Source organism: Candidatus Pelagibacter bacterium nBUS_29 (assembly GCF_051200905.1).
In the GTDB taxonomy this organism is placed as follows: Bacteria; Pseudomonadota; Alphaproteobacteria; order Pelagibacterales; family Pelagibacteraceae; genus Pelagibacter.
The window spans coordinates 115,344-173,014 of sequence record NZ_CP172843.1; the positions used below are offsets into that span (position 1 = coordinate 115,344).

At 28.1% G+C, this 57,671-nt stretch carries 55 protein-coding genes, 3 tRNA genes, 3 rRNA genes and 1 pseudogene (2 of these 62 cut by a window edge); 50 read left to right on the top strand and 12 right to left on the bottom strand.

What is annotated here, in order from left to right:
- The 4 genes from ACIJYA_RS00590 to ACIJYA_RS00605 form a co-directional block, all read left to right on the top strand.
- Window positions 1-1,321, top strand: a 16S ribosomal RNA gene (locus ACIJYA_RS00590) (it extends 154 nt beyond the left edge of the window).
- A 99-nt stretch (window positions 1,322-1,420) separates the two neighbouring features.
- Window positions 1,421-1,498 (top strand) — tRNA-Ile (locus ACIJYA_RS00595).
- A 13-nt stretch (window positions 1,499-1,511) separates the two neighbouring features.
- Window positions 1,512-1,587, top strand: a tRNA-Ala gene (locus ACIJYA_RS00600).
- Between the two features lie 133 nt (window positions 1,588-1,720).
- Window positions 1,721-4,473, top strand: a 23S ribosomal RNA gene (locus tag ACIJYA_RS00605).
- The 16S and 23S rRNA genes sit together here with 2 tRNA genes alongside, the layout of an rRNA operon.
- Before the next feature lie 83 nt (window positions 4,474-4,556).
- Here the strand turns inward: ACIJYA_RS00605 and ACIJYA_RS00610 are convergent.
- Window positions 4,557-5,219, bottom strand: a complete 663-nt coding sequence (locus ACIJYA_RS00610) for a class I SAM-dependent methyltransferase (RefSeq protein ID WP_435088556.1) — start codon at window positions 5,217-5,219, stop codon at window positions 4,557-4,559.
- Window positions 5,220-5,374: 155 nt separating this feature from the next.
- On the opposite strand from ACIJYA_RS00610, the gene ACIJYA_RS00615 reads away from it, so the two are divergent.
- From ACIJYA_RS00615 to neuC, 15 genes and pseudogenes are all read left to right on the top strand, one after another.
- Window positions 5,375-5,878 carry an HAD-IIIA family hydrolase gene (locus tag ACIJYA_RS00615; protein WP_435089237.1) on the top strand — a complete coding sequence of 168 codons (504 nt, stop codon included), beginning with the start codon at window positions 5,375-5,377 and terminating at the stop codon, window positions 5,876-5,878.
- A gap of 427 nt (window positions 5,879-6,305) precedes the next feature.
- On the top strand, window positions 6,306-7,250 hold the full coding sequence (locus tag ACIJYA_RS00620; protein ID WP_435088557.1) for an SDR family oxidoreductase: 945 nt from the start codon (window positions 6,306-6,308) through the stop codon (window positions 7,248-7,250).
- Window positions 7,240-8,040 (top strand): transketolase, encoded by an 801-nt coding sequence (locus ACIJYA_RS00625; protein WP_435088558.1) that lies wholly within the window; start codon window positions 7,240-7,242, stop codon window positions 8,038-8,040. Before ACIJYA_RS00620 ends, ACIJYA_RS00625 begins: the two co-directional genes overlap by 11 nt.
- Complete coding sequence (locus tag ACIJYA_RS00630) at window positions 8,037-8,969, top strand: transketolase family protein (RefSeq protein WP_435088559.1); 933 nt, start codon at window positions 8,037-8,039, stop codon at window positions 8,967-8,969. Before ACIJYA_RS00625 ends, ACIJYA_RS00630 begins: the two co-directional genes overlap by 4 nt.
- Window positions 8,935-9,540, top strand: a complete 606-nt coding sequence (locus ACIJYA_RS00635; protein ID WP_435088560.1) for a hypothetical protein — start codon at window positions 8,935-8,937, stop codon at window positions 9,538-9,540. Before ACIJYA_RS00630 ends, ACIJYA_RS00635 begins: the two co-directional genes overlap by 35 nt.
- Entirely contained in the window at window positions 9,509-10,345 is an 837-nt protein-coding gene (locus ACIJYA_RS00640; RefSeq protein ID WP_435088561.1) for a hypothetical protein, read from the top strand. Before ACIJYA_RS00635 ends, ACIJYA_RS00640 begins: the two co-directional genes overlap by 32 nt.
- The gene (locus ACIJYA_RS00645; protein WP_435088562.1) at window positions 10,338-11,519 is read left to right on the top strand and encodes a UDP-galactopyranose mutase; all 1,182 of its coding nucleotides are present in this window, start codon (window positions 10,338-10,340) and stop codon (window positions 11,517-11,519) included. The genes ACIJYA_RS00640 and ACIJYA_RS00645 overlap by 8 nt, the downstream gene beginning before the upstream one ends.
- Window positions 11,520-11,659: 140 nt before the next feature.
- Window positions 11,660-12,991 (top strand): PfkB family carbohydrate kinase, encoded by a 1,332-nt coding sequence (locus ACIJYA_RS00650; protein ID WP_435088563.1) that lies wholly within the window; start codon window positions 11,660-11,662, stop codon window positions 12,989-12,991.
- Window positions 12,992-13,156: 165 nt separating this feature from the next.
- Entirely contained in the window at window positions 13,157-13,744 is a 588-nt protein-coding gene (locus tag ACIJYA_RS00655) for an SIS domain-containing protein (RefSeq protein ID WP_435088564.1), read from the top strand.
- A gap of 89 nt (window positions 13,745-13,833) precedes the next feature.
- The gene (locus ACIJYA_RS00660) at window positions 13,834-14,790 is read left to right on the top strand and encodes a hypothetical protein (protein WP_435088565.1); all 957 of its coding nucleotides are present in this window, start codon (window positions 13,834-13,836) and stop codon (window positions 14,788-14,790) included.
- 55 nt (window positions 14,791-14,845) lie between these two features.
- Window positions 14,846-15,526 carry an SDR family oxidoreductase gene (locus ACIJYA_RS00665; RefSeq protein ID WP_435088566.1) on the top strand — a complete coding sequence of 227 codons (681 nt, stop codon included), beginning with the start codon at window positions 14,846-14,848 and terminating at the stop codon, window positions 15,524-15,526.
- A gap of 40 nt (window positions 15,527-15,566) precedes the next feature.
- Entirely contained in the window at window positions 15,567-16,316 is a 750-nt protein-coding gene (locus tag ACIJYA_RS00670) for a cytidylyltransferase domain-containing protein (protein ID WP_435088567.1), read from the top strand.
- Window positions 16,288-17,526 carry a DegT/DnrJ/EryC1/StrS family aminotransferase gene (locus ACIJYA_RS00675; protein WP_435088568.1) on the top strand — a complete coding sequence of 413 codons (1,239 nt, stop codon included), beginning with the start codon at window positions 16,288-16,290 and terminating at the stop codon, window positions 17,524-17,526. The genes ACIJYA_RS00670 and ACIJYA_RS00675 overlap by 29 nt, the downstream gene beginning before the upstream one ends.
- Before the next feature lie 3 nt (window positions 17,527-17,529).
- Window positions 17,530-18,571 (top strand): annotated as a pseudogene (locus ACIJYA_RS00680) (N-acetylneuraminate synthase family protein).
- A gap of 3 nt (window positions 18,572-18,574) precedes the next feature.
- Window positions 18,575-19,708, top strand: coding sequence for a UDP-N-acetylglucosamine 2-epimerase (neuC, locus tag ACIJYA_RS00685; protein WP_435088569.1), 1,134 nt, complete (start codon window positions 18,575-18,577; stop codon window positions 19,706-19,708).
- Window positions 19,709-20,036: 328 nt separating this feature from the next.
- Here neuC and ACIJYA_RS00690 read toward each other — a convergent pair whose 3' ends face one another.
- Window positions 20,037-20,939: a hypothetical protein gene (locus ACIJYA_RS00690; RefSeq protein WP_435088570.1), complete on the bottom strand. Its 903-nt coding sequence runs from the start codon at window positions 20,937-20,939 to the stop codon at window positions 20,037-20,039.
- A 92-nt stretch (window positions 20,940-21,031) separates the two neighbouring features.
- Between ACIJYA_RS00690 and ACIJYA_RS00695 the strand changes: the two genes are divergently transcribed.
- The 31 genes from ACIJYA_RS00695 to ACIJYA_RS00845 all read left to right on the top strand — a co-directional run bounded on the left by ACIJYA_RS00695 (window position 21,032) and on the right by ACIJYA_RS00845 (window position 51,825).
- Window positions 21,032-22,240, top strand: coding sequence for a TIGR04372 family glycosyltransferase (locus tag ACIJYA_RS00695; RefSeq protein ID WP_435088571.1), 1,209 nt, complete (start codon window positions 21,032-21,034; stop codon window positions 22,238-22,240).
- A gap of 186 nt (window positions 22,241-22,426) precedes the next feature.
- The gene (locus ACIJYA_RS00700; protein ID WP_435088572.1) at window positions 22,427-23,200 is read left to right on the top strand and encodes a hypothetical protein; all 774 of its coding nucleotides are present in this window, start codon (window positions 22,427-22,429) and stop codon (window positions 23,198-23,200) included.
- Between the two features lie 36 nt (window positions 23,201-23,236).
- Window positions 23,237-24,469, top strand: coding sequence for an O-antigen ligase family protein (locus ACIJYA_RS00705; RefSeq protein ID WP_435088573.1), 1,233 nt, complete (start codon window positions 23,237-23,239; stop codon window positions 24,467-24,469).
- A 13-nt stretch (window positions 24,470-24,482) separates the two neighbouring features.
- Entirely contained in the window at window positions 24,483-25,763 is a 1,281-nt protein-coding gene (locus ACIJYA_RS00710; protein WP_435088574.1) for a nucleotide sugar dehydrogenase, read from the top strand.
- A 2-nt stretch (window positions 25,764-25,765) separates the two neighbouring features.
- Window positions 25,766-26,818, top strand: a complete 1,053-nt coding sequence (gmd, locus tag ACIJYA_RS00715; protein ID WP_435088575.1) for a GDP-mannose 4,6-dehydratase — start codon at window positions 25,766-25,768, stop codon at window positions 26,816-26,818.
- Complete coding sequence (locus tag ACIJYA_RS00720) at window positions 26,811-27,770, top strand: GDP-L-fucose synthase family protein (protein ID WP_435088576.1); 960 nt, start codon at window positions 26,811-26,813, stop codon at window positions 27,768-27,770. The genes gmd and ACIJYA_RS00720 overlap by 8 nt, the downstream gene beginning before the upstream one ends.
- 15 nt (window positions 27,771-27,785) lie before the next feature.
- The gene (locus ACIJYA_RS00725) at window positions 27,786-29,024 is read left to right on the top strand and encodes a class I SAM-dependent methyltransferase (RefSeq protein ID WP_435088577.1); all 1,239 of its coding nucleotides are present in this window, start codon (window positions 27,786-27,788) and stop codon (window positions 29,022-29,024) included.
- A gap of 32 nt (window positions 29,025-29,056) precedes the next feature.
- Window positions 29,057-30,079 carry a hypothetical protein gene (locus tag ACIJYA_RS00730; RefSeq protein ID WP_435088578.1) on the top strand — a complete coding sequence of 341 codons (1,023 nt, stop codon included), beginning with the start codon at window positions 29,057-29,059 and terminating at the stop codon, window positions 30,077-30,079.
- A 44-nt stretch (window positions 30,080-30,123) separates the two neighbouring features.
- Window positions 30,124-30,978 (top strand): glycosyltransferase family 2 protein, encoded by an 855-nt coding sequence (locus ACIJYA_RS00735; RefSeq protein ID WP_435088579.1) that lies wholly within the window; start codon window positions 30,124-30,126, stop codon window positions 30,976-30,978.
- Window positions 30,979-31,041: 63 nt separating this feature from the next.
- Window positions 31,042-32,841 (top strand): ABC transporter ATP-binding protein, encoded by a 1,800-nt coding sequence (locus tag ACIJYA_RS00740; protein ID WP_435088580.1) that lies wholly within the window; start codon window positions 31,042-31,044, stop codon window positions 32,839-32,841.
- Entirely contained in the window at window positions 32,838-33,611 is a 774-nt protein-coding gene (rfbF, locus tag ACIJYA_RS00745; protein ID WP_435088581.1) for a glucose-1-phosphate cytidylyltransferase, read from the top strand. The genes ACIJYA_RS00740 and rfbF overlap by 4 nt, the downstream gene beginning before the upstream one ends.
- Window positions 33,611-34,618 (top strand): CDP-glucose 4,6-dehydratase, encoded by a 1,008-nt coding sequence (gene rfbG / locus ACIJYA_RS00750; RefSeq protein WP_435088582.1) that lies wholly within the window; start codon window positions 33,611-33,613, stop codon window positions 34,616-34,618. Before rfbF ends, rfbG begins: the two co-directional genes overlap by 1 nt.
- A gap of 64 nt (window positions 34,619-34,682) precedes the next feature.
- Window positions 34,683-35,234, top strand: coding sequence for a dTDP-4-dehydrorhamnose 3,5-epimerase family protein (locus ACIJYA_RS00755; protein ID WP_435088583.1), 552 nt, complete (start codon window positions 34,683-34,685; stop codon window positions 35,232-35,234).
- Window positions 35,235-35,238: 4 nt separating this feature from the next.
- A complete protein-coding gene (locus tag ACIJYA_RS00760) occupies window positions 35,239-36,432 on the top strand; it encodes a class I SAM-dependent methyltransferase (protein WP_435088584.1) in 1,194 nt (397 codons plus the stop codon).
- A 25-nt stretch (window positions 36,433-36,457) separates the two neighbouring features.
- Window positions 36,458-37,309 (top strand): NAD-dependent epimerase/dehydratase family protein, encoded by an 852-nt coding sequence (locus ACIJYA_RS00765; RefSeq protein ID WP_435088585.1) that lies wholly within the window; start codon window positions 36,458-36,460, stop codon window positions 37,307-37,309.
- Between the two features lie 29 nt (window positions 37,310-37,338).
- Entirely contained in the window at window positions 37,339-38,433 is a 1,095-nt protein-coding gene (locus ACIJYA_RS00770) for a TIGR00180 family glycosyltransferase (RefSeq protein WP_435088586.1), read from the top strand.
- 166 nt (window positions 38,434-38,599) lie between these two features.
- Window positions 38,600-39,571, top strand: coding sequence for an EpsG family protein (locus tag ACIJYA_RS00775; protein WP_435088587.1), 972 nt, complete (start codon window positions 38,600-38,602; stop codon window positions 39,569-39,571).
- Between the two features lie 5 nt (window positions 39,572-39,576).
- Window positions 39,577-41,406, top strand: coding sequence for a glucosamine 6-phosphate synthetase (locus ACIJYA_RS00780; protein WP_435088588.1), 1,830 nt, complete (start codon window positions 39,577-39,579; stop codon window positions 41,404-41,406).
- Between the two features lie 190 nt (window positions 41,407-41,596).
- Window positions 41,597-42,604: a hypothetical protein gene (locus ACIJYA_RS00785; RefSeq protein WP_435088589.1), complete on the top strand. Its 1,008-nt coding sequence runs from the start codon at window positions 41,597-41,599 to the stop codon at window positions 42,602-42,604.
- A complete protein-coding gene (locus tag ACIJYA_RS00790; protein WP_435088590.1) occupies window positions 42,601-43,776 on the top strand; it encodes a DegT/DnrJ/EryC1/StrS family aminotransferase in 1,176 nt (391 codons plus the stop codon). The genes ACIJYA_RS00785 and ACIJYA_RS00790 overlap by 4 nt, the downstream gene beginning before the upstream one ends.
- Before the next feature lie 2 nt (window positions 43,777-43,778).
- Window positions 43,779-44,357 (top strand): sugar transferase, encoded by a 579-nt coding sequence (locus tag ACIJYA_RS00795; protein WP_435088591.1) that lies wholly within the window; start codon window positions 43,779-43,781, stop codon window positions 44,355-44,357.
- Window positions 44,350-44,952: an acetyltransferase gene (locus ACIJYA_RS00800; RefSeq protein ID WP_435088592.1), complete on the top strand. Its 603-nt coding sequence runs from the start codon at window positions 44,350-44,352 to the stop codon at window positions 44,950-44,952. The genes ACIJYA_RS00795 and ACIJYA_RS00800 overlap by 8 nt, the downstream gene beginning before the upstream one ends.
- A 12-nt stretch (window positions 44,953-44,964) precedes the next feature.
- Window positions 44,965-46,899, top strand: coding sequence for a polysaccharide biosynthesis protein (locus ACIJYA_RS00805; protein WP_435088593.1), 1,935 nt, complete (start codon window positions 44,965-44,967; stop codon window positions 46,897-46,899).
- Between the two features lie 160 nt (window positions 46,900-47,059).
- A 5S ribosomal RNA gene (gene rrf, locus ACIJYA_RS00810) occupies window positions 47,060-47,174 on the top strand.
- Between the two features lie 9 nt (window positions 47,175-47,183).
- Window positions 47,184-48,062 carry an NAD-dependent epimerase/dehydratase family protein gene (locus ACIJYA_RS00815; protein ID WP_435088594.1) on the top strand — a complete coding sequence of 293 codons (879 nt, stop codon included), beginning with the start codon at window positions 47,184-47,186 and terminating at the stop codon, window positions 48,060-48,062.
- 5 nt (window positions 48,063-48,067) lie between these two features.
- The gene (gene ykgO, locus ACIJYA_RS00820; RefSeq protein WP_008545413.1) at window positions 48,068-48,193 is read left to right on the top strand and encodes a type B 50S ribosomal protein L36; all 126 of its coding nucleotides are present in this window, start codon (window positions 48,068-48,070) and stop codon (window positions 48,191-48,193) included.
- A gap of 6 nt (window positions 48,194-48,199) precedes the next feature.
- Window positions 48,200-48,310, top strand: a complete 111-nt coding sequence (locus ACIJYA_RS00825; protein WP_297681801.1) for an aa3-type cytochrome c oxidase subunit IV — start codon at window positions 48,200-48,202, stop codon at window positions 48,308-48,310.
- A 9-nt stretch (window positions 48,311-48,319) separates the two neighbouring features.
- On the top strand, window positions 48,320-49,408 hold the full coding sequence (locus ACIJYA_RS00830) for an NAD(P) transhydrogenase subunit alpha (protein WP_435088595.1): 1,089 nt from the start codon (window positions 48,320-48,322) through the stop codon (window positions 49,406-49,408).
- 4 nt (window positions 49,409-49,412) lie between these two features.
- Window positions 49,413-49,721: a proton-translocating transhydrogenase family protein gene (locus ACIJYA_RS00835; RefSeq protein WP_435088596.1), complete on the top strand. Its 309-nt coding sequence runs from the start codon at window positions 49,413-49,415 to the stop codon at window positions 49,719-49,721.
- Window positions 49,721-51,118: an NAD(P)(+) transhydrogenase (Re/Si-specific) subunit beta gene (locus ACIJYA_RS00840; protein ID WP_435088597.1), complete on the top strand. Its 1,398-nt coding sequence runs from the start codon at window positions 49,721-49,723 to the stop codon at window positions 51,116-51,118. The genes ACIJYA_RS00835 and ACIJYA_RS00840 overlap by 1 nt, the downstream gene beginning before the upstream one ends.
- Before the next feature lie 8 nt (window positions 51,119-51,126).
- Window positions 51,127-51,825 carry a transaldolase family protein gene (locus tag ACIJYA_RS00845; RefSeq protein ID WP_435088598.1) on the top strand — a complete coding sequence of 233 codons (699 nt, stop codon included), beginning with the start codon at window positions 51,127-51,129 and terminating at the stop codon, window positions 51,823-51,825.
- Between the two features lie 8 nt (window positions 51,826-51,833).
- On the opposite strand, the gene ACIJYA_RS00850 is transcribed toward ACIJYA_RS00845, so the two are convergent.
- The 10 genes from ACIJYA_RS00850 to gap form a co-directional block, all read right to left on the bottom strand.
- A tRNA-Met gene (locus tag ACIJYA_RS00850) sits at window positions 51,834-51,910 on the bottom strand.
- A gap of 6 nt (window positions 51,911-51,916) precedes the next feature.
- Entirely contained in the window at window positions 51,917-52,111 is a 195-nt protein-coding gene (gene rpsU / locus ACIJYA_RS00855; protein ID WP_008544401.1) for a 30S ribosomal protein S21, read from the bottom strand.
- 54 nt (window positions 52,112-52,165) lie between these two features.
- Window positions 52,166-52,753: a cell cycle transcriptional regulator TrcR gene (locus ACIJYA_RS00860; protein WP_435088599.1), complete on the bottom strand. Its 588-nt coding sequence runs from the start codon at window positions 52,751-52,753 to the stop codon at window positions 52,166-52,168.
- On the bottom strand, window positions 52,754-52,984 hold the full coding sequence (rpmE, locus tag ACIJYA_RS00865; protein WP_435088600.1) for a 50S ribosomal protein L31: 231 nt from the start codon (window positions 52,982-52,984) through the stop codon (window positions 52,754-52,756).
- Window positions 52,985-53,019: 35 nt separating this feature from the next.
- Window positions 53,020-53,760 carry an inositol monophosphatase family protein gene (locus ACIJYA_RS00870; protein WP_435088601.1) on the bottom strand — a complete coding sequence of 247 codons (741 nt, stop codon included), beginning with the start codon at window positions 53,758-53,760 and terminating at the stop codon, window positions 53,020-53,022.
- A gap of 5 nt (window positions 53,761-53,765) precedes the next feature.
- Complete coding sequence (efp, locus tag ACIJYA_RS00875; protein WP_435088602.1) at window positions 53,766-54,326, bottom strand: elongation factor P; 561 nt, start codon at window positions 54,324-54,326, stop codon at window positions 53,766-53,768.
- On the bottom strand, window positions 54,323-54,937 hold the full coding sequence (gene thiE, locus ACIJYA_RS00880) for a thiamine phosphate synthase (protein WP_435088603.1): 615 nt from the start codon (window positions 54,935-54,937) through the stop codon (window positions 54,323-54,325). Before thiE ends, efp begins: the two co-directional genes overlap by 4 nt.
- Complete coding sequence (locus ACIJYA_RS00885; RefSeq protein WP_435088604.1) at window positions 54,924-55,934, bottom strand: class I fructose-bisphosphate aldolase; 1,011 nt, start codon at window positions 55,932-55,934, stop codon at window positions 54,924-54,926. Before ACIJYA_RS00885 ends, thiE begins: the two co-directional genes overlap by 14 nt.
- Window position 55,935: 1 nt before the next feature.
- Window positions 55,936-57,114, bottom strand: a complete 1,179-nt coding sequence (locus ACIJYA_RS00890) for a phosphoglycerate kinase (protein WP_435088605.1) — start codon at window positions 57,112-57,114, stop codon at window positions 55,936-55,938.
- Window positions 57,114-57,671, bottom strand: partial view of a type I glyceraldehyde-3-phosphate dehydrogenase gene (gene gap, locus ACIJYA_RS00895; RefSeq protein WP_435088606.1) — the 3' portion only. Its footprint extends 450 nt past the window's final position; only the last 558 of its 1,008 coding nucleotides appear in the window; the start codon falls outside the window, past its right edge — the gene reads right to left on this strand; the stop codon is at window positions 57,114-57,116. Before gap ends, ACIJYA_RS00890 begins: the two co-directional genes overlap by 1 nt.

The following is a 57,671-nucleotide window of genomic DNA, read 5'->3' on the forward strand; positions in this document are numbered from 1 at the left end:
TACCGGATAAGTCTTTACGGAGAAAGCTTTATGCACCATTGGATGAGCCTGCACTTGATTAGTTTGTTGGTGGGGTAATGGCCTACCAAGACTGTGATCAATAGCTGATTTGAGAGGATGATCAGCCACATTGGGACTGAGACACGGCCCAAACTCCTACGGGAGGCAGCAGTGGGGAATCTTGCACAATGGAGGAAACTCTGATGCAGCGATGCCGCGTGAGTGAAGAAGGCCTTTGGGTTGTAAAGCTCTTTCGTCGGGGAAGAAAATGACTGTACCCGAATAAGAAGGTCCGGCTAACTTCGTGCCAGCAGCCGCGGTAATACGAAGGGACCTAGCGTAGTTCGGAATTACTGGGCTTAAAGAGTTCGTAGGTGGTTGAAAAAGTTAGTGGTGAAATCCCAGAGCTTAACTCTGGAACTGCCATTAAAACTTTTCAGCTAGAGTATGATAGAGGAAAGCAGAATTTCTAGTGTAGAGGTGAAATTCGTAGATATTAGAAAGAATACCAATTGCGAAGGCAGCTTTCTGGATCATTACTGACACTGAGGAACGAAAGCATGGGTAGCGAAGAGGATTAGATACCCTCGTAGTCCATGCCGTAAACGATGTGTGTTAGACGTTGGAAATTTATTTTCAGTGTCGCAGGGAAACCGATAAACACACCGCCTGGGGAGTACGACCGCAAGGTTAAAACTCAAATGAATTGACGGGGACCCGCACAAGTAGTGGAGCATGTGGTTTAATTCGAAGATACGCGCAGAACCTTACCAACACTTGACATGTTCGTCGCGACTTTAAGAGATTAAAGTTTTCGGTTCGGCCGGACGAAACACAGGTGCTGCATGGCTGTCGTCAGCTCGTGTCGTGAGATGTTGGGTTAAGTCCCGCAACGAGCGCAACCCTCACTTTTAGTTGCCATCATTAAGTTGGGCACTCTGAAAGAACTGCCAGTGATAAGCTGGAGGAAGGTGGGGATGACGTCAAGTCCTCATGGCCCTTACGTGTTGGGCTACACACGTGCTACAATGGTATCTACAACAGGAAGCAAGACTGCGAAGTTGAGCAAATCCCTAAAAGATACCTCAGTTCGGATTGCACTCTGCAACTCGAGTGCATGAAGCTGGAATTACTAGTAATCGTGGATCAGCGTGCCACGGTGAATGCGTTCCCGGGTCTTGTACACACCGCCCGTCACACCATGGGAGTTGGTTCTACCTTAAGGCAAGGTTTTAAACCCTTGACCACGGTATAGTCAGCGACTGGGGTGAAGTCGTAACAAGGTAGCCGTAGGGGAACCTGCGGCTGGATTACCTCCTTTCTAAGGATGAATGAAAGTAAAATTTCATTCTAAATAATATACATCGGTAATGTTGACCGTCCTCATTTCTCTTCTTAAAGTAGTGTTTCTCTTGAATGGGGGCCGGTAGCTCAGTTGGTTAGAGCACACCCTTGATAAGGGTGGGGTCGAAAGTTCGAAGTCTTTCTCGGCCCACCAATTTTAAGATCATGGGGGATTAGCTCAGCTGGGAGAGCGCCTGATTTGCATTCAGGAGGTCAGCGGTTCGATCCCGCTATCCTCCACCAAAAACACTTAGTTATAAAAATTGTAAATAAAAATAATAATTAATATCAATATCTATATCCGAACATTAGTAATGTTATTAGCTAATGTTCAAAATAAAAATTTGATTCAACACAGAATTTTTTTCTGTGCATAAATCAAGCGTTTAAGGGCGTGTAGTGGATGCCTTGGCACTGAAAGCCGATGAAGGACGTGATATACTGCGATAAGTTTCGGGGAGCTGTATGTAAGTTTTGATCCGAAAATTTCCGAATGGGGAAACCCACCACTTTATGTGGTACTTTAAACTGAATACATAGGTTTAAAGAGACAACCTGGAGAACTGAAACATCTAAGTAACCAGAGGAAAAGAAATCAATTGAGATTCCGTTAGTAGTGGCGAGCGAACGCGGACTAGGCCAGTAGTTTTGTTAAAAAAATCTGAATAGTTTGGAAATGCTAACCATAGAGGGTGATAGTCCCGTATGAGTAATGTTTAACAAAATTCTTGAGTAAAGCGGGACACGTGAAATCCTGCTCGAATATAGGGGGACCACCCTCTAAGCCTAAATACTCTTCAGTGACCGATAGTGAACTAGTACCGTGAGGGAAAGGTGAAAAGAACCCCTATTAGGGGAGTGAAATAGAACCTGAAACTGCATGCCTACAATCAGTCGAAGCTCTTTTTAGAGTGACGGCGTACCTTTTGTATAATGGGTCAGTGACTTAATTTATAAAGCAAGCTTAAGCCATCTAGGTGTAGGCGTAGCGAAAGCAAGTCTTAATAGGGCGATTAGTTTTATGAATTAGACCCGAAAACGAATGAGCTTACCATGAGCAGGTTGAAAGTTGGGTAACACCAACCGGAGGACCGAACCAGTTGACGTTGAAAAGTCTTTGGATGACTTGTGGTAAGGGGTGAAAGGCCAACCAAATTCGTAGATAGCTGGTTTTCCGCGAAAACTATTTAGGTAGTGCGTTGAATAAATAGATGTTTAGAGGTAGAGCACTAAATGGGCTAGGGGGAAGAAATTCTTACCAAACCTAATAAAACTCCGAATGCTAGACATTGTTCTTCAACAGACAGACTGTGGGTGCTAAGGTCCATGGTCGAGAGGGAAAGAGCCCAGACCACCAGATAAGGTCCCAAAATTATGATTAAGTGTGAAAGGATGTGGAAATTCCTTAACAGCCGGGAGGTTGGCTTAGAAGCAGCCATCCTTTAAAGATAGCGTAACAGCTCACCGGTCTAATAGAGTTTCTGCGCCGAAGATGTAACGGGGCTAAAATCATATACCGAATCTGTGGGTTTATAAAACTTTCGAGTTTTATAAGCGGTAGCGGAACGTTCTGTAAGCCTGTGAAGGGATACCCGTGAGGGATCCTGGAGGTATCAGAAGTGCGAATGCTGACATAAGTAACGATAAAAGAAGTGAAAAACTTCTTCGCCGAAAATCCAAGGGTTTCTGCGCAAGGTTAATCCGCGCAGAGTTAGTCGGCACCTAAGGCGAGGGCGAAAGCCGTAGTCGATGGAAATAAGGTTAATATTCCTTAACCAGATGGTAGTGACGGATCTTGTAAGTTGTGTACTCTTAATGGATTGAGTATGCCGCGAAAAGGTTCCAAGAAATAGCTCCATCATTAGACCGTACCCTAAACCGACACAGGTGGATTAATAGAGTATATTTAGGCGCTTGAGAGAATGATGTTGAAGGAACTCGGCAAAATGCTTCCGTAACTTCGGGATAAGGAAGACCTGTTTTTAGGCAACTAGAGATGGGTGGCACAAGCCAGGGAGAAGCGACTGTTTATCAAAAACACAGGGCTCTGCTAACACGTAAGTGGATGTATAGGGTCTGACGCCTGCCCGGTGCTGGAAGGTTAATGCGGTTGGTGCAAGCTAACTTCTGAAGCCCCAGTAAACGGCGGCCGTAACTATAACGGTCCTAAGGTAGCGAAATTCCTTGTCGGGTAAGTTCCGACCTGCATGAATGGCGTAACGATTTCTCCGCTGTCTCCAACATCAACTCAGTGAAATTGAATTCTCCGTGAAGATGCGGAGTTCGCGTAGTTAGACGGAAAGACCCCGTGCACCTTTACTGCAACTTTACATTGGTATTAGGAAAAACATATTTAGTATAGGAGGGAGACATTGAAGCAAAGGCGTCAGCTTTTGTGGAGTCACCAGTGAAATACCTCTTTTGTTTTTCTTGGTATCTAACTGATTGCCGTCATCCGGCATCAAGACATTGTATGGTGGGTAGTTTGACTGGGGCGGTCGCCTCCCAAATAGTAACGGAGGCGTGCGAAGGTAGGCTCAGAACGGTCAGAAATCGTTCGTAGAGTGCAATGGCATAAGCCTGCCTGACTGTGAGACTGACAAGTCGAGCAGAGACGAAAGTCGGTCATAGTGATCCGGTGGTTCTGAGTGGAAGGGCCATCGCTCAACGGATAAAAGGTACGCCGGGGATAACAGGCTGATACTGCCCAAGAGCTCATATCGACGGCAGTGTTTGGCACCTCGATGTCGGCTCATCACATCCTGGGGCTGGAGCAGGTCCCAAGGGTTTGGCTGTTCGCCAATTAAAGTGGTACGTGAGCTGGGTTCAGAACGTCGTGAGACAGTTCGGTCCCTATCTGCTATGCGTGTAGAAGAATTGAGAGGAGTTGACCCTAGTACGAGAGGACCGGGTTGAACATACCACTGGTGGACCTGTTGTAGCGCCAGCTGCAGTGCAGGGTAGCTAAGTATGGAAGAGATAACTGCTGAAAGCATCTAAGCGGGAAACTCACCTCAAAACTAGTTCTTCCTATAGAGCCGTGGTAGACCACCACGTTGATAGGCTGGATGTGGAAGCGCAGTAATGCGTGCAGCTGACCAGTACTAATAGCTCAATTGGCTTGATTTATGCACTGAAAAAAATTTTTCATAGACATATTTGATATATTTTTAATTTTAAAGATATTATAAATTAAATTTTTATTAGGATTCCTAGAAGTTTGAAAAATCAAAGTCTCCTGTATATTTTGATTTTTTGAATATCTGGTTCCATTTCTTAATACTAAGATTTGATTTTGCTACAAGGTTCCAATCATCAATAAATTTTTTTTCCTTAAGATTTTTGTAACCTTTTACTCTGATAAATGATTTTCCTTTTTTTACTCTTTCTATCTCTTTGATTGATTGTGAGATTTTTTTTTCAGCTAAATTGTGTATGGTCGAAATTGAAATAATGAAATCAAAATAGCTATCCTTAAAAGGGAGCTTATGGCAAGAGCCAACTTTTATAAATTTTTTTTCTGAACTTAAAGCTTTCATTTTGCAATATTTACTAATATCTAAACCCCAAATTTCAGCATTTGGAAGAAACCGTCTAAATTCATACATCGTAAAACCTTTGGCACAACCTATATCAAGTATTTTACACCCATTGCTAAGCTTATAATGCTTGATTATTTCCTTAATTATTTTTCTAAAAAATTTTTTATTATAATAATAGCCTCCGTATCCATGAATTCTCTTACCATCAAAGTATTCTTTACCAAACTTCATTAATTTCTTCTTAATTTTTGTCTTAACTTTATTTCGATTAAAGCTTATTACATTTCTATTTGTTGACTTTGGGTAAAGTTTCCAAAATTTCTTTATTTGCATAAGCCTACTCCTAAATTATTTAATAATTTTAATCTTTTATTTGTTTTACAATTAGGGCAAATAATTTCATTTAAGTTATTCATTGGATACAACTATAATAGAGAATATAAAAAACAAAACTTTTAATCTTTAAAAATGAAAAAAAAAATAAATGCATCTTTTTTGATAGAGATAATACGCTTATTTACGATAAAGGGTATACCTATAAAAAAAAGGATCTTAAATGGAAGCCTTATGCAAAAAAAATAATTAAATTTGCAATAGATCTGGATTATTTAGTAATAGTAATTACAAATCAATCAGGTGTTGCAAGGGGTTTTTATAAAGAAAAACAAGTGAAAGAATTTCACTTTTATATGAATACGGAATTAAAAAAGATGAATACCTACATAAATGACTTTTTTTATTGCCCATTCCATATTGATGGTATTGGTAAATATAAAAAAAATTCAAATGATAGAAAGCCTAATAATGGTATGCTAATAAAAGCAATAAAAAAATGGGATATCGATATTCAATACAGTTATTTTGTTGGAGATAAACTTTCAGATTATTATGCAGCAAAAAAAACAAAAATTAAATATATAAATGGTAAAAAATTAGATCATTTTTTTAATAAATTAAAAAAATTAAAATTATTAAAGATTAATCAAGAATAATTTTAATAATTATCTTCTAAAAATAATTTAAGATTTTTACTTGTGGTAAATATTTTAAAATTTCTTTTTAAATAATTATTTACCTTTATATTAAATTCTTCAATTTTTAGTTTCAAGTGACCGTAAGAGCCAGTCGATTTTTTTTAATATTTGAATCAACTTTATTAATATTTATATCTCCTTAAACAGACATTGAAGAAATTAAGATAATTTTTTTAGAGATCTAATTTAATTAAAGAAATATTATTTTTTTTAAATTTTTGGAAATGATTTTCTGTAAGAAGTAATAATAGCATGCTTTTTTGTGCACCTCTAAAACAACGTTATTTCCAAGTAAAGTACCAGATCCAGTTACTAATAATTTCAAAATTTAAAAATTTTATAATTTGTATAAAAATAAATCTCTTATATATAGTAATACATATCAATGAAAAATATTTTAATTTTAGGTGGCGGTGGCTATGTTGGAACTGAATTAATAGATTATCTATATACAAAAAAATATAATGTTACATGTTTGGATACATTCTGGTTCACAACATCAATTAATAAAAAGGTAAAAAAAATAAAATTAGATATAAGACAAAATATTTTCGACTCTTTTAAAAATATAGATGTTGTAATTAATTTAGCTTATTTATCCAACGACCCACTTTGTGAAATAAACGCAAGAGATACATGGGAAATAGGCCCACTAGCAAATTATTACATATTAGAAGCGTGCTTAAAATACAAAGTAAAAAAATATATTTTTGCATCATCTGGCAGTATTTATGGTCTAAAAAAAGAAAAAAAAGTAACTGAAAAACTTGGGCTGGACCCTATCACTGACTACAATAAGTCTAAGATGATATGTGAAAAGGTTATTCTATCTTATAAAGATAAAATCAAAACTGTAATATTAAGACCAGCAACAGTTTGTGGATTTTCAAAAAGATTGCGATTAGATGTTGTGTTAAATATTTTTAGTTATCAGGCTTTTTTTAAAAAAAAAATTACTATTTTTGGTGGAAGCCAAGTAAGACCATTGCTTCATATAAAAGATATGATTTACGCTTATGAGTATTTTATTAAAAAAAATATCACAGGAATTTTTAATGTAGGATTTGAGAATATTAAGATTTCAGATATAGCGAAAGAAGTCCAAAAAATAATACCTTGTAAAATAGTGTCTTTAAAAAGTAATGATCCAAGAAGTTATAGAATGAACTCTGATAAACTAATAAAAAGTGGCTTTAAACCAATGCATAATTTTAAGGATGCCATTATGGATTTAAAAATTAACTTTACTAATGGCTTTAAGCCCTCGGAACAAAATTGGAATTTAAATTGGCTACTTAAAAAAAAGGTAATTACAAAAAGTGCTAAGTGATAAAAAACTAGATAATATTTCTAGAATTGTAAGATATAATATAATTAAGCAAACTTATCAAAAAAAATCAGGTCATCTTGGTGGTGCCTTATCTTGCACAGATCTTTTGGTTAATATTTTTAATAATTATTTATTTAATAATAAAGATAATAGATTTATTTTAAGTAAAGGTCATTGTGCGCTTGCAGTTTATAGTACCCTCTATCATGCAAAAAAATTATCAAAAAAAAATTTTTATAGTTTTGCAACACAAGGAAGTTTATTTGGCGAACATCCTTCTCCAAAAATAAATAATGAATATTTAAATTTTTCAACAGGATCTTTAGGGCATGGAATAGGTTTTGGGTCTGGAATGGCATACTCTAAAAAACATAAAAATAAAAAAGGTACTATATTTGTTTTGGCAAGTGATGGTGAGATGAATAGTGGTAGCGTTTGGGAGTCTGCTCTGTTGAGTAGTAAACTTAATTTAAACAATTTAATTGTTATAGTTGACTATAATAAATTTCAAGCAACTGGAAGGTCTGATGAAATTTTAAATATAAAACCTCTAAACAAAAAATGGCGATCATTTGGTTGGGATGTTATGGAATGTGATGGCAATAATCATAAATCTGTTACATCAAGTCTTAAAAAAATCTTAAGAAATAAAGACAAGCCTAAAATATTAATTTCTCACACTATAAAGGGTAAAGGAATTAATTTTATGGAAAATGACAATAATTGGCATTATAGATCACCATCTAGAGAAGAGTTAGATCAATCAAAAATTCAACTGGGCATCAAATGAGAAATTTTTTTGCAGAAAGTCTGTATAATAAGATTAAAAAAAAAAGAAATATCATTCTCCTTTCTGCAGATATTGGAAATCGATTATTTGATAAAATTAAAAAAGACTTTCCGAAAAATTTTTTAAATTGTGGAATAGCAGAACCAAATATGGTTACATTTGCTTCGGGTATGGCTAAAGAAGGCTTTTTACCTGTGTGTTATACAATAACTAATTTTTTAATTTATAAATCAATTGAACAAATAAGAAATGATGCAATTTATAATAACAATAAAATAATATTAGTTGGTACTGGTTCGGGAATATCATATAATCATCTTGGCCCAACTCATCACTCTTTAGAAGATATAGGTTTACTAAACAACTTACCTAAAATAAAGATTTTATCACCCTCAGATAACAACGATTTAGAGGAGCATCTTGTGCATTCTTTACATTCAGGTAATAAACAAACTACTTACATAAGAATAGGTAAAAAAAATGAACCAATCATCAGCAAACTAAAGCCAAAAATAAATAAAATTAATTATGTTTTGAGTAATAGGTCTAAATCAGCCTTAATATTTACAGGCCCATTATTTGAGTGCATAGCTGGAGCAAGTAAAAAATTTAAAAAAGACAATATTAAGATTGATATTATTAATCTACATCAAATAAAACCTTTGACCGCTTCCATGCTAAAAGTTTTAGCTAGATATGATTTAATATACACATTAGAGGAACACTTTCCAAACACGGGCATTAAAGGTATATTAAGTTCAAATCTTAGTGATAAAAAAGTAATAATTAAATCAATAAATAATAGAAATGAATTTGTTTCCCATTTAGGTAGCAGAAGTTATGTAAGAAAAAAATTTGGTATTTCAGAAGATAAAATTTATAAAATCATAGCTAATGACACAATTAAAAATAGGGATAGACCTAGATAACACAATTATAAATTATCAAAATTCTTTTAAAAAATATTTAAGAGAAAAAAAAATACATTTAAAAAGAATCAATAAAAAAAAGATAAAATATATATCAAATAATAACTCTAAAATTAAAAATTGGACAGAAGCTCAGGAAGAAATTTATGGCAAGTATATAGTTTATGCAAAACCATTCGAGTATTTTAGAGAGTTTGAAAAATTTGCTTTAAAAAAAAAAATTAAGTTATTTATAGTGAGCCATAAAACTAAATATAGTCAATTTTCAAAAAAATACAATTTACATACTCAATCAAGTAAATGGATTCAAAATAATATTTTTAAAAAAAGATATAAAATATTTTATGTTAATACAGTTAATGAAAAAGTACGAAAAATAGCAAAATTAAGTCCACACTTATTTATAGACGACTTAATTGAAATTTTTAACAATAAAAATTTTCCAAAAAAAGTTAAAAAAATTTACTTCTCAAAAATAAAAGATGATAAAGTGCTTACATTTAGTAATTGGAAAAAAATAAAAAACTATATTAATAAAAATGAAACTTTCCAACAATTCTATAAAATCTAGTAAAAATATATTAAAAAAATATTTTTTAGATAGTGAAAGAATAAAAAGAGAAAAATACTTTTATCTTAAATTTAAGAACAAAAATATAAATATACCAAAATTATTAAGTACCTCAAAAAATAATATTTCTTTTAAGAAATATAGATTTAAAAAAATTAAATCTCAAAAATTATTTTTTGATGAATTGTTAAATTTTTTAATAAAGACAAATAGAGAAAAAAAATACAGTCTATATGCAAAAGAAAATCTAGTGTCATATGAATTATTGCTTAGCCAAATAAAAAAAAGATTTAAAAAAATCTCTGAGATAAATATAGAAAAAAAATATATAAAAAAAATGAAAGTGATAAAATCATATGTTAAAAAAATTCTTAAAGAAAGTCCTTCAACTTTAAAATTAAATAGTTGTAAAAATATAATTTCTCAGTCAGATATTGGTTTTCATAATTGTGGAATTTTTAACAATAAAGTTTTTTTTTATGATTTTGAATATTCGGGACTAGATCATCCAATTAAGTTAATATGTGATACATATTATCAGCCAGAGAAAAGAATTAGTAAAAAATACATATTAAACTTTAAAGAAAAATTAGAAAAAAATTTTAAATTCAAATTACCTCAAAATTTTTTTATATTTGAAAAGCTTTTAAAAGTTAAAATGATGTTGATTATTTTGAATATTCTTATACCTAGTAACATTAACAATAAATATAAATTACTGAATAAAGTTAAATTAAAAAAAATAAAATTAGATAGAATAAATAAAGCATATAAATACATTAAAATTCCTTTCATTTATGAATAAAAATTCAAAAAAAGTTCTAATTATTGGGGGTGGTTTTGGTGGAGTTGCAACAGCTAGACTTGTTTCTGAATTAAAAAACACGAATGTTACATTATTAGAAAAATCTTCTGATTTAGGTGCGGGTGTCAGAACAAATTTTTATGGGGGTCACCCGTATACTTTTGGTCCTAGACATTTTCTAACTCATAATAAAGATGTTTTTGATTATCTAAATAAAATTGTTCCAATGAGAAGTTGTGGAGAACATGAATTTATAACTTATGTTGAGCAAGATAATCAATTTTACAATTATCCACTTCATATAAATGATCTGGAAAAAATGCCTGATAAAAAAAAAATTAAAAAAGAACTTTCACAAAAAAAAGAATTGAAAATAAAAAATTCAAAGAACATGGAAGATTATTGGATTAATTCAATTGGAAAAACTCTTTATGGAAAAACTATCGAAAAGTATAATAAAAAAATGTGGTTAGTGAATGATAATAAAAAAATAGATACTTTTAAATGGTCTCCAAAAGGTGCCACTCTTAAGAGGGGCCCAAGAGCAGCATGGGATAAGGCAATCTCAGCTTATCCAATTAAGTATAATGGATATAATGATTTTTTTGATAAAATAGATAAGAAGAAGATTAAAATAATTTTAAACAGCAAGCTTAAGATTAAGAATTTAAAAAATAAAGAGTTTATAATTAATAATAAAATTCAAAAATTTGACATAGTTATCTCAACAATTTCCCCAGATTTTTATTTTAATAATAAATATGGTGAACTTCCTTTCATAGGCAGAGATTTTCATAAAATAGTTTTTCCAGCGAAAAATCTTTTCCCTAAGAATGTTTACTTTTTATACTATGCCAACAATGAAAAATTTACTCGTCTTGTCGAATACAAAAAATTTACAAAGCATAAATCAGATACAACTTTAATTGGCATGGAAATACCCTCAAAAAATGGCAAACATTATCCCGTACCATTTAAAAAAGAAATTCAAAAATCTCATAAATATTTTAAAAAGTTTCCTAATTGGTTTTTTTCAATCGGAAGAGCTGGAACCTATCGGTATGAGGTTGATATAGATGATTGTATAGAGCAAGCTATGGAGATAAAGAAAATAATTTCAAGTGGAAAGTATGATGGTCCGTTGCCACTTAAAAAGTGGTGGACATATGGCTAAATTAATTTCCACAATTGAACTTAAAAAAATTAGAAAAAATCTAAAAAATCAAAAAATAGGCTTGTGCCACGGTGCGTTTGATGTCTTGCACAATGGGCACCTAGCACATTTTCAAGAGTTCTCGAAATCAAGTTGATATATTGATTGTAAGTGTAACAGCGGATCAGTTTATTTCTAAAGGCCCATCTCAACCATACAACAATGAGATTAATAGAACAAAATTTTTGTTACACATAAATAGCATTGACTATGTTTACTTAGATAGAAATCTTACAGCTGAAAAATTAATAAATGAACTTAAGCCTGACATATATTTTAAAGGTAAAGACTACTTAGAAAAAGATATTACTGGTAATTTTAAAAAAGAACTGAATATTTTAAAGAAAAATAATGGAAAAATTTTTTTAACAAAAACAGCCATATCAAGTTCAACCAAAATTATTAATAATTTTTACAAACCATTTTCAGATAATGCAGAAAAATATCTAAACAGAATATCAAAAAAAAACACCTTTTATCAAATAAATAAAGCTCTTAAAAAATTAGAAAATAATACTTTCAGTATAATTGGTGACCCAATAATTGATAAATACATTCTCTGTGAAATGTCTGGTTTAACAACTAAAGATCCAGCAGTCTCAACTATAATAAACGATATTGAGATTATCCCAGGAGGTGTTTTAGCTGTTGCTAAAATTTTATCAAAATTTCTAAAAAAGGTTAATCTATACACATATGGAAATGATAAAAATATTCGAAAATACTTAAGTAAGGAAAAAAATATTAATGTCATTAACCTTGATAAAGATCAGGAAATACAAACTAAAACTAGATATATAAATTCAACAAGATATGAAAAATTATTACAAGTTACTAACTTTAAAAAAAATGTTTTTTCAAAAAATATCATAAATAAAATAAATAAAAAAATAAAAAATATAAAAACTAACTTATTAATCTGTGATTTTGGAAATGGTTTGATTGAAAATGAAATTTTAAAAAGTATAGAAAGACTTAAAATAAATAAATTTTTAAACGTTCAAACTAATTCAATAAATTATGGACATAACTTATACACAAAATACAAAAAATTTAATTATTTATCTCTTGATGAAAGAGAGTGGCAACTTGCTTTAGGGAAAAATGATTTATCTAATTTAGGTAAAATGTTAAATTTAAAAAAAAATAAAATATCATGCTCATTAACTAAAGGTAAAAAGGGTAGTGAATATTTTTGGAAAAATAAAAATGAAATATGCCCTGTTTTTATTGAAAAAACTATTGATACAACTGGGTGTGGAGATGCATATTTTTCATTAACTTCTATAATGCTTGAAGCCAAATTGGACAGTCATTTAATTCCATTTGTTGGTAATGTTTATGCTGGGATGCATAGTCAATTTTTTGGAAACAAAGAAATAGTCAAAAAAGTAGACTTTTTAAAATATATAAAAAGTCTTTTAAATAGATAAATGGAAAAAAATATACTGAATCACTATTAAAAAATAGTTATTTTACATTTAATATCAAAAAAAAATTAAAACTTATTTGATTTTTGACAGTACTATAGCTAATAACAAAGTAAGCTATAATGATGTTCTTAAAAATTAAGTAAACTAATTAATATAAAAAATAAAATGAAAAATTTAAAAAATTATTTAAAAAATATAAAAAATGGAATTAATACATTAGATATTTCCAAACTGATAAAAATTGAAAATATATTATTTGATAAAATACAGAAAAATAAAAAAATTTTTGTTTGTGGAAATGGTGGATCTGCTTCAATAGCTAATCATTTTTTATGTGATTTTAATAAAGGTATAAAAATAAGTTCAAATAATAAATTAAAGCCAAAAATATTTTCTTTATCAGACAATATGGAAACAATCTTAGCGGTTGCTAATGACATCTCATTTAATAAAATTTTTTCATTCCAGCTAGACAATTATTATGCCAAAGGTGATATTGTAATTTTGTTAAGTTGCTCAGGCTCATCACCAAATATCCTGGATACTCTTAATTATTGTAAGAAAAAAAAAATTTACACAATAACTTTAACTGGTTTTGCTAAAAAAAATATTCAAAAAAAATCAAACATTAATTTAAATTTAGGAATAAAAAATTACGGCATTACAGAAGATTTTTTTCAAATTATAATGCATATGCTAAGTCAAAGTATTCGATTAAAATTTATTAAAAAAAATGACAAAGTAATTTTATAAATTAATGAGTGGGAATCATAAAATAATGACAAGATTGTTGTGATACTAAATTAATCTTAACTACACATGTTATTCTATTATTAAAGTATATGTATAAAATTTTACTAGTTGGTGCAGGTCAAATTGGCTCAAGATATTTAGAAGGTTTAGCTAAATTAAATATAAATTTTGAATTAATTGTTATTGAGCCTAACTTAGATTCATTGAACACCGCGAAATCAAGATGGACTTCAGCTTGTATTGAAGGAAGAAATTACAATATTAAATGGTCAAACAGAGTACAACCCCAAAAATATGAAATGGATTTAGCAATTATTTCAACTTCTTCGGTCGAAAGATGCAATATTGTTAAAAATGTATCAGAGACATTTTCACCAAAATTTTGGATTATGGAGAAACTACTTGCTCAATCAAAGAAAGAAATTGATTTAATAATTAAAGCTACAGATAAATCCCATGGCGCTTGGGTAAATATACCAAGAAGATTGGATACTTGGCATAAAAGAATCGCTTCTGAATTTAACTTTAAAGGGCCTATAAAAGTTATAAAAACTGGAGGCTTATGGGGTATGGCATGTAACTCAATTCACCTAATAGATCTTGTGTGCTGGTGGACAGGAGAAAAAATATTATCAATTGACACAGATAAATTAGACAAAAATTGGATCAAAAGCAAAAGGGAGGGTTATTTTGAAATTACAGGCGAAATGATAGCAAAGTTTTCTAATGGTAGTTCTTTAATTTTAAGATCAAATGAGAATTTTGATTACGAATTTATTAAAGTTTATTTAAGAGATAATAAAGAAATCGTAATAAATGAAAATGAAGGTTTTTTAATTTCACCAAATGGAAAGAAATCAAATGGGAGCCTCCAACTACAAAGTGAGTTAACTGCCCCACTTATAAAAAAGTTAATCTTAGAAAATAATTGCGAACTACCAACACTTAATATTTCCGCGCAACAACATTCTGTTTTTATAAACAGCATGCTCAAACATTGGAATGTCAGTCAAAAACTTGCAGATAGTAAAGTGCCAATAACTTAATTATGAATTGAAATTTTGATTGATCAATTTTTATAACATAGTAAATTTTACTTTAATGAAAAAAAAAATATTTTTAACAGGATCGAATGGAAGAATTGGTTCATATTTAAAAAAAAAATTAAAAAAAAATTTTGTAGTAATTGAATCTGATATAATCAAGGGTGATAATTTATCTGACGATTCCTATTTAAAAAAAATTTTTAAAAAAAATGATATATTTGCGATAATATTTTGTCACGGTCTAAATTCAACCCCTCTTTTAAGAGGCAAAGTAAAACAGATTTCCAATTTAGAACAAGCTTCGATTCAAAAATTCTTTGATGTGAATTTTTTTTTAAATCTAAATGTAATTAAAAATTATATGAAATATCAAAAAAAAGGTAGAATAATGAACTTTACCTCACTCTATAGCATTAAATCACCTAAACATTATATATATAATAATTTTTCAAAAGAATTAGGTTATTGTGCTTCCAAATCTGCTTCAAATATGATGATGAAATATCTTGGTACCAAATATGCAAAAAAATATCTTTTTAACAGTATAGTCATAGCAGGTGTCGCACAAAAGAAATTAGATCCATTATTTTTGAGTGGTTATAACAAAAATAATCCCACTGGAAGGATGATGAAGCTTGAAGAAGTTTTACCAGTTGTAAATTTTTTATTGGATGAAAAAAATACCCACACAAATGCGCAAGAAATTATTGTTGATGGGGGATGGCTATCTTGGTAGTTAAAGATTATTAATTTATTTAATAATTCCAATTAAATTTATGAAAATAAATAAAAATAATATATTTATATTAATAACTGTTCGAACTGGTTCATCAAGATTACCAAACAAGTGTTTAAAGCTAATTAATAAAAAAAAGGTAATAGAGATAATTATTAAACGTGCGAAAAAAATTGGTTACCCCATCATTTTGGTGACTACTAAGAACAAATCTGATGACATTTTATGCAAATTAGCAAATAGAAATAAAGTCATACATTATAGAGGGTCGTCAAAAAATGTTTTAAAAAGATGGAACGATTGCTTGAATAAATTTAAAGTAGATATTGCTATTATGGTTGATGCAGATGATCTACTCTTTGATTACGATATTTATAAAAGAGCCTTAAAAAAAATTATAAACTCAAAATTTGATTATATAAAAGCTAATACCAACACAATAACTGGTCTATTTACTTATATATTCAGAGCAAAAGTAATAAAAAATGTTTATGAAAAAAATAAATTTAAATCTGTAGAGATTATAGGACCATATCTAGATAAAAAATACAAATTTTACTCAATAAGGCTAAGAAGAAACAAAAAAATTCGTTTTACTCTTGATTATAAGGAAGATTTTATTTTATTTAAAAAAATTTTTTCTACATTTTCTTTTACAGTGAAAACTAATAAAGTAATTGCATATTTAGAAAAATATAAAAATTTGACCAAAATTAATTCTTTTAGACAAAATGATTATTTAACAAATCAAAGAAAAAAATATGAAAAGTTACAAAGGTTGGAAGTTTAAAGGTAGAGAATTAACTTATATAAAAAATATATTGTCATCCGATTTTAGGGCCGACTCTTCAGGCACCATGAATGAAAGATTAGAGATAAAATTTGCAAAAATCCATAAGCAAAAATATGCTGTGACAGCAAACTCTGGTACTTCTACCTTACACATGGCTTTAAACGCATTTGGAGTTGGTCATGGTGATGAAGTTATAATTCCAGGTCTTACTGTAGCAATGTGTGGTTATGCAGTATGGCAATGTGGTGCTGTTCCTGTTTATGCAGACGTAAAAGAGGATACTTTTTTAATAGATCCAATTGATATAGAAAAAAAAATAACAGGCAAAACAAAAGCAATTATGGTTGTTCATTTGTACGGTTTGATGTGCGATATGACTGCTATCATGAAAATTGCAAAAAAATATAAATTATATGTTTTAGAAGATTGTGCCCAATGTTTTTTTGCTAAAGATGAAAAAAAAAGAATTGCTGGCACGATTGGTGATGTAGGAAGTTGGAGTTTTGAAAATTCAAAGCACATAACAACAGGAGACGGAGGAATTGTAACTACTAACAATACTAAATTTGCACAAAAAATGAGAGAATTTTCTTGTGCTGGTTTTAGAAATGTTACTGCGTCAAGTGGTAAAGTAAGAATTGATAGGAACAAGTTTCAAGACCCAAACTGGAAAAGACATAATAGTTTAGCATATAACTACAGGATGCCTGAGGTGGCCGCAGCCATTGGTCTTGCACAAGTAGAAAGAATTAATTTTTTTCTTTCAAAGAGAATTCAAATGGGAAATAGATTTAAAAGAATTATCAATAAAAGAAAAAGTGATATTTTAATAAATCAACATATTCCAATAAAATTTAAACATAGCTATTATACTTTTCCATGTTTGTTTAATGGAAAAAAATATGGGATTAGTTGGCAACAATTCAGAAAAAAATTTATATTATTTGGCGGAGATGGTATTTATGCAGCGTGGCAAACAGTAAATAATGAACCAGCTTTTAAAAGAATAAGAGAGAATGGTTTATATTCTGGATCAATGAAAATATCCAATTCATATGGATGGGGAGATGTTAAAAATGGAGAAAAGATTCAAAAAATACTGATGCAATTCACCACAAACCAAAGAAATTTAATTGAGATGAAAAATCAAGAAAAATCTTTGATTAAGGTTTTAGATTATTTTGAAAAAAAACTTAATTTTATTTAGTCAATGAGCGGTGAATTTTCAATTTTAAATAGAAAAGTTGGTTCTGATGAACCCCCATTAGTTATTGTTGAAATTGGCATTAATCATGAGGGTGATATTGATTTAGCTATTCAAATGGTTGATGCGGCTATAGATGCTGGAGCAGAGGTAATTAAACACCAAACTCATATCATTGAGGATGAAATGTCAGAAGAGGCTAAAAATGTAATCCCTGGCAATACAAATGTTTCAATTTATGAAGTTATGAAAAGATGTGCTCTAGATGAGAATGATGAAAAAAAATTAATGAATCATGTAATAAGCCGTAAATCAATCTTTATAAGTACACCGTTTTCAAGAGAAGCAGCTAATCGATTAATAAGATTTAATGTACCGGCTTATAAAATTGGGTCAGGTGAATGCAATAATTATCCATTGGTAAAACATATTGCTAAAGCCAAAAAACCAATAATTATGAGTACAGGCATGAATAGTATAGAAACTATTCGTCCTTCAGTAGATATATTAAGAAATGCTGGAATACCATTTGCTTTATTACATTGTACAAATGTTTATCCTACACCTCCTTCTTTAGTTAGATTAGGTGCGATTCATCAACTTAGGGAAGCTTTTCCTGATGCTGTAATTGGGTTATCTGATCATACAGTTAACAATTTTGCATGTTTAGGAGCTGTTGCTTTAGGAGCTTCCATCTTAGAGAGGCATTTCACAGATGATATGAATAGGCCAGGTCCCGACATATCATGCTCTATGGATCCATCATCCCTAAAAGAATTAATAAATGGATCACAAACAATTTTTTTAGAAAGAGGTGGTGAAAAAAATCCAATAAAGCAAGAGTTCTCAGACCATGGCTTTTGCATTTGCCTCTGTAATTGCTGTAAAAGATATTAATCCAGGTGAAATTTTGACAGAAGACAACCTATGGGTACGAAGACCTGGAGGTGGTGATTATACATCTATAGATTACGACTCACTTCTAGGAAAAAAAGTTAAAAAATTTGTTAAAAAAAATGAACGTTTGAAAAAAATTGATATTGAATAACAAATGATTAAAAAAATTAAGAAAATTGTTTTTTTGACAGGAACTAGAGCAGACTTTGGCAAACTAAAGCCTTTAATTTTAAAAATACAAAATGATAAAAACTTTAAATCTTTAATTTTTGTAACTGGCATGCATATGTTAAAAAAATATGGTGAAACACATTACGAAGTTAATAAAAGTAAAATTCATAACATTCAAAAATTCATAAATCAGAATTATTTAGATCGAATGGATACAATAATGTCAAAAACAATTTCTGGATTTTCTGATTATGTAAGAGAAGTTCAGCCAGATATGATTATAGTTCATGGTGATAGGGTGGAGGCTTTGGCTGCTGCAATAGTTGGAGCATTAAACAATATAAAAGTCGCTCATATTGAGGGAGGCGAGGTATCTGGAACTATAGATGAACTTATGAGGCATGCAATAACTAAAATGGCAAACATACACTTTGTTTCAAATAAGCAAGCTTACAAAAGATTAGTTCAGTTGGGTGAGCATAAAAATAAGATATACGATATAGGCTCACCAGACATTGACATAATGAAATCTAAAATTTTACCAAAATTTAATATTATGAGCAAACGTTACAAAATACCTTTTCCAGATTATGGTATTTTACTTTTTCATCCAGTTACGTCTGAAATAAATAATTTAAACAAACAATCAAAGATTTTAGTAGATGCAATATTAAAGAGTAATAGAAATTTAATAATTATTTATCCGAATAACGATCATGGTTCTGATCAAATTTTAAAAGAGTATGAGAAGTTTGAAAAAATTAAACGTTATCGGGTAATACCATCAATGAGATTTGAGTATTTTTTAACAGCGCTTAAGAATGCTCAATTTATTATAGGTAATTCTAGCGCCGGTATTAGAGAAGCTCCTCATTTTGGTGTCCCAACAATTAACGTTGGTTCTAGACAAAAAAATAGAGCTAAATGCAAAACTATTGTAAATATTAATTACAATATTAGCAATATTCTTAAATTATTAGCAAATGTTGAAAAGATAAAAAAAACTAAGACCAATTTATTTGGTTCAGGAAATAGTGCTAATAAATTTTATAAAATATTAAAAAATAGAAATATCTGGAAGGGTAATACTCAAAAACAATTTAAGGATTATAAATAAATAATTTAAGTTTTTTATTATTGAACATTTTTAAAAATACACTTACCAAAAAAAAGTAAAAATGTTTCTTTCTCAAGTGAAAAATGTCTTGATAGTTATATTAAATATAAAGATAAAATGATTGCATCAACAAAATTTATTTTGTTTTCAAAATCCTTGAAACTTTTTTCTGGTTTTTTCTATTTTATGTTTTTTTTACAAATTTAATATCTTTACCGTAATTTCTGGAATAGGATAAATTAATTTGAAATTAAAGATTTTTAAGAACAGGAATGTAAAAATCCGATATTGGAACTGAGCCTATGTGAGCTAATTTTAAATTTTTCATTTAAACAATTTGGTTGCATATGGATACTATATCTTTTGCATCATATATATTTAAATAATTAGACTTTTTATTTTTAATGAATTTTTTAAAATTATAATATTGATTTACAAATCCTGGCTTAAATTCACTTAAAAGATATTCATTTGTTTTTTTTGAAATACTTGGAGTATATATATTATTTTTTTTATATTTTTTTTTAATTAATTTATTAAAAATCAAAAGTTGTTCTATGGGATTTAATATTGCTCTAATATTATTTTTAGAATTTAATTCAATTGAGAAATTATCAGGTGAATTTAAATTTATGTGAATATAAATAGGTATTTTTTTTTTTGTGATAAAAATACAAAATATACTATTTTTTTTTTTTATTTTTTTTAATATTTTAATTTTTCCAAATAAATAATGTAATATAGAAAATATGTGGCATGAGTTAGTTATTATATTATTAACACTTGTTTCAGGACATTTTACAATAATATTATCTAAAAGCTTACATGGAAAATTTTTTTTCAAAATATTAAGATTTTCATAATATATTCTATTGTATCCAACAAAAATATTTTTTTTGAATTTTAAAAAATGTTTAAAGTGTTTTTCCTCTTTAAAAACAGGCTTTTCTACTAAAACTTTCAATTTATATTTAAGACATTGAGATAAAATCTTTTTATTATCTTCAATTTTACCAGCTATTAAAACACTAGATTTATTTAAATAGCAATCTTTCGTAAAAAGTTTCCAATCAAAAAAAATTTTTTTTATTTTAAATTTTTTAGCTAATATAAAAACATTTTTTGAATTTTTGTTTGAAGTACAGATCGAATTAATTTCAAAAGAATTTTTTTGTGCAGCCAGAATATGGTGATAAATTATTTGTGAGGATCCAAATACAGACAATTTCATTTTTTTATTTTAATTTTCATATTATCATGTAGTTTTATATAAATTAAATTTCAATAAAATATTGAATTAATTTTTAAAATTTGACTTAAATTATGTTTCCACAAAGAATAAGTAAATTTTTATACTTAGTTAAAATTTTTTCAATTTTTTTAATAGATTATAAATCTTATTTAGAGTTTATTAAGTTAATTAAATTTGTATTTTATCAAAACAAAAAAATTCAATATTATAAAGTCAGAGAACGATATGGCCAATTTGTTACGGGTCTATATATGGCCTTATCAACTTTCAAAAATAATTCTGTAATACTTTTTTTAAAAAAAGATATTATTTACCAAGGGTTTGATGAGGAATTTAAAAAAATTTTTGTAAATAAAAATTGTTTTTTTATTCAATCTGAATTTATTTATCAGATTGTTCGTTTTTATTTCAAAAATCCAAAATCAGAGAATTTTATTATTAATTACCATCCGACTGAAACTCTTAAAAATAGAGAAATGTTTAATTTTAATATTGAAAAATATTTAGAGTATAAAAATAATAATAAAGTTCATAAGTATTTAGAAAATAAATATCTAAAAAAAAATAATGTAAAAAAAATTATAGTTATTGCACTTAAAGAAAAAGCATATTATTCCTCATATAATAAAGCTTTTAAAAATTACATACAGCCAGAGTATGAGTTTGATGATTTTGAGAGACTACATAAAGTTGCAAAATATCTATGTAATAAGAATTATTTAGTAATTAGATCGGGTAGATATTTGAAAAAATCTACTTTTAAACACAAACTTTTTTTTGATTATGCGTCATCTAAAAAATTCAATAATATTAAAAACGATTTATACATTGCAAGTATTACTGATTATCTAATTGGTAATATGACTGGTTTTGATTCAGTTTGTTATTTATGGTTCAAAAAGAAGTTATTTTATTTTCAAATAAGATCTTATAAATTTATGCTTCATTTCCCAAATATTTTTTTCATTATGATGAATATTAGAAAAAAAGATGTTCTTTTGGATATCAATACTCAAATGAAATTAGAGTCATCATTGTGGAATACTCAGGATCAAAATGATTTATATAAAATTTTTAATAATAATGGTCTGGTAGTTTCAAATTATTCTTCAGATGAAATAATAAAAAGCTTAGATTTTTTTTTAAATATTGATTTAAAAAAAATAAATAATTCTTTTTTTTATGAAAAATTTTTAAAGTATTATTCAAAAGAATATAAAAAAATTGGTAAATATTTACCAGTGTATAAGGCAAATTTAATTAATTTTAATAAATATTAAAATTATAACAGTATCTTTGTTTTAAAAAAAAAGTATAAACATCGATATACTATTAATGATAATATAAATATTTAATGTTTTTATGAAAAAAAAAAAATTGAAAAATTTACTGAACTTGACTTATTTGATGTCTTTAGTTTTATACGGAGATATTTTCTTTTTTTTTTACTAGTTTGTGTAGTCAGCTTGAGTGCCTCAGTTGTTATTTATTTAAAATTAGAAAAAACATTTAGTTCTAAAATTGTGTTGAGGAGTCCTTCTGAAAATGATTTTTTTACAATGATGGTTTTAAATAACTCTAATATTCAATTTGTTAATGAATTTACAAACATGATGAAGTCGAAAGATAATATTGAAAATTACTTAAAGAAAAATAATTTATCTGATTTAGTCAACCAAATATCCATAACAACTAAATTAAGTCAAAATAAAGAATTAAAAGAAATAGGAAAAAAAAATAAACAGAAATATTATATTGGAAATCTAGTTTTTTTCATAGAATATCCAGAGCATGTTGATGGAGAATTTATCCTCAGTGATTATACCAAGGAGACCCAGTCTCTTGCAGTCAAAATTTTTGTAAATAAAAAAAAAAAATATTATCAAAACATGATTAAACAGCACAATCGTGCATTAGATATAGCCACTGAAATAGAAATGACTGAACCTCAACCTCTTGTAAAATCCTTGGTAGTGCGTAATTTAGTTATTTCTGAGCCAACAGCATTATTTTATAAAGGGACCAAAGTATTAAAACAAAAAATTTATCATCTAGAAGAAGACTTAAATTATATATCTAATTCAGAATTTGATTTTAAAATTATATTAGACAGACCATCAGATGGATCAGTGACAAATAATCATTTATATAAATATTTACTTAAAGGATTATTATTTGGAATATTATTAACGTTGTTAATTATTCCTATTTTTAGAATGAAAAAAAATTCATCTAATTAGTTTTTAAATTTATGCCATCAAATATAAAATTAATTAATGAAATCAATAACAAAATTAAATATTAAATATTTAAATTTAATAAGTATTATTTGTGCTTGTATAGTACCACTTTTGGTTGCTGGCTCATTTTTAGCAGATTTACACGTTAGCTTATTATCAATTTGGTTTTTATATTTTACATTTAAAAATAGGATTTTTTATATTTATAATAATACCTATTTTTATATTTTTATTGCTTTTTGTTTAATTTGTATTCTTTCATCTATTTTATCTGATGATATTTATTTAAGCTTAAAAAACTCATTATTTTATTTTAGAATTGGTATTTTTGCTCTTTTAATTTCATTTTTAATAGATCAAAATAGAAAAGTTTTAGATTATTTTTATTATTTTTTTTTTATTACTTTTTCTGTACTTATTATTGATGGGTACTATCAATATTTTACTGGAGTAAATCTTATTGGTTACGAATTACATGGTGTAAGAGTTTCATCTTTTTTTGGTGATGAACTGATTTTGGGATCTTATCTCTCAAGATTGTTTCCTTTATTCTTTGCATTATTTATTGCAAGAGATAAAAAAAATTCTCTAGAAGTATATAGTATTTCCTTTTTATTTATTCTTATAGATGTCTTAATTTTTCTTGCTGGTGAAAGGACTGCATTTGTATTGTTAAATTTGTCAACTATATTTATTATTATTTTTATATATCAATATAAGCTAATGCGTTTAGGAGTTTTTTTAATTTCTCTTATAGTCATTTCATTCTTTACTATGAATGATACTAACTTATACAATCGATATATAGAATCGCCTATACAAAGTATGGGAATAGATGGCTCAAAAAAACATATGTTCACAGCTGCTCATGATAGTCTCATAAGAGGAGCTTGGAGAATGTTTTTAGATAAACCGATTTTAGGTCATGGGCCTAAATTATTTAGAGTAAAGTGTAAAGATACTAAATATTTAAGTAATGAATTTAAGTGCCACCCACATCCACATAATTTTTACGCACAACTTCTTGCTGAAACAGGAATAATTGGATTTTTGTTTCTGGCAGGGTTATTTTTTTACTTTTGTTATATTATGATGAAACATATAGTTATTTATTTAAGATTTAAGTCAAGATGGCTAACAGATTATCAAATTTGTCTTCTTGCAGGTCTTTTAATAACTATATGGCCTCTTACTACAAGCGGTAGTTTTTTTACAAATAAACTTATGATATTTTATAGTTTGCAAATGGGGTTTTTTAAAAAATTATGATTACGTATTAATAATGACAATCGCTATAATTGGAGCTGGGTATGTTGGATTGCCACTTGCTATTGCATTTGCCAATCATCACTCTGTTGTATGTTATGATATTAATAAGAGTAGAATAAATGAACTCAAAAAAGGAATTGACACAAATAAACAACATTTAAAAAAGGAATTAATAAAAAACAGATTAACTTTTACTTGCAGACATGATAAAATAGAAAATAAAGATATCTATATTATAACTGTTCCAACACCAATAAATAATTTAAATCAACCTGACCTGAGTATGCTAAAACATGTAAGTTTGCTAGTTGGTAAGGTAATGCGACAAAACTCAATAATTATTTTTGAGTCCACGACATATCCAGGATGTACAGAGGAATTTTGTATCCCATTAATAGAAAAAACCTCAAAATTAAAGTATAAAAGAGACTTTGATGTTGCATACTCTCCAGAGAGAGTAAATCCAGGTGATGAAATAAATACTTTAAAAAGTATTACCAAAATTGTTGGTGCAAATAATTTAAAAACTCTTAAAAAAATTAAAAAATTTTATAATTCAATTTGTAAATCAATTTATACAGTGAATAGTATTAAAATTGCAGAGAGTGCTAAAGTAATTGAAAATATACAAAGAGATGTAAATATTGCACTTGTAAATGAGCTCGGTGTCCTATTTAATAAACTTGATATTCCTACAAATGAAGTATTAAAAGCAGCATCAACCAAATGGAATTTCCATTATTATAAACCAGGTTTAGTTGGCGGTCATTGTATAAGTGTAGATCCCTATTATCTTGCTTATAAAGCAAAACAAAAAAATTATTTACCAAAGCTTATTTTATCAGGTAGGAAAATTAATGAAAGTATGGGAAAATATGTTGCCAAACAAACTATAAAGTTATTATCTATTAATAAAAAAAAACTTTCAAATTCAAATGTTGCAATTTTGGGATTCTCTTTTAAAGATAATATACCTGATACTAGAAATACAAAAGTTATACAAATTGTTAATCATCTTCAAAAACAAAAAATTAAAGTAAAATTATTTGACACAATAGCATCAAGACATGAGATAAAAAAAAAATATAAAGTTGATCTTTATAATTTTAGTAATTTAAAAAAATTTAAATATGATGCGATTATTTTAGCTGTTTCTCATAAAGAATTTTTAAAAAACCTGAATTATTATGATAAATTTTATAAGAGTAAGCAAAACAAAATTTTTATTGATGTAAAAAATAATTATTCATCTTATAATTTAAATAAAAATAATTATAAATTCTTTCAATTATAAAAATGAAAAAAGCATTAATCACAGGAATAACAGGTCAAGATGGGTCATATCTTGCTGAGTTTTTACTAGAAAAAGGTTACGAGGTTCATGGAATAAAACGTCGAACTTCTCTTTTTAATACTCAACGTATTGATCATTTATATCAAGCACCACAAGAAATTGACTATTATTTTATATTGCACCATGGAGATATGACTGACTCAAGTTCTTTGATGCGTATCATTCAGGAAGTTCAGCCTGATGAAATATATAATCTTGCAGCCCAAAGTCATGTTGCTGTTTCATTTGAAGAGCCGGAATATACTGCAAATTCGGATGCATTAGGTACTTTAAGAATTTTAGAGGCAATTAGAATTCTTAAACTTGAAAATAAAACTAAATTTTATCAGGCCTCCACCTCAGAGATATTTGGTCTTACTCAAGAAATACCTCAAAACGAAAAAACACCTTTCTATCCAAGAAGCCCATATGGTGTTGCAAAGTTGTATGCATATTGGATTACAGTAAATTATAGAGAAGCCTATAATATTTATGCATGTAATGGTATTTTATTTAATCACGAGTCCCCTGTAAGAGGAGAGACATTTGTAACAAGAAAAATTACACGTGCATTAGCTCGTATTAAACTTGGATTACAGGATGTGCTTTATATGGGTAATCTAAATTCAAAACGTGATTGGGGACATGCTAAGGATTTTATTGAAGCACAATGGCTAATGTTACAGCAAGATAAACCAGAAGATTTTGTTATTGCAACTGGAAAACAATATTCTGTTAGAGATTTTATTAATTCAGTAGCTAATGAATTAGATTTAAAACTAGATTGGACAGGCCAAGGATTGAATGAGGTAGGTTTGTCGAATGGTAAAGAAATTATAAAAATTGATCCAAGATATTTTCGTCCTACCGATGTTGAAAATCTTTTGGGAGACTCAACTAAAGCTAAAAATAAACTAAATTGGAGTCCAAAAATTTCATTTAAAGAATTAGTAAAAGAAATGGTTGCAGAAGATTTAAAATCAGCTCAACAAGAAACATTCATAAAAAATGGATGATAGTAAAATTTATGTAGCAGGTCATCTTGGTATGGCTGGGTCTGCTATAATGAGAAATTTAAAAATTCAGCATAAAAATAACCTTATATATAGAAGTCATCAGGAGTTAGATTTAACAGATCAATCTGCAGTTCAAAATTTTTTTAAAATTGAAAAACCAGATCAAGTTTATATTGCAGCAGCAAAGACGGGAGGAATATTTGCAAGCACTAATTATCCGGCTGAATTTATTTATACAAACTTAATGATTGAAGCAAATATTATTCATTCTGCCTTTTTGAATGGAGTAAAAAAAATATTATTTCTTGGCTCAAGTTGTAGTTATCCAAAAAATGTTAAACAACCAATGTTGGAAACTGCATTATTAACAGGATCTTTAGATTATACTAATGAACCATATTCTATAGCAAAAATTGCAGGAATTAAAATTTGTGAAAGTTATAATCGTCAATATGGAAAAAGCCATGGAATAGATTATCGAAGTGTTATGCCAACTAGCCTTTATGGTCCTGGAGATAACTATGATTTAAAAAATAGTCATGTAATACCAGCCTTAATACGTCGTTTTCATGAAGCTAAAATTAAAAATGAGCCGAAAGTTGTTTTATGGGGTTCGGGTGAGCCAAGAAGAGAATTCTTGCACGTAGATGATATGGCGCGTGCATGTATAAAAGTTATGGAAGTTGATCATAATACTTATAATAACAATACATATGAAACATGTAGTCATATAAATGTAGGAACTGGAATTGATATTACGATTAAAGGTTTAGCTGAAAAAATAAAAAAAATTATTGAATATACTGGCACCATCGAATTTGATACAAATAAGCCTGATGGAGTTGCTAGAAAACTTATAGATAATCAGCGAATTAAAAAACTTGGCTGGTCTCCATTAGTAAATTTAGAAGATGGACTCTTAAAAACTTATCAAGATTTTAAAAAATTATAAGAGAAAATAATATTTATGATAAAATCAATCAAAGCCTGTAGAATTTGTAAAAACACTAATTTAGTTAAAGTTCTTGATTTAGGTGATCAATATTTGACAGGAGTATTTCCAAAATCGGTAAATCAAAAAATTTCTTGTGGATCACTTCAACTTTTAAAATGTCATGACGACTCCTTAAGTCAAAATGTTTGTGGATTATTGCAAATTGCTCATGATTTTGATCTGAATGAAATGTATGGGGATAATTATGGTTATCGATCTGGTTTAAACCCAAGCATGGTTTTACATTTAAATGAAAAAGTAAAACAAATTTTAAAAATTATATCATTATCAGATGGTGATTTGGTAGTTGATATTGGAAGCAATGACAGTACAACATTACAAGCATACCCTAATCATAAATGTGAATTAGTAGGTATTGATCCTACAGGAAAAAAATTTAGTAAATTTTATCCCCCACACATTAAATTAATTCCGGATTTTTTTTCATTTAAAAAATTCAACGAATACCTGGGCAAAAAAAAAGCAAAAGTTATCACTTCTTTCTCAATGTTATATGACCTTGATAAACCTTTAGAATTTATGGAAGAAGTTAGTAAAATTTTAGCAAAAGATGGTATTTGGATATTTGAACAAAGTTATATGCCAACCATGCTTGAACGCAATTCTTACGATACAGTTTGTCATGAACATAAAGAATATTATGGGTTAAACCAAATAAAGTGGATGACTGATAAAGTTGGATTTAAGATAATTAATGTTGAGTTTAACGAAATAAACGGAGGAAGCTTTTCAGTAACTGTCGCTCATTCATCAAGTAAATATCCAGTTAGTTCATCATTACAAAAATTACTTGATGATGAATTAAAAAAATCTCTGGATAATCTAGATCCATATTTAAACTTTGCAAACAGAGTAAAAAATCTTCGTTCTGATTTTAAAAATTTTCTAAATAATGCTCTAGGGGAAGGTAAAACTGTAGGAGCATTAGGAGCATCTACAAAAGGAAATGTAATTCTTCAATACTGTGGAATAACTAACAAAGAAATTTTATTTGTGGGGGAGGTAAATTCAGATAAATTTAATTGTTTTACACCTGGAACTTTACTACCAATTATTTCTGAAAAGCTTGCATTAGAAAAAAACCCTGATTATTTAATTGTTTTGCCATGGCATTTTAAAGATTTTTTTATGACTAATAAAAAATTTCAAAAGTCAAAATTAATTTTTCCTTTACCAACTTTGGGGTCTTAAACAGTAGATTTGTTTCATAAAGTAAGTTTATTATGGCAAAAAAAAAATTAATCTTTTATCAATCAATTGCAGAAATTTCAGAAATTATTGAAATATTAAAAAAATCACCTTACGGTACATATTTTATTATTGTTACTGGAGGAAAAGTACTTACTAATCTTTTAGAAAAGATAAAATTAAAAAAAGATTTTGGAGTTAAAATCTATGAGTTTCAAGCTCTTAGGTTAAAAAATCCTATAAATATATTGAAAATGTATTTTAGATTTAATCATAGTAGAGATGCTAAAAAAATATTAAGTTTTAGGTATCAAGATGTTATTTTTTTTAATTATAGCTATGATTTTGTAGCTCCAATTTTTCTAAGTAAAATAAATTCTAAAAAAATATCTTTTGTTAATTTTTATCAAAGAAAATTTACAAATGGTAAACCTAAATTAAAAGAAATAATTCAAAAATTTATTATAAAAATTTTACACAAAAATATTAATGTAAAAATGTTATATGATAAAAAGTATGAACAAATATTTTTTTTCCCAAGAGATAAGAAAATAAAAGAAATTTCAAAAACAAATAAAATGCCAAAACCTATTTTTGATTTACCTATACCGAGAAATAATAAAAAAAAGAATATTATTTACTTTGATGCATTTGAAGAGAGAATTTATGGCACATCATTTAAACATACATTATTAAAAATTTTTGAATTAGCAGATAAAGCTGATTTAAATATAATAATAAAAAAACATCCTGTATCTAATTTAAGTGAATGTGTAAATTATTCAAAAAAATGGAGCTATATTTTGGAACCATTTCCAATTGAACTTTATAAATTAAGAAAAGTTGAATATGTTTTTGGTTTATCGAGTTTAAGTCTTTCTAAAATTAGTGAAAAATATCCAAAAATTAAAGTTTTTTCTTTTTTAAATTTATTGAAAGTTGATAAAAATACCTTGCATATGAGAAAATATTTACAAAAAATGATGAAATCAGGCATTATTTACTACCCAAATAATTTTAATCAAATAAAAGAAATATTTACAATTAAAGTAAAGTAAGAAATAGATAATTTCATAAAAAAAAAATTATTAGTAATTTATTTATGATACACGTTGTAGTAGCTGTTCATAACAGGTTAAATTTAACCCTAAACTGTCTTGCTTCTTTAAAAAAACAAAAAAATTTTCAAAAATTAAATATAATTGTTGTAGATGATGGTTCTACAGATGGTACTAGTGAATATTTGAAAAAAAATTTTCCAAATATCACAATATTATATGGATCAGGCTCATTATTTTCAGCAGGATGTTTTCACCTTGGAATAGAATATATTTTAAAAATATGTAATCCAGAGGATTGGATCCTTTTAGTTAGTAACGACTCTGAAGTATCACCTACGGCTGTAATTGAATTATTAAATTTTTCTATGTCTAAAAACAGAAAAGTATTAGCAGGAGCTCTGACGGTAAGTTTGGAAGATGGCCAAACAATTATAAGGTCTGGAACAATTGTTAAAAGTTGGTTTTTAAATATTACCAAACATGCCTTTGAAGGCATGAAATTAAAAAATATTACTAATAAAAAACCCATAGAAGTTGATTTTCTTCCAGGACGTTGCTTACTCCACCCTGTTGAAATGTTTAGTGTGACTGGAAATTATGACTCAATAAGATTTAAGCATTATGGAAATGATGAAGAATTTGCAATGAGGTCAAAAAAGTTTGGATATCCCTCTTTTATATGCCCTTCAAGCATTACTTATGTTAAGCTAAATGAGGAGATTGTACCTGCTAAAATAAGTTTTAAATATTTCTTTCATACATTTTTTAGTATGAGATCAAGTTCGAATATAATTGATAAATTTAAATTATCAATTAAGGTAGTTCCTAGTTATGCTAAAATAACCTATTTTTTAATTGGAGTTCTTAAATCATTATACTTTTTTATAAGAAGATAATTTTTTAAATTAAAATTAATATAGGTAGAAATTTAAATTAGAATTAATATCTTATAGAATAATTTGAATACTTTAAAAAAAATATTAAATTTATTAAATCCCTCTGAAAAAAAAAGAGCTGCTTCATTATTACTTTTAATCTTTGCTACGGCACTTCTTGATATGATGGGTGTAGCTTCAATTTTACCTTTTATTGCTGTATTAACAAATCCTGAGTTGATTGAAACCAATATGCTGCTTTCTTATCTTTATCAATTAACAACTAATTTAGGTGTTGATAATTTGAATGAATTTCTCTTTGTTCTAGGTGTAAGTGTATTCATATTACTCATTATTTCACTTTCATTTCGTGCAATCACTACTTATGGGCAAATGCATTTTACCTTAATGCAGGAATATATAATCGGAAGACACTTAGTTGAAGGATACTTGCATCAACCCTATGCATGGTTTTTAAATAAACATAGTGCCGATCTTGGAAAAAACATTTTGTCAGATGTTAAAGAAGTTATTGATAAAACAATTTTATCTATACTTAACGTAATTGTACATGGTGCAACAATAATTGCATTATTAACACTACTACTTATAGTCGATTTAGGGTTGGCGCTCAATGTTGGTTTAGTTTTAGGTACAACATATGGGTTGATTTTTTTTTTATTAAAAAACCTTCTTTCAAGAATTGGTTTAGAGCGAGCAAAAGTAAATACTGACCGCTTCACAACAGTATCAGAAGCTTTTTCAGCTGCTAAAGAAGTTAAAGTTAGAGGATTAGAAAATGAATTTATAAATCGTTTTTCAAAATCTGCAAAGATTTATGCTAAAAATCAATCTTTGGCAGCTGTAGTTTCTCAATTACCAAGATATTTTATCGAAGCTATTGCCTTTGGAGGTATGATAATTTTGGTACTAGTTTTGATGGCTTCAGGTGATACTTTTGTTAATATTCTTCCAATTTTAGCACTTTATGCTTTTGCTGGATATAGGTTAATTCCATCATTGCAGATAATATATGGGGCTTTTATTTTAATGCGATTTATTGGACCTACGTTGGACTCGTTACATAAAGATTTAGTAAATTTACAGTCTTATGAAAAAAAAGTTCAAGAAACATCAGTTTTGCCATTTACTAAATCTATTGTTTTAAATAATATTAATTTTAACTACTCAAATTCAGATAAACCAGCCTTAAAAAAAATTAATCTTACTATTCCAGTAAATAGTAAAGTAGGTATTGTGGGATCTACTGGAAGTGGAAAAACTACATTAGTAGATATAATACTAGGTTTGCTTGATACTAGTGAAGGAACGGTCAAAGTAGATAATAATCCTATTACACATTTAAATAAAAGATCTTGGCAAAAAAATATTGGTTATGTGCCCCAGCAAATTTATCTAAGCGATGCAAGTGTTGCAGAAAATATAGCATTTGGAGTAAATGAAAAAAATATCGATCTAAAATCAGTAGAGAGAGCATCAAAAATTGCAAATCTTCACGATTTTGTAATTAATGAAATGCTTGAAGGATATAATTCAAAAGTTGGAGAAAGAGGTGTAAGGTTGTCTGGTGGTCAGAGGCAAAGAATTGGAATTGCGAGAGCACTTTACCACAATCCAAAATTACTAATACTCGATGAGTCTACTAGTGCACTGGATAGCATAACGGAACAAGCAGTAATGGATGCAATGCATAATTTGGGAGATAAGATTACAATTATTCTTATTGCACATCGTTTGAGTACTGTTAAGAATTGTGATAATATTTTTGTATTAGATCAGGGTAAATTGCAAGCAGAAGGTAGATATAATGAGCTCAATAAATCTAATCAAATATTTAAGGAAATGTCAGGAGCAATTTTATGAAAGCGGTAATACTGGCGGGAGGTTTAGGAAGTCGACTATCTGAAGAAACAGAAAATAAACCAAAGCCAATGGTAGAGATTGGTGGAAAACCAATTCTTTGGCATATTATGAAAATTTATTCAGCACATGGTGTTAATGATTTTATAATTTGTTGTGGGTATAAAGGGTATGTAATCAAAGAATATTTCAAAAATTATTTTCTTCACATGTCAGATGTAACTTTTTCAATGGAGAATAATGATATGAAGGTTCATCATAATAATGCAGAACCATGGAAAGTAACATTAGTTGATACTGGAGAAAATACTATGACTGGTGGACGTCTGAAGAGGGTATATAGTTATATCAAGAATGAAGATGCATTTTGTTTCACTTATGGAGATGGAGTTGGAAATATTAATATTTCAGAAACCATTACTTTTCACAAAAAAAATAATAAATTAGCAACTGTTACTGCTACACGTCCTCAAGCTAGATATGGTGCTTTACAGTTTGGCACCAATCAACAAGTGCATAATTTTGAGGAAAAACCAGATGGTGACGGTAGTTGGATTAATGGTGGGTTTTTTATTCTTAATCCAAGTATTGTAGAGCACATAAAGGATGACCAAACAACTTGGGAAAAAGAACCACTCACAAGTCTTGCAAAAGATGGAGAGCTTTTTGCTTATAAACACCAAGGTTTTTGGATGCCAATGGACACCTTAAGAGATAAAATAATGTTAAATAAATTATGGAATAGTGACAAGGCTCCTTGGAAAATCTGGTAATGAATTTTGATTTTTGGAAAAATCGAAAAGTTTTTCTTACTGGTCACACAGGTTTTAAAGGTGGTTGGACAGCTTTATGGTTGTCAAAATTAGGATCAAAGGTCTACGGTTACTCTCTTTCACCAACTACCATACCTAATTTTTTTTCAGATACAAAAATAGAAAGCTGTTTATCCAAATCAACAATTGGAAATATTCTTGATTTTAGAAAACTTTCAACAGCAATGGAAAATTCAAAACCTTCAGTTGTCATACATATGGCTGCTCAACCAATAGTAAGAGAGTCTTATAGAAACCCAATGGAAACTTTTAAAATAAATACAATTGGTACGGCAAACGTTCTAGAGGCTGCAAGAAAAATAAGTTCTATTGAGGCCATTATTAACATAACTACAGACAAAGTTTATGAAAATAAGGAATGGGATAGAGCTTATACGGAAACAGATCGTCTTGGCGGTCATGACCCTTATTCAAGTAGTAAAGCTTGTGCTGAATTAATTACAACAGCCTATCGAAAATCTTTTTTTTATAATACCGATATTAAGCTAAGTAGTGTGAGAGCTGGTAATGTAATAGGAGGAGGTGATTGGGCTGCAGATAGGCTTATTCCTGATTTCTTTAGAGCAATAGATAAAAATCAAACTTTAAGAATACGCTCTCCTAATGCTATTCGTCCTTGGCAACATGTTCTTGATCCAATTTGTGGTTATCTTATGTTAGCTGAAAAATTATCAACACAAGGTTCTGAATACGAACATGCATGGAATTTTGGACCAGAAAAAAATGATAGTAAAACTGTTGCTTGGATTATAGATTATCTTTCTTCTAATGTTAGAGAGTATAATTTTGAACTAGAAGATATTGCACAACCTCATGAGACAAAATTATTAAAACTTGATAGTTCAAAAGCTAAAAAGCAACTAGGTTGGAAAACTTTATGGAATGTTGAAGTTTCATTAGACAAAACTATCGAATGGTATCAAGCATTGCGTAAAAAAAAAATATGATGAAAGTCTCTTTAGATCAAATCAACACTTATGAAGAACAATTAAAAATTAAATAACTTGAAATATGAAATTTTTAGAAACAAAACTTAAAAAAAACTACCTTATTCAACATGATAATTTTGAAGACAAACGTGGTTCATTCAAAAGAGTTTTTTGTCAAAAAAATTTTCAACATTTAATTCAAAATAAAACAATTTGTCAAATTAACCATACATTTACAAAAAAAGCAGGAACTGTTCGTGGATTACATTTTCAACACCCTCCATTTTCAGAAATAAAAATAATTTCTTGTCTCAAAGGTAAAGTATGGGATGTTGCTGTAGATTTAAGAAAAGACTCGCCAACTTTTTTACAGCATCACTCTGTCATATTATCAGAAAATTCTTTTCAAAGCTTTCTTATTCCAGAGGGATTTGCTCATGGATTTCAAACTCTTACACATAATAGTGAGATGCTTTATTTTCATACTGCAGATTATAATATTGATGCAGAACATGCACTCAATGCTTTAGACCCAGTTCTTGCAATTCAGTGGCCAAAAGCCATAACTGAGCAATCTGACCGAGATAAAAATATCATTAATTTAGATAAAAATTTTTCAGGAATTTCTTTATAATATAATGAACTGTCGCCATTGTAAAAAAACTTTAAAACATATTTTTTTAGATCTAGGTTTTGCGCCACCATCTAATGCATATTTAAATAAAAATGATCTCAAAAAACAAGAGATCTATTTTCCATTAAAGGTATATGTTTGCAAATATTGTTGGTTGGTACAGACAGAAGATTATACAAATGCTGAAGCATTATTTACCTCAGATTATGCATATTTTTCTAGCACATCAACAGGTTGGCTCAATCATGCTAAGAATTATGCAGATAAAATTATAAAAGAATTAAGTCTCGATAAAGATAGCCTTGTTATAGAAATTGCATCGAATGATGGATATTTATTAAAAAATTTTTTAGTTAAAAATATTCCTTGCTTAGGTATAGAGCCGACCGCAAGTACAGCAAAAGTTGCAGAAAAATTAGGTATTCCAGTGCTGCGTAGTTTTTTTGGAAAAAATTTATCAAGACAATTGGCTTATAAAGGAAAGAAAGCTGATTTAATTATTGGTAATAATGTCTATGCACATGTTCCTGATATTAATGATTTTACCAAAGGTCTAAAAGAAATTCTAAAATCAAAAGGAACTATTACTATAGAGTTCCCCCATATTATGCGAATGATAGAAGGGGCGCAGTTTGATACTATTTACCATGAACATTTCTCATATTTATCACTTCATACGGTAAATAGGATATTTAAAAAATCAGGTTTACGAATATATAATGTAGAGGAATTACCGACACATGGTGGTAGTTTGCGTATTTATGGGTGTCATAATAATGATACTCGTAAAACTGAAAAATTAGTAGAAAGGATATTAAAAGAAGAAAAAAAACAAGGTTTGCAGAAATTAACTACCTATTTGAATTTTAAACCACGTGCAGAAAAGATCAAAAATGATTTAGTGGAATTTCTGATTAAACAAAAAAATAAAAATAAAAAAGTAGTTGCTTATGGAGCTGCAGCAAAAGGAAATACCTTATTAAATTATGCAGGAATAAAAAAAGATTTAATATCTTGTGTGTACGATGCAGCTAAAGCAAAGCAGGGACGATTTATGCCTGGTAGTCACATTCCAATATTGCCACCTAATCAACTTTACAGATCTAGAGCTGATTATATTTTGATTTTACCATGGAATATTGCATCAGAAATAATAAAAAAGAATATTATTAAAAAAAAAATAAAACAAAATTTGTAATTATAGTCCCTAAATTAAAGATTTTATGAAACAGGTTCTTATAACAGGTGTTACAGGTTTTGTGGGTAGGCAAGTTCTTCATTTTTTAAATGATACAAATTTAGAATTAACAATTGTTGTTAGATCTGGAAAAGAAAAACAGTTTGATAAATTTAAAAATATTAAAAGAGTAATTACTACAAATGATCTTTTTTCAGAAAGTGTAGATTGGTGGACAGAACAGTGTCAGGATATTGATATAATAGTTCATCTTGCGTGGTATACAGAGCCTTTAAAATACCAAAAATCACCTAAGAACTTAGAATGTTTAATTGGATCCTTAAATCTTGCAAAAGGTGCGATTAAAGCAGGTATAAAAAAAATTGTAGGAGTAGGCACTTGTTTTGAATATGATTTATCAGCAGGGACTATTACAGTGGATACTCCCCTTAAACCAACAACCCCATATTCAGATGCAAAAACAGCTCTTTACGTTTCTCTTTCACATATACTTTCCAATTTTAATATTGAATTTAGTTGGTGTCGTCTATTTTATCTTTATGGAGAGGGAGAAGACCCTCGTAGACTGGTACCTTATTTGCATTCTAAATTACAAAATGATGAAATTGCAAAACTTACCCACGGAAACCAAGTTCGTGATTATTTAGATGTTTATGATGCTTCTAAAATGATTGTAGATGTAATTTTAAGTGATCAAAATGGAGCTTTTAATATATGTTCAGGAATTCCAATAACAGTTCGTCAACTAGCAGAAAAAATTGCAGATGAATATGGAAAAAGGCATTTACTTAAATTTGGAGCTTTACCAGATAATCCTTTTGATCCACCATATATACTTGGAGTATCAAATTTATATTTACAAAATATAAAAAGATAATTATAAAATTTTATCAGAAAAAAAATTAGATGAATAATTCTTTTTTTCCTTTGTTAGAAAAATTAACCATCATAATACCAACTTATAAAAGACAAATATTTGCAATCAGGTGCATGCAATATTGGTCAGGAAAAAAAATATCAATTATAATTTTAGATGGTAGTAAATTTAGTGTAGATGTTAAAATTTTAAATAAGTTTGAAAAAAATATAACTTATTATCACAATCCTATTGGTTATTATGAAAGAATTCTTTCAGCAATCAATTTAATTAAAACTGACTATGTATTATTGGGATGTGATGACGATTTCTATATTCCCTCAGCTTTGAACACTTGTATAAAAAAAATGGAGGATAAATCTGAGATTATTTCTTGCTGCGGTCGAGTTTTAGGATTTGATTATAAAAACAACCTAGTTTATGGAAATGATATTTATCCTCGTTTAAATGAACAAAATAATAATCTGGACACTAATCCTAACGATAGAATAAAAAAACATTTTTTAAATTATGAACAATCTCATACATATGCTATTACAAGATCAAATATTTGGAAAATAGCTGCACAAACTATTTTTTCTAAAGAATACTCATGTTATTCAATGCACGAATTACAATTTGAGTTTCTTCTTAATTATGCTGGTAAATCTACTATAATACCTGAGTTGATGTGGCTACGATCAGATGAAAATCAGCCAATACGAGACATGAGTCCAAGTCTTAAGCGATCAAATACAATATGGAGTTGGTGGTATGAAAAAAAATTTAACGATGAAAGAAAGAATTTTATTATAAGAATGAATAATGCATGTTTAAAAATTGATAAATTAGATAACATCAACAATACACCAGACATTATAAGTGGAATTAATTATTATCTTGAATTTTATAAAAAACAAAAAGATGGACTATTTTATTTATTAATCATCAAAATTTTAAGATTATTGCCAAAATTTTTAAAAAACAGTATTAAAAAATTTCTAAAAATTTTTTCATATAAAATTAAAAAAAAAACGTTATTAAGTGAATCGGCTGAAATATTTGAATTAGCCGGTGTAAAAGTAGATTTTGTAGAGCTTAAAATTATAAATGAATATATTTGTTCTTTTCACAAAAAAAATTAAAAAATGTAAATTTTAATTTATAATTTGATTATTTTAACTTTAAACAGTGTTCTTAAATATTTTATTTACTTTATATTTTATTCAAAGCACTTTATAATTAATACTTTAAATGAGGTAAATTTATAATTTAGATAACATTTTGTCTAAATTATTTCATTAAGCATTCATGTTACTAAAAAATAAAATTAATACTCATTTAGCTTTATTATCTATATTAATTATTTCTTTAACCTATGGTTTTTATGTAGGAGAAGGTTTTTATGGTTATTCAAATGATTATTATGCTGAATATTATCAAAGTAATTTGATTTATCCATCTATACGTGAAAAACTTGGGTCTTATTTGTCTACATTGACAATTAACAAGTTACATATCGGAGTTCATTTAACAAGTTTTTTTTTAGCTTTCTCTTCAGGGATACTATTAAGAGCTTTTTTTAAAATCAAAGCCCAAAATTCTACAATCATTTTTTTATTTATTTATATTGTCATTTTACACACCCATCCAATTATAATGTCAACATCTGGTGCAATGAGACAAGGCTGGACCATGGTATTTATTTTTTTCTCATTGTCAGCATTGTTAGAAGATAAAAAATTTTTATCAATTTTTTTCATTTTGATTTCAGTTTTTCTCCATAAATCAGGGTTGTTTTATTTTATGATTTATCTTGTGATGTTAATAAACTTAAATATTCATAAAAGATTTAAAAATAAAAAATTTTTATTAGTAACAATGGGAATATCTTTCTTTGTATTTTCATGTTATGGATTATTTTTTTTAGGATGGTCTAGCGCTAAACACAGAATTGTTGCCGGAGACTTTAGATATTTATGGCTAGTAGTTAATTTAATTTATATATATTTCTATTTTTATAATTTCCATATAAAATTACCAAAGCCGATTAAAAATGTGGCCATTTTTTTATACTTTCATGCATGTTCTTCTCCAGCCTTTTTAGTAATGGGATTAAATTGGCAGTATGAAAGAATAAATATGGTTGTTGGGATACCTTTAATCTTAATGATAAGTTCTTATTTTACAAAAAAAAGTTCTTATTTGTGTTTGTCACTTCTTTTGTGTATGTATCTTTTTTTAACAATTTTCCAAGGTATGTATGTTATTGGTTTAACTTAAAATTTATGTGTGGAATTTTTGGAATAATATCAAAATCAGAAGTAAATTTAAAAGATTTGTCATCATTAGCTAATAACGCAAGACAAAGAGGAAAGGATTCTTCTGGTTATATTGAATACGAAAAGGGCAAGTATGTAATTAAAAGATTTGATTATGATTTAAATAAATCGATAAAAAAAATAAACCATAATAGTAAAATTACAATTGGACACAGCAGATTGGTAACCAATTCAATGTTAGATAATCAACCATTATTTAAACATAATATATGCGTTTTTCATAATGGGATTATAACTAATTTTGAAGAGTTATTTAATAAGTACAACTTTAAACAAGATCTAAAAGTAGATACCGAAATTATTGTTGAATTATTTAATTATTTTCTAAATAAAAACCAAGACATAGAAATAGTTGTAAAATCTATTTTATCAATTATTAAAGGAAGCGCCTCATGTGTAGTGCATCTTATTGATAAGGGTAAATTAGTTTTATTTACCAATAACGGCAGTTTGTACTGGGGCAAAAAAAATAAAAATATATACTTAAGTTCCGAGTCCTTTTCGCTTAAAGAAACTGATTGTGAGGAAATTGAACAAATCAGTGAAACAATTATAATTGATTTACCAGCAACAAAAGAAAAAACTGTTGTAGAGGATCATAAAATTCAAAGAAAAAACCTTGTTCCAGAAATAACTAATTTTATAGATGAAAGATTATTAAAATATGAAATCAATCTTATAAAAAGATGTACAAAATGTATACTACCATCAAATTTTCCTTTTATAAGTTTTGATAAAAATGGCGTTTGTAATTTTTGTCAAAACTATAAAAAAAAATACGAAGGATTTTCAATTGAAAGAAAAGAAAACTTTAAAAAAATATTAAATAAATATAAAGATAAAAAAAATAAAGTGAAATGTATATTGCCTCTTTCAGGTGGAAGAGATAGTTGTTATGGACTTCACTTAGCAGTTAAAGAACTTGGCCTATCACCTATTACGTTTACTTATGATTGGGGATTGGTAACAGATTTAGCAAGAAGAAACACAAGTAGAATTTGTTCTATATTAAATGTTGAGAATATTATAATTGCAGACAACATTGAAAAGAAAAGATCTTATATTAGAAAGAATGTTTTAGCTTGGTTAAAAAAACCGCATTTAGGTATGGTTAATTTATTTACAGCTGGAGACAAACATTTTTATAGATTTTTAGAAAAAGTTAAATCTCAAAATGAGATAGATTTGAATATATGGTCTTACAATCCATTTGAAATTACTCACTTTAAGCATGGTTTTCTTGATGTAAAACCTAATTTTTTAAATAAGAAAACCTATAATCAGGGCCTATTAAGTCAATTTGAATACCAATTTAAAAGATTGAAAGTTATGATGGGAAATTTTTCTTATTTTAATTCATCAATTATTGATACTTTAGTTGGTGAGTTTAATAGAAGTGTACGAAAACATTCTGATTATTATTATTTATTCAATTATTTTAGATGGAATGAAGATGAACTTAACGATATTTTGTTAAATACTTATGAATTCGAAAAATCACCAGATACAGAGTCAACTTGGAGAATAGGTGATGGTGCAGCTCCATTTTATAATTATATTTTTTATACTTTGGCAGGTTTTACAGAATTTGATACATTTAGAAGTAATCAAATAAGAGAAGGAGATTTATCAAGAGATGAAGCTTTACAACTAATTCAAAAGGAAAATAAACCTAGATATCAAAGTATTAAATGGTTTTTAGATGTGATTGATTTAGATTTTGAAAAGACAATTAATAGAATTAATGAGTATAGTTATAATAATATACAAAATTAATTTGTATAATGAAAAAAATACTTTTTATAAGTAAATATCTTTCAACGCGCCAAAATGGTTTTGAATCAAGACTTTCTGTTTTAATAAAAATTTTTAAAAAAAATAATTTTAAAGTATCTGCAATTACTAGTAGTAATTCGTTGAAAAAAATTAAATTTAAAAATGAATATGTAAAAAAAAAATAGATAATGTGAATTATTTTTTTATTAAAGAAGATAAAAAGTTTTCTCAATATTCTTTTCAAAGAATTATTTCTTGGGTTAAGTTTGAATTTCGTGTTTTTAACTTTAATTATAATTTAATTAATTTTAAACCAGATATAATATATATATCTTCTCTTTCATTATTTACAATTTTGAATGGTGTTTATCTTAAAAAAAAATTTAAAGCCAAGCTAGTTTTTGAAATGAGAGATTTTTGGCCTTATTTTTTATACACTACTGGAAAATTTTCTAAATATAACCCATTCATATTAATTTTAAGTATTATTGAAAAATATGGTATTTATAATAGTGATTTAATAATAAGCCTGATACCTAGAGTTAAAGAATATATTAGATATAGAGGATTTTTAAACAAAAAAACTTTTGCCTCAACATTTCCAGTAAACAAAAGTTTATTTGTTAATCACAAAAATTTTCATATTAATATTGATAAATCCAAATTTAACGTTTGTTATGCTGGAAATTTTGGTTTTGATAATTATCTAGATGAACTTTTAAAATTAATTTCACAAATAAAAGATAAATCTTTTGTTTTTCATTTTTTTGGTGATGGTTCTCTTAAAAAATATTTAGAAAAAAAATTTTCTAATTTATCAAATTGTAAATTTTATCCACATATTGAGTACAAAAATCTTCATTCAATTTTAATCAAAATGAATTGTTTAGTTGTTAGCTTTGGGTTTAACGATAAGTATCCTTTGTTTGGATACGAACTTAATAAGTTAAACAATTATTTAATGGCAAATAAACCAATTCTTGTTATAGGTAGCAAGGAAAACCTACAAGCAAATAGAGGTAAATTTATTTTTGTAAACAAAAATGATCCTTTAATTTTTAAAAAAAAATTAATTTTTATTAAAAAAAATTATCAATTTTTTTTAAAAATAGCTAAAATAAATAAAATGAAATTATTAAAAAGAAATAATCCTGAAAAAATTTTTCAAAAAACTGCAAAAAAATTGATAAATTTATGATGTACGATAGACATCAAATTAAATCTGTTTCAGATATTTTAAAAAATAATAAAACAAATTATTGGACTGGAAATGAATGTAAAAAATTTGAAAAAGAATTTTCAAAATATCATAATACAAAATATTCTATATCAGTATCTAATGGTAGTGTTGCCTTGGAAATTGCTCTTAGAGCATTGAATTTAAATTATCAAGACGAGGTAATAGTAACTCCTAGATCTTTTATTATTTCTGCAAGTTGTGTATTAAATTTAGGGCTAAAACCTATCTTTGCAGATGTTGATCATAATGGAAATTTAAATATTAAAGGAATTTTAAAAGCTTATAGAAAAAAAGTTAAAGCAATTATTCTTGTTCATTTAAATGGATTAGCTTGTGATTTAGATCCGATTACAAAGTTTGCCAAAAAAAAAAAACTTAAATTAATTGAAGATTGTTCGCAAGCTCATGGTGCTAAATATAAAGGTAAATCAGTAGGAACTTTTGGTGACGCATCAGTATGGTCTTTTTGTCAAGATAAGATAATATCTACTGGTGGTGAAGGAGGCATGATTTCAACAAGTGATAAAAAAATTTGGCAAAAATGTTGGTCGAATAAAGATCATGGCAAAGATTATAGAAAAGTATTTAACAAAAAACAAAAACCAGGTTTTAAATGGTTGCATGATTATTTGGGTTCTAATTATCGTATGACTGAAATGCAAGCCAGCTTAGGCAGATATCAGCTTAAAAATTTAGATAGTCAGATTTATAAAAGAAATGAAATTGCAAATTTATATTATAAAAATCTTAATTCATTTTTTGAAAGTGGTCTATTTGAAGAGCCTGATTATAGATGTGATGATTGTCCATTAATTTTAAATAAAAAATGTAATCTTTGTAAACATTCATATTACAGGTTAAATTTTTATATAAAGAAAAAAAAAATAAAACAGAAAGATATAATAAGTGATCTTAATAAAAATAAAATTAAATGTTTTGTTGGATCTTGTCCTGAAATTTATAGAGAAAAAATTTTTCAAAAATTAAAAGTTTATCCAAAAAAAAGACTAACTAATGCTAAGTTGTTAGGAGAAACTAGCATAATGTTTGCTGTAAACCCTTATAAATCGATATCGATTATAAAAAAAGAAATTAAAATTATTAAGAAAGTTTTTAAGAAATATCTTTAAGGATGTATCATACATATTTTAAAAGAATATTAGACATTATATCGTGTCTAAGCCTTATTCTAATTTTCTTTCCTATAATGATTGTAATATTTATTCTAGTATGGCTCAAAATTGGTTTTCCAATTTTTTTTCATAAAAGGCCTGGTTTGAATAATAAGATTTTTGTATTATATAAATTTAAAACTTTACATGATGCGCCACCAGGCACACCAGAAAAAAAAAGACAAAGTAGCTTAGGTGATTTTTTGAGAAAAACAGGTTTGGATGAATTGCCACAATTATTCAATGTTATTCAAAATAAGATGAGTCTAATAGGTCCAAGGCCACTTTTAGTAGAGTATCTTGATAAATACTCTGTTTATGAAAAAAAAAGACATTTAGTTAAACCAGGGATTACTGGCTTAGCACAAATTTCGCCTAATAAGTCTGGAATTAAATTATGGAAAAAAAGTATTAAATTAGATTTATTTTATGTATCCAATGTAAGTTTTCTTCTTGATATAAAAATATTGTTTGAAACAGTAAAACTAGTAATTTTAAAAAAAAAACAATATCAAGATTTTAATAAATTTTATGAATAAAAACATAGCTATTATTGGTGCGGGAGGTCACGGAAAAGTAGTTGGAGAAATTGCACAATTAAATGGTTATAATATAGTTGATTTTTTTGATGATAGTGAAAATTTAAAAAAAGATGAATTTTTTTTTCCTATTCATGGTAATTTAAACTATCTCAAAGATAGTTTAAAAAAATACAATGCTTTTTTTGTTGCAATAGGTAACAATAAAATTAGATTTGATAAAATAGAATGGTTGATTAAGTCTGGAGCAAATATAATAAACTTAATTCACCCAAGATCTACTATTAGCAAACATACCAAATTAGGTAATGGGATTTGTGTTATGGCAAATTCTGTAATTAACCCGGGTTCAGTAGTTGGTAATGGAGTTATAATAAATACATCTGCTTCTATAGATCATGATTGTAAAATTGAGGACTATGTACATATATCTCCTAATTGTTCTTTATCTGGAAATGTTAAAGTAGGAAAATTTTCACATATAGGTACTGGCACTTCCGTTCATCCAGGTATTGAGATAGGGGCTAATGTAAAAGTTGGCATTGGTTCAAAAATCTTTAATAATGTTTTAGATAATACTGTTTATAAAATTTAAAGTTATTATGTTATGTTAGAAAAATTTCAGACTTTTTCGAAATCAATATTATCTTTACCACGATATGCTAAACAGACCATTGTATTATTGGTTGACTCTTCTTTGTGTATTATTGCGGTTTGGTTATCTTTTTATTTAAGATTAGATCAGTTTGTTCCTTTGAAAGAACAAGTTCTTTTTGTAGGGTTATTGTCTATATTTATAGCATTGCCAATATTTTGGTTATCTGGCTTATATAGAACTATTTTTCGTCACTCTGGAAAATCATCACTAATTTCTATTTTATTTTCTTTGATTGTGTATGGTTTAATTTATTTTTCAATAGTAACTATTTATGGGATTGTTAATGTACCAAGATCTATAGGTATAATTCAACCAATGCTTCTCTTCTTAACTATTTCTGGATCAAGATTATTTGCCAGATTTTTTTTGGGTGGTATTTATGAGAGCAAATTTAAAATTTCATCATTGCCAAAAGTATTGATTTATGGAGCTGGAAGTGCAGGTAGACAGGTTTTGGCAGCTTTAGAAAATAGCAATGAAATGAAGGTTGTTGGTTTTGTTGATGATGACAAGTTATTGGAGAGCCAGGTTTTAAAAGGACAAAATATTTATTCTCCTGATGATCTTGCCAGTTTAATTCAAGTTAAAAATGTTTCTTATATACTTCTTGCTATTCCTTCAGTTAATAGAAGTAAACGAATGGAAATTATAAAAAAGATACACAATCACAAGGTTATTGTTAGGACACTTCCGACTGTTACTGACCTAGTTGAAGGAAATGTGACTATATCTGATATCAGAGATTTAGATATTGTGGATATCTTAGGTCGAGAAATGGTTGCACCTGATGCTGAACTATTAAGTAAAAATATTTACTCAAAAACTGTTTTAGTTACTGGGGCTGGGGGATCTATCGGATCAGAGTTATGTCGTCAAATAATTAAACTTAATCCTAAAAAACTTATACTTATCGAAATAAGCGAATATTCTCTTTATAAAATTAATGTGGAACTTGAAGATATAAAATTAAAAAATAACTTAAAAAAAGTGAAAATTATTTCATTAATTGCCTCAGTTCAAGACGAAGTTAGAATTAATGAAATATTAAAAACATATATGCCTAATACAATGTATCATGCGGCAGCATATAAGCATGTTCCTCTTGTAGAAGAAAATATTTGTGAAGGTTTAAAAAACAATATTTTTGGAACTTTAGTTGCAGCAAAAGCTGCAATTAATAATAATGTTTCAGATTTTGTATTAATTTCAAGTGATAAAGCTGTACGCTCAACAAATATAATGGGTGTTAGCAAACGTCTTGCAGAATTATGTCTTCAAGCTCTTTTTAATAATTTAAAAGACCAAAAAATAAAGTTATGCATGGTTCGATTTGGCAACGTACTTGACTCATCTGGCTCAGTAATACCTAAATTTAAAAAACAGATTCGAGACGGTGGGCCTGTAACACTTACACATCCAGATGTGACGCGGTATTTTATGACAATTCCTGAAGCAGCAGAGCTTGTTATACAGGCTGGAGCTATTGCAGAAGGTTCAGATGTATTTGTGTTAGACATGGGTAAGTCAATTAAAATAAAAGATCTCATTTATAAAATTATCATATTGTCAGGCTTATCCGTTCAAGATGATGATAATCCAGATGGTGATATAGCAATTAAGATTATAGGATTGCGTCCAGGTGAAAAACTTTTTGAAGAATTGATGTTGGGTGATGATCCCCAGCCAACTAAACATTCTAAAATTCAAAGAGCTAAAGATCCATTTATACCTTGGGTCGAATTAGAGCAAAATCTTGAGAATTTAAGATTATTAATTCAAAAAGGTAAGGTTGAAGAAATTCATCAATTTTTAAGAAATACAGTAAAAAGCTATAATCCAAATAGTGATATTGTTGACCATGTATTTATTGAACAAAAAAAATAAATTATTTGGATAAATATCAATTAAACTCAAAAAATCTATTCTTTTTAAATAAATAAATGATCTAACTTAAAAATATCTATTAACAACTATAATTAATTATTTTATTACTTAACAAAATAAGGAACTTTACAAAATCTATTTTTACTGCTAATAGAAACTGCCTGGTGATTATTGCGAAAGGGCAATACCCGATCCCATACCGAACTCGGAAGTCAAGCCTTTCAGCGCCAATGGTACTTTGTCTTAAGACACGGAAGAGTAGGACATTGCCAGGCATATCTAAAATGAAAAATCTCATAATTGTAACTGGTGGTGCTGGATTTATTGGCTCTAATTTAATTAAATCCCTTTTAAAAAAAACAAATAAAAGAATTATAAGTCTAGACAATTATTCATCAGGTAATAAAAAAAATCATATTAAAAATAATAGAGTTAAGTATTTAAAAGCAGAAACTTTTGAAATTTCAAAACATTTAAAACATTTAAAAAAACAAATTCACTCAATTTTTCATTTTGGAGAATTTGCAAGAATTTATCAAAGTTTTAAAAAATTTAATGAATGTTTTAAATCAAATTCTATGGGCTCGAATGCTGTGTTTAAATTTTGTCTTGAACACAATATTAAACTTATTTATTCAGCAACTTCAGCTTCACTTGGTAATAAAGGAAATGATAAAAATTTATCTCCTTATGCTTTTACAAAATCTAAAAATTTAGAATTGCTAGAAAATTTAAGAAAATGGTTTAATTTTAAATTTGAAGTTATTTATTTTTATAATGTCTATGGACCTGGTCAAATCAAAGTAGGTGATATGTCAACTGTGGTGGGAATTTTTGAAGATCAATATAAAAAAAATAAACCTTTAACAGTTGTTAGACCTGGAACGCAGACAAGAAGATTTACTCATATTGATGATACCATTAATACTTGTATTGAAGCATGGAGTAAAAATAAGTGCCTTCATTATAGCATCAGTCATAAAAAATCTTATTCTATCAAAGATCTTGCTAAAATGTTCAAAACTAAAATAACTTACTTAAAACCTAGGCCAGGTGAGCGATATGCGTCAGCATTAACAAAAATATCAAATAATCAAACAATTATTAATAAATATGGAAAAATAGATTTGAAAGATTATGTAACATCGTTTATGAAGAGTTAAAAATTATGAAAATAAAAAGCTCATTAAAGTCTATTAAAAAAAGAGATCTTAATTCTAAACTAGTTAGAAGAAGAGGTCGTGTCTACGTTATTAATAAAACTAATCCAAAATTTAAAGCAAGACAGAAATAATTTTTTATGGACAATGAAAACCATAAAAATACCTGGAACAATTTTACAAAATTTGTCTTGTGGGGAACCGTCGCAGTTATTGGTGTTTTAGTTTTAATGGCAATATTCTTACTGTAAGATAAATGTATGAAAATTGCCTCAATTTTAGAAAATCAAATAATTGAAAAAAGAATAGCAATAACGCCTGAGATTGCAAAAAAATATATATCCCTTGGTCTTGAGGTTTTCTTATCTGAAAATTATGGAAGTCATCTTGGAATCAAAGATGAAGAGTATAAAGACTTAGGAGTATCAATTTCAAATGATGAAAAAAAAATCATAGCTAGCACAGATATTATTGTTCAATTAGGTTTATTAGATGATGATAAAAGTTCTTTACTTAAAGAAAATCAAACATTTATTGGTGTTTTAAACCCATATAATAATAAAGATAAAATAGATAATTTAGTTAAAAAAAAAATAAATATCTTTTCGCTTGAACTACTTCCAAGAATAACAAGAGCTCAATCTATGGATATATTATCTTCACAGGCAAATCTTGCTGGATATAAAGCAGTAGTAAAGTCATTTGCTCATTTTGAAAAAGCAATTCCAATGATGATGACTGCAGCAGGAACTATACCTGCAGCAAAAGTATTAGTTGTTGGTGCAGGTGTTGCTGGACTACAAGCAATTGCAACTGCGAAAAGAATGGGCGCAATTGTATTTGCAACTGATGTTAGAATGGCCTCAAAAGAACAAGTTGAAAGTTTAGGGGGAAAATTTTTAACAGTTGAGGGTGCAGAAAGTTTAGAGACTGAAGGAGGATATGCAAAAGAAGCATCAGATGATTTTAAAAAGAAACAAGAAGAATTATTGTCAGAGACATTAAAAAAAATTGATATTGTAATTTGTACAGCTTTAATTCCTGGAAAAAAAGCACCAGTGATCATTAAAGAAGATATGATTAATAATATGAATTCTGGTTCGATAATATATGATTTAGCAGCCATTCAAGGTGGAAATACAGCACACACTAAAGTTGATGAAATTGTTGATAAAAATGGAGTTAAAATAATGGGGGAAAGTAATATTTTAAACAAACTTCCAACTTCAGCATCTAATTTATATGCAAAAAATGTATTTAATTTTGTTTCAAATTTATATGATAAAGAAAATAAAAAAATAAATATAAATTTAGAAGACGAGATAATTGAGAAAACTTTAATACAATAGAATTATGGAAATAGACCCATTTATATTTAGATTAAGTATCTTTATCCTCTCAATTTTTATAGGATATTATGTGGTTTGGAGTGTAACCCCATCACTTCATACTCCTTTAATGTCCGTTACCAACGCGATTTCATCAGTGATTATTGTTGGTGCAATTATTGCGGGGTTGGCAGGAAATTCTGATACTATATTCAACGCTTCAAGTATCTTTGGTTTCTTAGCAATATCATTGGCAGCAATTAATATTTTTGGTGGTTTTCTAGTAACTCAAAGAATGCTTGCAATGTATAAAAAAAAGAAAAAGGATAAATAATGTTATCAGCAAATTTATCAGCAATATTTTATCTAATTTCAGGAGTATTATTTATTCTTGCCTTAAGAGGACTTTCTTCGCCAGAAACATCTAGACAAGGAAATTTTTTTGGAATTTTGGGCATGATTATTGCAATCACGGTTACATTTTTATCTATTGGAATTTTTTCAACTGGATTTGTGGTTGTTTTAATTTTTCTTTTAGTGGGGGGATTAATAGGTGCTTTTATTGCTTATAAAATTCCAATGACAGCAATGCCAGAATTAGTAGCTGGCTTTCACAGCTTGGTTGGTCTTGCAGCTGTTTTTGTTGCAATAGCCGCTTTTTTAAATCCAGAAGCTTTTAATTTAGGATCTCCAGGTAATATTAAGCTTGGAAGTTTAATAGAAATGTCAATTGGAGCAGCAGTTGGTGCAATAACTTTTTCAGGATCAATTATTGCTTTTTTAAAACTTCAAGGAATAATGTCAGGATCACCTATTATTTTCAAAGGCCAGCATCCACTTAATGCTTTGATTTTAATTTCAATAATTGTATTGACTTACCTACTTTGTTCCACTCAATCTTCTAATTTATTTTGGATTTTATTATCAGTATCATTTTTAATTGGTTTTTTATTAATCATTCCAATTGGAGGTGCAGACATGCCTGTGGTAATTTCGATGCTAAATTCATATTCAGGTTGGGCTGCAGCAGGTATTGGGTTTACTCTTGAAAATACTGCACTCATAATTACAGGAGCATTAGTTGGATCTTCAGGGGCAATTTTATCTTACATAATGTGCAAAGGAATGAATAGATCATTCTTTAATGTTATATTAGGTGGATTTGGTGCAACCGAACAATCTTCTTCCTCTCAAAATAAAGAGCAAAGACCGGTTAAAAGTGGAAATGCCGATGATGCTGCTTTTTTAATGAAAAATGCATCTTCAGTAATTATAGTTCCAGGTTATGGTATGGCAGTTGCTCAAGCACAACATGCTTTAAGAGAGATGGTTGATACGTTGAAAAAAAATGACATAAAGGTTTCATATGCAATACATCCTGTTGCAGGGCGTATGCCAGGACATATGAATGTTTTACTTGCAGAGGCAAATGTTCCATATGATGAAGTATTTGAGCTAGAGGAGATTAATAATGATTTTGCAAATGCGGATGTAGCTTTTGTAATAGGTGCAAATGATGTAACTAATCCTGTTGCTAAAACAGATCCCCAAAGTCCAATTTATGGTATGCCAGTTCTTGATGTTGAAAAGTGCAAGTCAGTATTATTTGTTAAACGTAGTTTATCGCCGGGATACGCTGGAATTGATAATGATCTATTTTACAAAGAAAATACTTTAATGTTATTTGCTGACGCAAAAAAAATGACAGAGGATATTACTAAAAATCTATAGGTATAAATTTGAATACTAAAATATTTTGTGACATTGCAGAATTAGATCAAATTAAAAAATTTGATAAAAAAAGGATTGTTAAAGGGTTTACGACCAATCCTAGCTTAATGAGAAAAGCTGGAGCAAAAGATTACAAATCTTATTCAAAAAAAATTCTTAAAATTTGTAATAATAAACCAGTTTCTCTTGAAGTATTTGCTGATGAATATGAGGAAATGAAAATTCAAGCAATCAAAATTAATACTTGGGGGAAAAATGTTTATGTAAAGGTACCAGTTGCAAATTCTAAAGGTAAATTTATGGGTCGTATTATTAAAGAATTAAATAATCAAAATATAAAACTTAACATAACGGCTGTTTACACCGCAAAACAAACAGAAAAAATTTTAAAATTAATTAATAAAAAAACAAAAGTGATTATTTCTATTTTTGCAGGCAGAGCAGGTGATGCAGGTAAAGATCCATTATCAGAATTTGTTAAAAGTATTAAATTAGCTAAAAGATTTAAGAATGTTGAGATACTATGGGCTAGTGTTCGAGAGCCTTATAATTATCTACAAGCTAAACAATTAGGTTGTCATATAATTACTGTTCCACCAGCAATTATTGAAAAAATAGAAAACTTTGGAAAATCATTTAATCAACTTACAAAAGAAACAGTTAAAGCTTTTTTAATAGACAGCAAAAAGTCTAATTTTAAAATCTAGTTTGGAATTGGTTGCGGGGGACGGATTTGAACCGCCGACCTTCAGGTTATGAGCCTGACGAGCTACCAGACTGCTCCACCCCGCGGTATACTTAAATTCTATTTTTAAGTTTATTTAACTTTTTAACTCTTTTAATATTTTCTTGTAAAATTCTTTTCTTTTTCTCAGAAGGTTTTTCGTAAGTATTTTTTAATTTTATAACTTTAAAAAAACCATCACGCTGTAGTTTTCTTTTAAGAACTCTAAGTGCTTGTTCAATGTTATTATCTTTAACTTCTATTTTCATAAATATTTTTAAATGTGAGTGATTATCACTATAAAATTTTGATGTCTATTAAATTTATTCAATGTTTGAAACTTCTTTTGCTTTTTTTGCTTTTTCTTTTTCTTTTTTTTCTCTTTTTATTCTTCTTTCAGCCTTTTCTAAGGCTTCTACTAGATCTTTTTGACTGAATAAGTTTAAGGCAACAGGATCTTTTGGATTTAGATTATTATAGTTCCAATAGCTTTTATTTCTTATCGAAGTAACCGAATTTTTTGTTATTCCAACTAGTTTTGCAATTTGCGAGTCTTTAAGCATGTTATGCTGTCTGATTAACCATAGCGCAGAATCTGGTTTATCTTGTCTTTTAGATAAAGGCACATATTTTTTAATTTTTTTTTCGCTATTAGAAATTTCAATATCTATACTTTTGATTAGCAAAGGTCTATTTTCATCTTTAGATGATAATTCAATTTCTTCTCTAGACAGCTGTCCAGAGATTATTGGGTTATATGCTTTAATTCCTTTCGCAACTTCACCGTCAGCTATTCCTTGAACCTCAACTTCATGCAAGTTACAGAAATTTGCAATTTGTTTAAAAGTGAGTGTTGTATTTTCAACTAACCAAACAGCCGTAGCCATTGGCATTAAAGGTGCGTTTGACATTTAATTTTTTTTATCTGATTTAAAGTTTTGGAATTTTTTATTAAATTTACTTATTCTACCTTTATCCATTAACTTTTGTTTTCCACCTGTCCATGCAGAATGAGATTTTGGATCAATTTCTAATTTAAGTAAATCACCTTCAGCACCCCAAGTTGATTTAGTTTCAAATTGAGTTCCATCAGTCATTTCGACTTTAATTATATGGTAGTTTGGATGTATGTCTTTTTTCATATCGAGACTTATAGCAAAAGAATTTTATAACACAATTAAAAGTTAACTAAATTTTCCAACATTTTGTCATTAATTGCGGCACTCGAAGCCTTAACATCAATCTTATTTACATCAAATTTATGAATATCGTTTACTATTCCTCCTGCTTCTTTGACTAATATATCTCCAGCTGCGATATCCCAAAGGTTAATCTTATTATGAAAAAAACCATCTAGCCTGCCTGAAGCAACGTAAGCTAAATCTAGTGCAGCACATCCGCTATATCTCATGTTTAAGTTGCTAAATTTAACACCTTCATGATTACTTGAAAATAAACAATCATCAATAGAGTTTTTTTTGGAAACTCTGAGTCTTTGATTATTCATAAAAGCTCCTTTGTCTTTTTCAGCAAAAAACATTTCATCTTTAATTGGGTCAAAGACTAAACCGCTAACAATTTCATCTTTGGATTTAAGGGCAATACAAATTGCAAAGTGGGGTATTCCGTGTAAGAAGTTTGTTGTCCCATCGATTGGGTCAATAATCCAAATATTATCTTTATCAGTGTTATTAATTATTCCAGTTTCTTCAGTTATAAAAGAGTAATTTTTTTTTATTTTTGACAATTCTTCAATCAAAATTTTTTCTACATGTTTATCAGTTTTTGTAACAAAATCATAAGGTCCTTTTTTAGATACCTGTAATTTTTCAACTTCACCAAAATCTCTGATAACAGACTTTGATGCTTTTTCTGCAGCTTTGATCATTATGTTAAGGTTTGCTGATATAGAAATCATTTCAATTATATTTTTTTGATATATTCAAGTGTTCTAGTATCAACGATAACTTCATCACCAGAATCTATAAAAGGTGGAACCTGAATATTTAAACCATTATTTAAAGTAGCAGGTTTGTAGGATGACGAAACTGTTTGACCTTTAAGAGCAACATCTGTTGTTTCAATTTTACATTTTACTTGATTTGGCAGTTCAACTGAAATTGGACTGTCATTATAAAAACTTACTGAGACCTCAAGATTTTCAGTCATTAACTTTCCTTTTTCTCCAATAATATTTTTTTTTAATTCAATCTGTTCAAATGTTTTGGGATCCATAAAAAAATAATTATTTTCATCATCATACAAATAATTAAATATTGTCTCATCTAGTGATGCTTTTTCAACAGTTTCACTAGATCTAAATCTCTCATTTAATTTTGTGTTTTTACCTACACTTTTCATTTCTACTTGAGCAAATGCTCCACCTTTACCTGGTTTCACGTGTTGAGTCTTTAGGACTTGCCATAAATCATTTTTATATTCTAAAAGCATTCCTACTCTTATTTCTCCTGCATTAATTTTCATTTAAGTTTTTCTATAGTTTCTAAAGGTTTATATTTTTTATTATTCCAAACGTAACCTGAGATAGCTAATAAATTAGCATTGTTCAATAACAGTTTTTTATAATTATTAAAATTTATTCCTCCAATAGCAACTACGGGGGTTTTGGTTAACTTTTTTACTTTATTTAAAATCTTTGATGAAGCCTTAAACTCCACTTTTTTCGTTGTAGTGGAAAAAAAAGCACCAAAGGCAATATAACTAGCCTTTTCTTTGATAGCTACTTTAGCTAATTTAATAGAGTTATGACAAGTGACTCCTATAATTTTATTTCCAACTATTTTTCTTGCCTCACTTAAACTCATATCTTTTTGCCCTAAATGACAACCATCAGCATTAAGTTTTTTTGAAAGTATGGGGTCATCATTTACTAAAAATTTTACCCCATTCTTTTTACAAATTTGATTGATTTTTTTCCCAATTATAATTTTTTGTTTGAATGAGTATTTTTTAAGCCTCAATTGAAATAGACTTACCTTGCCAGTTTTTAATACTTTTTTTAAATCCTGATAAAAGTGAGGGTACACTTTGTTTGGGGAAATAAGATAAATAAATTTTTTTTTACTTATTCTCAAGTTCGCTAGACCATTTACCTTGGGCTGCTAAAGTATTCATTTTTGCTCTATGATTAAAAATATTTTGAGTTCCTTTAATATCTTTAATATCTTTTGACCAAAATTTTAGCGCACTTTGTTGTAGAGCTCTTCCATAAGAGTATGTCATTATGAAATTAGTATCATTATTTTTATTGATTAGGTTTAAGTTTTCTGTTGCCTCTATTTCAGATTGACCTCCTGATAAAAAAGCAATTCCAGGTACTTCATTTGGAACAGATTTTTTAAGACATTCAAGTGTTTTAAAAGAAACTTCTTCATTCGAGATTTTATTTTTTGATTTATTTCCTGCCAGAATCATATTTGGTTTTAAAATTATTCCTGTTAGATCAATTTTGTGAACAATAAGTTCTTCAAAACATTTTTGAATTACTTCAGATGTTTTTGTTAAACAGTCTTCTGCTGAGTGTTCACCATCCATTAAGACTTCTGGTTCAACAATTGGAACCATTCCACTCTCTTGGACCAAAGCTGAATATCTTGCCAGAGCATGTGCATTTGAGCTAATTGCAAGTTTACTGGGGCTTTTTTCTTCAATATTATAAACACCTCTCCACTTTGTAAATCTTGCTCCAAGTTCATAATATTTTTTTAATCTTTCTCTTAGACCATCTAAACCCTCAGTAACTTTTTCATCTAATGAATTTGCCAAAACTTTTGCACCAGTGTCTACTTTAATTCCTGGAACAGCTCCTGTGTCTGAGATAATAAAGGGGATTGTTTTTCCTCCATTTGATATTTGATTGATTGTTTCATCATATAAAATAACGCCACCAATACAGTCTTTCATGCTGTCTGCTGTAAAAAGTGTTTCTCTGAAAAGAAGTCTGTTTTCTGCTGTTGATTGAATGTTTACTGAGTCCAATCTTTTAGTCATAGTTCCATTACTTTCGTCTGCAGCAAGTATACCTTTACCGTTTGAAAGAATTTTTAAAGCTATTTTATTAAGTTCTGACATTTTAGTTTAAAGCTTTTATACCAGGAAGCTCTTGACCTTCAAGGTATTCTAAGAAGGCTCCACCAGCAGTTGAAACAAAATTAAAATTGTTTATAGCATTTAAACTATTTAATAATGAAACTGTATCTCCACCTCCTGCAACTGAATAAATTTTATTAGATTTGTTATTTTCAATTATCTTTTTAGCAATTTTAATACTACCATTAGCAAAGTTTGGATTTTCAAAATATCCTGCGGGCCCGTTCCATAAAATAGTACTACTTTCATCAATAATGTTATTAATAATATTAATAGTTTTTGGACCAATATCTAAAATCATTTCATCTGATAAAATTTCATTTAATTCTTTTATTTGAGGAGCTCCACTCAAGTTTTTTCCTACCATAACATCTTGAGGATATATTATTTTACAGTTCTCTGTTTCTGAAAGTGAAAAAATTTCTTTAATAATTGGATCAGAGTTTTCTTCTTGTAGGGATTTTCCAATATTGTTACCCATATATTTAATTATATTATTAGCCATTCCGCCTACAATTATAATATTATCAAATTTAGGTATTAAATTTTTAATTATATTAATTTTTGTTGAGACTTTTGAGCCTCCAATTATGCAGGTTATAGGTTTTTTAATTTCAGAAGTAATTTTTTTTAAAGCATCAACTTCTAAATTAAGTTGTAATCCAGAATAAGAAGGTAAAAAATTAGTTATCCCATGAATTGATGCATGCGCTCTATGAGAACATGAAAAAGCATCATTAACATAAATGTCAGCTAAAGTTGAAAGATGTTTTGCAAATTTTTGGTTATTTTTTTCTTCCTCAGGACAAAATCTTATATTTTCTAACATAACTATTTTTTCATTATCACTATGAAATAAATCTTTAGAGGCTATCTCGTTAACATCTTTTGAAATGAGTTTTATATTTTGACTTAACTTTATTTCTAAATCTTTACATATTGGCCTAAGTGAAAGTTCGTTTACAACTTTCCCTTTTGGTCTTCCTATATGAGAAATAATTATTATTTTTGCATTTTGGGAGATTAAGAATTTTAAAGTAGGTAAAATTTTATCAATTCGTGTTGTATCAGTGATTCTGTCACCATCTAAAGGAACATTTAAATCTAATCTTAATAATATCTTTTTATCATTAAGATTTGTTTCCTCTTTTATGCTTTTCATCAAGTGATTTTGTGGACATATTCTGCTATGTCACACATTCTATTTGAAAATCCCCATTCATTGTCATACCAAGCTGAAATTTTTCCCATATTTTTACCAACAACACTAGTAAGAGATGCGTCTACAATTGCTGATGATGAATTATGATTAAAATCAATAGATACTAGTTTTTCTGAAGTTATTTCTAGCACTTTTCTAGATTGATTTTTTGTTACTTCTGTAAAAGCATCATTAATTTTTTCTTTGCTTATCTCTTTTTTAGTACAAAAAACTAATTCAATAAGAGATACATTGGGAGTTGGAACTCTCATAGCGACACCTTCCAACTTCCCTTTCAATGAAGGGATTATTTCTCCAATTGCCTTTGATGCGCCAGTAGATGTTGGAACAATTGATTGGCTTGCAGATCTTGCTCTTCTAGGATCCTTATGAGAATTATCTAAAATTCTTTGATCACTTGTAAAAGCATGAATCGTCGTCATAAAACCTTTTTCAATTTCAAAATTTTGATGAAGTGCGTTTGCAACAGGTGCCAAACAATTTGTAGTGCAGGATGC

Coding starts and splice junctions, on each gene's coding strand:
- ACIJYA_RS00610 (WP_435088556.1), bottom strand. CDS start 5,219: ATGCAAATAAAGAAATTTTGGAAACTTTACCCAAAGTCAACAAATAGA.
- ACIJYA_RS00620 (WP_435088557.1), top strand. CDS start 6,306: ATGAAAAATATTTTAATTTTAGGTGGCGGTGGCTATGTTGGAACTGAA.
- ACIJYA_RS00630 (WP_435088559.1), top strand. CDS start 8,037: ATGAGAAATTTTTTTGCAGAAAGTCTGTATAATAAGATTAAAAAAAAA.
- ACIJYA_RS00635 (WP_435088560.1), top strand. CDS start 8,935: ATGACACAATTAAAAATAGGGATAGACCTAGATAACACAATTATAAAT.
- ACIJYA_RS00640 (WP_435088561.1), top strand. CDS start 9,509: ATGAAACTTTCCAACAATTCTATAAAATCTAGTAAAAATATATTAAAA.
- ACIJYA_RS00645 (WP_435088562.1), top strand. CDS start 10,338: ATGAATAAAAATTCAAAAAAAGTTCTAATTATTGGGGGTGGTTTTGGT.
- ACIJYA_RS00655 (WP_435088564.1), top strand. CDS start 13,157: ATGAAAAATTTAAAAAATTATTTAAAAAATATAAAAAATGGAATTAAT.
- ACIJYA_RS00660 (WP_435088565.1), top strand. CDS start 13,834: ATGTATAAAATTTTACTAGTTGGTGCAGGTCAAATTGGCTCAAGATAT.
- ACIJYA_RS00665 (WP_435088566.1), top strand. CDS start 14,846: ATGAAAAAAAAAATATTTTTAACAGGATCGAATGGAAGAATTGGTTCA.
- ACIJYA_RS00670 (WP_435088567.1), top strand. CDS start 15,567: ATGAAAATAAATAAAAATAATATATTTATATTAATAACTGTTCGAACT.
- ACIJYA_RS00675 (WP_435088568.1), top strand. CDS start 16,288: ATGAAAAGTTACAAAGGTTGGAAGTTTAAAGGTAGAGAATTAACTTAT.
- neuC (WP_435088569.1), top strand. CDS start 18,575: ATGATTAAAAAAATTAAGAAAATTGTTTTTTTGACAGGAACTAGAGCA.
- ACIJYA_RS00690 (WP_435088570.1), bottom strand. CDS start 20,939: ATGAAATTGTCTGTATTTGGATCCTCACAAATAATTTATCACCATATT.
- ACIJYA_RS00695 (WP_435088571.1), top strand. CDS start 21,032: ATGTTTCCACAAAGAATAAGTAAATTTTTATACTTAGTTAAAATTTTT.
- ACIJYA_RS00705 (WP_435088573.1), top strand. CDS start 23,237: ATGAAATCAATAACAAAATTAAATATTAAATATTTAAATTTAATAAGT.
- ACIJYA_RS00710 (WP_435088574.1), top strand. CDS start 24,483: ATGACAATCGCTATAATTGGAGCTGGGTATGTTGGATTGCCACTTGCT.
- gmd (WP_435088575.1), top strand. CDS start 25,766: ATGAAAAAAGCATTAATCACAGGAATAACAGGTCAAGATGGGTCATAT.
- ACIJYA_RS00720 (WP_435088576.1), top strand. CDS start 26,811: ATGGATGATAGTAAAATTTATGTAGCAGGTCATCTTGGTATGGCTGGG.
- ACIJYA_RS00725 (WP_435088577.1), top strand. CDS start 27,786: ATGATAAAATCAATCAAAGCCTGTAGAATTTGTAAAAACACTAATTTA.
- ACIJYA_RS00730 (WP_435088578.1), top strand. CDS start 29,057: ATGGCAAAAAAAAAATTAATCTTTTATCAATCAATTGCAGAAATTTCA.
- ACIJYA_RS00735 (WP_435088579.1), top strand. CDS start 30,124: ATGATACACGTTGTAGTAGCTGTTCATAACAGGTTAAATTTAACCCTA.
- rfbF (WP_435088581.1), top strand. CDS start 32,838: ATGAAAGCGGTAATACTGGCGGGAGGTTTAGGAAGTCGACTATCTGAA.
- rfbG (WP_435088582.1), top strand. CDS start 33,611: ATGAATTTTGATTTTTGGAAAAATCGAAAAGTTTTTCTTACTGGTCAC.
- ACIJYA_RS00755 (WP_435088583.1), top strand. CDS start 34,683: ATGAAATTTTTAGAAACAAAACTTAAAAAAAACTACCTTATTCAACAT.
- ACIJYA_RS00760 (WP_435088584.1), top strand. CDS start 35,239: ATGAACTGTCGCCATTGTAAAAAAACTTTAAAACATATTTTTTTAGAT.
- ACIJYA_RS00765 (WP_435088585.1), top strand. CDS start 36,458: ATGAAACAGGTTCTTATAACAGGTGTTACAGGTTTTGTGGGTAGGCAA.
- ACIJYA_RS00770 (WP_435088586.1), top strand. CDS start 37,339: ATGAATAATTCTTTTTTTCCTTTGTTAGAAAAATTAACCATCATAATA.
- ACIJYA_RS00775 (WP_435088587.1), top strand. CDS start 38,600: ATGTTACTAAAAAATAAAATTAATACTCATTTAGCTTTATTATCTATA.
- ACIJYA_RS00780 (WP_435088588.1), top strand. CDS start 39,577: ATGTGTGGAATTTTTGGAATAATATCAAAATCAGAAGTAAATTTAAAA.
- ACIJYA_RS00790 (WP_435088590.1), top strand. CDS start 42,601: ATGATGTACGATAGACATCAAATTAAATCTGTTTCAGATATTTTAAAA.
- ACIJYA_RS00795 (WP_435088591.1), top strand. CDS start 43,779: ATGTATCATACATATTTTAAAAGAATATTAGACATTATATCGTGTCTA.
- ACIJYA_RS00800 (WP_435088592.1), top strand. CDS start 44,350: ATGAATAAAAACATAGCTATTATTGGTGCGGGAGGTCACGGAAAAGTA.
- ACIJYA_RS00805 (WP_435088593.1), top strand. CDS start 44,965: ATGTTAGAAAAATTTCAGACTTTTTCGAAATCAATATTATCTTTACCA.
- ACIJYA_RS00815 (WP_435088594.1), top strand. CDS start 47,184: ATGAAAAATCTCATAATTGTAACTGGTGGTGCTGGATTTATTGGCTCT.
- ykgO (WP_008545413.1), top strand. CDS start 48,068: ATGAAAATAAAAAGCTCATTAAAGTCTATTAAAAAAAGAGATCTTAAT.
- ACIJYA_RS00825 (WP_297681801.1), top strand. CDS start 48,200: ATGGACAATGAAAACCATAAAAATACCTGGAACAATTTTACAAAATTT.
- ACIJYA_RS00830 (WP_435088595.1), top strand. CDS start 48,320: ATGAAAATTGCCTCAATTTTAGAAAATCAAATAATTGAAAAAAGAATA.
- ACIJYA_RS00835 (WP_435088596.1), top strand. CDS start 49,413: ATGGAAATAGACCCATTTATATTTAGATTAAGTATCTTTATCCTCTCA.
- ACIJYA_RS00840 (WP_435088597.1), top strand. CDS start 49,721: ATGTTATCAGCAAATTTATCAGCAATATTTTATCTAATTTCAGGAGTA.
- rpsU (WP_008544401.1), bottom strand. CDS start 52,111: ATGAAAATAGAAGTTAAAGATAATAACATTGAACAAGCACTTAGAGTT.
- ACIJYA_RS00860 (WP_435088599.1), bottom strand. CDS start 52,753: ATGTCAAACGCACCTTTAATGCCAATGGCTACGGCTGTTTGGTTAGTT.
- rpmE (WP_435088600.1), bottom strand. CDS start 52,984: ATGAAAAAAGACATACATCCAAACTACCATATAATTAAAGTCGAAATG.
- ACIJYA_RS00870 (WP_435088601.1), bottom strand. CDS start 53,760: ATGATTTCTATATCAGCAAACCTTAACATAATGATCAAAGCTGCAGAA.
- efp (WP_435088602.1), bottom strand. CDS start 54,326: ATGAAAATTAATGCAGGAGAAATAAGAGTAGGAATGCTTTTAGAATAT.
- ACIJYA_RS00885 (WP_435088604.1), bottom strand. CDS start 55,934: ATGTCAGAACTTAATAAAATAGCTTTAAAAATTCTTTCAAACGGTAAA.
- ACIJYA_RS00890 (WP_435088605.1), bottom strand. CDS start 57,114: ATGAAAAGCATAAAAGAGGAAACAAATCTTAATGATAAAAAGATATTA.